Genomic DNA, 50584 nt, shown 5'->3' with positions numbered 1-50584 from the left:
GAGACATCACGATAACTACAACCAATAGTGTTGTTGATGGAAGTAATGTAGGGGTGAGTGGAGTGATTAGTGGTCGGAATTTCACGAAGTCTGGCGCAGGAATATTGAGATTGAGTGGGACCAATACCTATGCTGGTAGGACGACGATAGCAGCTGGAACGTTGCAGTTAGGTACAGGCACAAATATACCAGATGCGAGTGCGGTTTATTTTGCCGGAGGTAATTTAAATGATGGAGGTTTTAATGAAACAATGGGGGCTCTGTTTTTATCAAATAGCTCTAGCATTACCATGCAAAATTCAACGCACAGTCTTACGTTTGCAAGCGCAGGTACATTTGCCGGATATGCAAGTAACACTTTATTAACGATTATAGGCTATAACGGTCTTGGTACGACTACAGCGGTAGATACATACGGTATGGTGTCTGGATCATCGACCGTTTTTGTGACATTAAACGGAAAAAAACAGAATGTTGTAAATGGCGGGTTAAACCAGTTTGGAAGAATATTATCAGGATCTTTATCGAATCCTAATTATATATTTATCAAGTCAGCTTTAACTGCAACGCAATTAGGACAGATTCAGTTTTATGACTCAATAGGTAATAACTATTATTCAACGACACAAAAGCCCGTAGCTGGTACTAATGGCGAAATTGTCCCTGGCTCCCCTAAATAACGATTGATTTCAAAATATTTACTTTATGACCCGCTCTCTCCTCTTCCTGATATTATTCTCCACCACGGCCTTCGCTCAAAACTTTACCTTGGACGCCGTGAAGTCTTTTCCTTTTCCATCGGATTTAGTTCGATCGAAGAAAGGGGATAAGTTAGCTTGGGTGATTAATGAGAAAGGAGTTCGGAATGTCTATGTGGCCCAGGCACCGGATTTCGAGGCTAGGAAGGTTACGAATTACACTTTAGATGATGGCCAGGAGATTACCTCGGTTTCTATTTCAGACAGTGGGAATTGGGTGGTATTTGTGAGAGGTGGAGATCATAGTGCAGAGGTGGATGAGTTAAGACCCGTGAATCCTTCCGGGGCGCTGGTACCTCAAAATGTGAAGATTTGGCAAGTCCCTTTCGCGGGAGGCCTCGTTTCCACCGTATTTGAAGGGGATGAACCGGTAATTTCTCCAGCAAAAGATGATGCGGTGCTTATTAAGGATGGTCAGCCTTGGTTAGCTGAATTAGATACGACGTCTACGGATGGCTTTTTGAAAGAGCCTATTCGACTTTTTAAAACGCGCGGTTCAGTGACTAAATTACAATGGTCACCAGATGGGGAGAAAATCGCTTTTGAAGTTAAAAGAGACGAGCGCTCTTTTATCGGGGTGCTGACTCTAGGAACCGATCAGATTAAATGGATTGATCCTTCTTTTGCCAAAGACACGAATCCTAAATGGTCTCCTAATGGAAAGCAGTTAGCGTTTATTCGGTCTAATGCGTTAGGTGGATCGATTGACTCGCTGACTAGTAAGAAGAAAAGCTTTTGGAGTATTCGGGTGTTTGATATGGAGGCTGATAGTGCGAAGACGCTTTGGTCTGCTCCTAAAACAAGTAGAGGATCGCTGATTTATCCAGGCGGAGAGGTAAAACTTTTTTGGCCTAAAGATCAAATCCTTAATTTCCTCTCTTATCACGATGGCTGGCCTCATTTATATGCCATCAACACAACAGCGGCAGGCACAGCTACCTCTACCACACCTACTCTTTTAACGCCTGGAAACTTTGCGGTCGAACATGCTAGTTTAAGTGTGGATGGAAACTATTTTTTATTCGATGGGAACATGGGAACGGAGGCTGTGGATAAAGATCACCGGCATATAGGTAAAGTATCGATTGATAAGGCAGACATGCAGTCCTTATCGATTGGTTCAGGTAATGAATGGGGGGCTGTTTCACTGAATACAGATGGAGATATTGCCTACATCAAGTCCTCATTTAAAAACATTCCTCAGGTTGTTATTTCTCCTAAAAGTGGAAATCAAAAATCTCTGACAGAAAATCTAGTTACCACAGGTTATCCACAAGACTTACTCATCGAACCTAAGCAAGTGACTATAAAATCCTTAGATGGACTTCAGATATCTGGACAGCTCTATGATAACAGCAATGGCTCTTCTAAAAAGCCTGCGATTGTTTACCTACATGGTGGGCCGACGCAGCAAAATTTACTAGGCTGGCATGATTTGAACTATTATTCGGATATGTATGCGATGAATCAGTTTTTAGCCAATGCGGGTTTTGTGGTTCTTTCGATTAACTACCGCTCTGGAACAGGTTATGGACACGAATTTCAATTCCCTAAATTATCTGGAAACCTAGGCGCTTATGAATACCTGGACGTGAAAGCGGCAGGCGAGTGGCTTAGCAAGCAATCCTTTGTGGATGCGAAGAAAATCGGTCTATATGGAGAAGCGTATGGTGGGTATTTAACGGCACTAGGCTTAGCGCGTGATTCGAAACTTTTTGCAGCTGGCGTTGATATTCACGGCATGCACGATTGGACAAATGACATTCAAGTAGAAAAGCAAACCAGGGCACCTGACGGCGAATGGGCAACAGATCTATCGTATCTATCCTCGCCTATTTCGGGTGTTTCCACATGGAAATCCCCTACGCTATTCATTCATGCGGATGATGATCGGGATATTCCGTATTACCAAAGCGTGGATATCATCAATCGCTTGTTAAAACGCAAGGTGCCGGTGGAGACCATGGTCATCGTTGATGATTCACACCACTGGTTGAAGTACTCTAATAGCTTAAAGGTGATGAATGCGACGGCGAATTTCTTTAAGGCGAAATTGATGAAGAAATAGTTATTTCGATCCGATCAACAATCCTAAGCCAACCACATAAAGCAGCAGCATAATGTTCAGCAGTTTATGTGTTTCAGCGGAAGCATTTTTGAATTCTTTCCAAATAAATATCCCCCAAACTGCTGCCACCACAGTTGCTCCCTGGCCTAAGCCATAGGAAACCGCAGCGCCTGCTTTTTCTGATGCCAGTATGGAAAGTGCCATTCCTATAAACCAGATGGCACCACCTAAAATCCCAACTGAATGGTCTTTTACAGAGCCCAAAAGATAATGCGCTAAATTCAGAGGAGCACCGGAAAAAGGCTTCTTCATTTGGAATGTATTGAAGACGAAAGAACTCACAAATATGCCCACCGCAAAAACAACTAAGGCAGTATATGGCGTTAATTTGCCTACTTCAGGTGCTGCAAAATTAACCGCCATCGAAGCGGCCACATATTTATAAAATAATCCCATTAAGCAACCTGCCAGCACAGAAAGGACTAATCCTTTATTGGAAGCGGAAGCAGAGGAGATGGATTTATAGGCTCTCGCGTTTAGGAGGATGGCGATCGCAATTAAGGCAACCCCGCCAAAAATCAAGAACGGATTCCCCTGCGGGTCCGCTAAATAATTCACTAAAACCCCTAGAACTAAGGCGATTCCGATGCCCACCGGAAAAGCGACCGACATCCCAGCTATCCCGATGGCTGCGACTAGAAGGATGTTCGCGGCATTGAATAAAACCCCACCTATGAAGGCTGATTGCAAGTTACCGCCGCTGGCTTGCGCATAATCCGCTAAGAACCCTCGGCCTTGGGTGCCGCTGGAACCTAAGGTAAACGCTAGAATCAATGAAGCCAAAACGATTCCGATAGTGTAGTCCCAATAAAATAATTCGAAGCGCCATGAGTTGGAAGATAGTTTTTGAGTGTTAGCCCAAGATCCCCAACAAAGCATCGTGATGATGCATAATAAAACAGCAGATGAATAACTTTCGATGATAAACATGGCGCTTATTTTAGGTTGCCTAAACGGTAATATTTTGAATTAGTAGCGGTGAATGGCTTTTCAGCATAGACAATGGCGTCGAATAATTTGCAGTCATAACCATCTACTTTATTAAGCACTTTCAGTTTAACGTGGTGCTTTCCTGTGGCTAATTTATACTTCCATGTAATCTCATGGCGACGAGTAGTGAAGGCTACCGGTAGTTTTACCTTCTCAAAAAGCTTGCCATCCACGAAAACTTCTAAATCAAAAGTGCCCGTGTCTACCGATGCCCATTTGGCTGTCTCTCCACGAACCACGAAGCCATTTCCGTCGAAATCGAATTCATATTCGTCAGTTAAATTTTTTCCGATGTTGATCTTTTCTGTGGGAAAAGAGTGGTCGAAACTTTGTTCAAATGCTACGGCTTTAGGTGCAGAATAGGGGATGGATACGGCATTTTCTGAAACGCTGCCGCCGTTATTTTTGATGTTTTGCAAAGCATGCTTGAAGCCGATTTCATAGACATCGTTTAAGGACGTAGACGTGTATTTGAAGTCGATGTCTTCTGCCTCTTTCAAGCCTAATTTCCAATAAGCGGGTATTTTGTCGTAGCCTATCATCGCTCCTAAAATTCCTCCTGCGGATGATGGGTTGCAGTCCGCATCCTGTCCACAGCGAGTGGAGATTTCTAGTGTTTTCGTGAAATCACCATTTCCATATAATAATCCCATCACCACATAAGCGGAATTCACCGTTGCATCGATGTTAAACGGTGCGAAAACGCCATCTGGACAGCCGATGTCGTTTGCCCATTTGTTTTGAACTTCTAACCATGTTTTTGTCCAATCGTTCGGGTATTGCTTGTGCCATTTAATGACATCAGCGATGCATTTGTAGTATTGGCTGTTCGCTGGAATGGTTTTTAATGCTTCAGAAACCACTTTGTTGATGTCATTGTTGATAAAGGCCAAAGTATAGCAAGCCCCTAAATACACCCCACCATAATAGCCATCGCCGTAGTTCATGATGTGGCCGATTTTATCCGAGATTTTAGAAGCGGCATTCGGCATACCTGGTGACATTAAACCCGCGAAGTCACATTCGATTTGGTAATCAATACAATCCGCATGTGGATTATTTTCCCAGTATCCAGACGCTGGGGGCATCATTCCGTTCAAGATATTATAACGACCCGCCTGATTCGCATGCCAAAGCGCATAACCCGCCTTCGCATACGCCTTCGCGTGCGATTCTATGGGTGCATTCAATCCCTCTTTTTCAAATACTTCTACGAATGTCAAATCCATGTACAAATCATCGTACAATCCCGGATTATTGATCATCGTATTTTTTAAATAACCATCGTACCAGGGAATGGGGTGATAGGAATTGATCATCGTCCCGTTATAGCGAAACTCGACAGGCCCGCCAAAAGTTACGCCAATCGTTTGGCCAGCCCAGCCACCTTTAATTTTATCTTTCAAGATGGCTTTGCTCATGGAAATATTTTGTGCTTGAGCGGCTAAGGCTAGTAAACAGAAGAAGAGGATTTTTTTCATTAGTTGAGGTTTTGGTAGAGGTAGTTATGCATTAGTATTTTAATGAATTCAGCACTTTTAATGGTGGTACCTATCGTGGCGTTAGCCGGCTTATTAGGATCTAGTCGAGTATAGCCTTGATCGTCCACATAGACGTGCACTTTCTCCGTCGTAAATAATTCTGGATTGGTTTCCATTCCGATGGCTACCGGGTCAAAAAGGGTAGGAGTTTCCTGCCCCCATAACACGTACAAGCCCTGCATTATACTCGTAAGTGGCGATTGACGCATCAATAATTTGAGTCGATTTTCAGCAGACAATTTGACCATTGCCGTCACATCCAGTCCGGCGTAGATGATGTTTGCCCCTGATTGAACAAAGCTTTTTGCGGACGGAATATCACAGGTCACGTTCCACTCCGCATCGATTTTCGTACTGCCATCATAGCCTATTTTGAAAGACCCAAACATCGCATAGATGGCCTTCGCCTTCTGCAATTCTGTTCCTAATGGTGCCAAATTTGTGACAGGTCCTACGGAGAAAATGATGACTTCTCCTGGGTATTTTTTTAGTTGCGAACGGATGAATTCGGTGGCGCTAATGGATTTTTTTACTAAAGGTGAACCCTTCGCCCAATAAAACTGATCCGCGTACCAATTCGCTCTTTTCGAACTATTCGAGGTGTTTTTGCCTACATAGACCGGAATGTGAGTCTCACCGGTAACAGCAAGAAATTTATTGGCTAAGATAGCTCGATCGTCCGTTCGTCCATAACAAGTGGTGATTCCCAAAATCTCATAGCGATCCTGTAGCGTTAATAAATAACCCAGCGCATAGGCATCGTCGATGTCATCGCCAAGGTCACAATCGAAAATGACTTTTTGGCGCTGCTGTGCTGCTAGTGAAAAACTGACAAGAAGGAATAGAATCAATTTCTTCATAGTTCTTGTAGTTTTGGCATCGAAGCTTGTGCTCCCAGGCGAGTAACTGATATGGAGGCAGCTTTACAGGCAAATTTGATCGCTTCAGGGAAGTCCATCCCTTCCGACAATCCTACTACTAAAGCTCCATTGAAGCAATCGCCTGCGGCAGTGGTGTCTTGTGCCACGACTTTCGCGACTGGAACATGCTGCGTTTCGTAAGCTGTTTTGTAGAGGGCGCCTTCGGCGCCTAGAGTAATAATCACGTGTTGAACGCCTTTGTTCAATAATATATTCGCTGCTTTTTCGGCAGAAAGTAGATCTATTACAGCAACACTAGTGAGGATTTCCGCCTCCGTCTCGTTAGGCGTTATGGCGTATAAATGAGGGAATAATTCACCTGGTAAATCAGTCGCTGGTGCCGGGTTTAATACGACTTTAAGTCCTTTTTTCGCGGCTTTCTCAGCTGAATAGACCACCGTTTCTATTGGCGTTTCTAGTTGCATTAAAACGAAATCTCCAGCTTCGAAAATATCAGATGCCGCATCGATGTCAGCTTTCGAGAGGCAATTATTGGCACCAGACGCTACGGTAATACAGTTTTCGCCTTTGGCATCCACATTTATTAATGCCACACCAGACGGCGCAAATGGATCCTGCGTCACGAAACGCGTGTGAATTCCCTCGTTCTTGAATTGTTGTAGGGCAGTCTCCCCAAACACATCCTTCCCCACCTTGCACACAAAATGTACCTCGCCTCCAAGGCGCGCCGCAGCCACTGCCTGATTTGCCCCTTTGCCCCCCGGATTCATAAAGAAGTCCCCACCTAAAACGGTTTCTCCCGGTGAGGGCAAATGACCAGATTTGATCACCATGTCGGTGTTTGAACTACCGATAATTGTGATTTTCGTCATTTTTGCTTGGTTTATTCGTATTTATTCTCTGTAAATTAATAATTATTTTCCAAAATCCTGTCCTACCTTTGCATCGTGAAACGAATCGTCGCCCTTTTACTGTTCTTAGCTATGCAGGTTCCCTTGATGAATCAATGGGGTGCCGTGGCATACTACCGCATTAATCGCGACTATATTGCTGAAAATCTTTGTGTAAACCGCGATAAACCGATGTTGAACTGTAATGGTCAATGTTATTTAGCGAAGAAACTCAAAGCAGCAGAAGAGAAGGAGCAGAAATCGAATTCGGAGCGTTTAGAAAAAATGCCCGAAGTCGTTTTAAGCTTTCAAGCGATTCAACCTGTCTTTACTGCTCGTTTCACCTCTTCAGAACTCGTTGAAAACCATTTTTCTACGCAGGAATTCTTTCCTAACGCAGCCGCTAAAGGCTTTTTCCACCCACCCCAGGACCGTTTGATTTAAGAGAGTTCTCCCAAGTTTCAGTTTAGACACTTGTGGCTATGGCGTACACTATGTATGCCTGAAATTATTTTATCAAACGATAATAACGTGAATTATAAAGAAATATTATGTGTCCTAGGATTAATCCTATTCGGCACATCTACATTTGCACAATCAAAAATCGATTCGTCTAAAACTACCCAATTAGAAGAAGTTATCGTTACGGCGAATAAGCGAGAAGAGCGCCTCGTAAAAGTAAACACCTCCATTACCTCTCTATCTGCAAAGAAAATTGAAGATACACGTACTTGGGGCTTAAGTGGCCTTGCGGCTTTAGTTCCAAATTATAATTATCAAGAACTTGGTGTTTCTTTCCAACAGATTCAATCGATACGCGGTATTCAAGTATTCAGTGAAAATCCTGCTGTTTCCACGTATATAGACGATGTGAACAACATTGATATTTTAGCTAACGGTTTTGCCTTAACTGATGTTGAACGAATAGAAGTGTTAAGAGGTCCACAAGGAACCTTGTATGGACGTAATGCCATGGGTGGAGTTGTGAATATTATTACGAAAAAGCCGACAAATAAAACCAGTGGATTTGCAGAATTAAGTTTTGGTAATCTAGGTTTACAACGTTACAGCGTGGGCTACAAGACCCCTTTGGTGAAAGACAAACTTTTCTTAGGCTTAAATGGTCTTTATCAAACACAGGAGGGCTTCTTAAAAAATGACATTACGGGAACCAGCACTAAGGATGCTAAATTAAATGGCAAGTCAGTAGGCGATGAACAAAATCTGTATGGAAATCTCTATTTAAAATGGATTCCTTCCAATCGATTTAATCTAACATTAAATTTAAAAGGCCAACAAGATAAGAGTGATAATTCTGGATTTATGGTATCTCAGTTTAGCGACACGTATGCGTTTGCAAATCCTGACAAAATCAATTTAGCGCGCATTGCGAAACATGAGCGTGATATTTTAAATACATCTCTCGTAGCAAAATACCAAGGGAATAAGTACACGTTAACATCTATTTCTGCTTTGCAAACGATCTCTTTTGGCTTTCAAGATTTAGATTTCCCAGGCATTTATCACTCGTATTATGAAGGTAAAATTGGTGAGTTATTACCTCCTCAAAAAGTTTGGAGTGAAGAATTCCGTATCAACTCGAATTCAGATGGGAAATTACAATATACTGCAGGGGTATATATGTTCGCTCAGAAAGGGTATGAGCCTACCACAAATACCGCTTATGAATTATCGGATGCTGAGGCAGGAATGTTCGGGCTTTCCAAAGGCGCATTTTTAATTAGCCGTAATCGGAGTAACAATTCAGGTATCGCAGGGTTTGGAGAATTAAGTTATTTATTAACCTCTAAGTTGAAAGCGACAATTGGATTGCGCTATGATTATGAAAAACGGGAAGCGACCTTTAATGGATTCGGAGATGCGGTACTTTTAAATGGAGCGGTGATGGAACTTAAACCGAACATTACAGCCGAAGGAACGTATTCTGCACTTTCACCTAAATTCTCTTTAAGCTATGCGGTGAATGACTTAGCCAATATTTATGGTAGTTATACCAGAGGATTTAGAGCGGGAGGAATCAACGCAAGTTCATTACCTGCAGGTGTTCGCCAAACGTTTGACCCGGAATATTCCAATAACTATGAAGTGGGCTACAAGTCTTTCTTGCTAGACAAAAAAGTAAGCATCGGCGCGTCTGCCTTTTTAATTCAATGGAAGGATTTGCAATTCTATAATTTAGTCGCGCCTTTTACCTATGCGAGAGAAAATGTGGGCGATGCTCAATCTGCTGGTGTTGAATTAGAGATTTCCGCAATTCCTGCGAAAGGACTTCAATTAGATGCAAGTTTTGGATACAACCCAACGGAATACAAGGGGTTCAATTTGAAGAGGGTCAACTTTGGTACTGGTGTAGAAACAACAACTGCCATAGGCGGAAACAAACTTTCAAATGCCCCTAATCATACCTTATTCTTAGGGGCTCAGTATGAATATCCGGTATCTAAGACCGTTAAATTTGTCGTTCGAGGCGAATTAAGAAACATGGGTTCTCAATTCACAGATATTCAAAATAAAATTGAGCAACCTTCTTATACGCTTTTGAATTCAAGAGTGGGAATTACGAATGGTACTTATAGCCTTTTTGTTTGGGGACAAAACTTGAATAATGAACGTTATCTAGCTTATGGAAATCCGGACAGCAGCTTTGGTAGACAAGCCAGAATAGCTACACCAAGAACAATGGGTGTGACATTAAGCGCTAAATTTTAAATAAAATACTTGAGCCCATGGATAGATTGTCGATGGGCTCATAAATTTCAATTCATATGAAATCTTACAAACTGATTGTATCAACAATTATCGTCCATTTGCTTTTTAGCGTGTTTACCTGGGCACAAAAAACTAATCCGGATAGTTTGGTTATTGGAACCGCTGATAGACATAAACAAATGATGGATATTTTATTTACCCCAACCAAGGTGCCTATAAAGAAAATAGGAATCCTTCTATACGATGGATACAACACTTTAGATGCCATGGGTCCTTACCATACGCTCGCTGAGATTATGGGTGCGAAAACCTATTTTATTGCCAAAAAACGAGGAGTTGTTAAAAACCAACGAGGTTTAGAAGTGAAAGTCGACAGTTCTTTTGATGATGTCTCTTCTCTGGATATTTTGGTTATTCCAGGCGGAGCTGGCGAAACGTTTATGCAAACGCAAGATACTACGACACTAAATTGGATTAGAAAGATTGATAAGACAACGAAATATACAGCTAGCGTATGTACGGGGTCTTGGATTTTAGGAGCAACAGGTTTATTGAAGGGGAAAAATGCATCTTCTAATTGGTATCGTGCTGAGGAAGTCATGAAAATGTATGGAGCAAATTACAAGGAGGGTCGTTGGGTACAAGACGGCAAGTATTGGACTTCGGCCGGTGTTTCGGCTGGCATCGATATGTCTTTGGCCATTATTGATGATCTTTTAGGTAGAAAATATACGGAAGCAGTAATGTTGGATCTTGAATATGATCCAAAGCCTCCCTATGACGCAGGCGTCCCGAAGAAATCCGATCCGCTCGTGGCTGATATGATGAAGGAAATGTATGATATGTTGTTATTGCCGTTGATTCAAGGGGAGCAAAAGAAACGAATCAAGTAGTAAAATTAGTCGGGAAAATGCAATAGCTACGATTTTCAATCCATTTCAGCTATTTGTTATTAGTCCCTTCTTATCTTTATGGCCATGAGAAAAATCATGCTGTTCTGGGTTCTTTGTTTCTTCGCTTTCTTCTCGAACGCGCAGCAAATCTCTTTTCAGCAGATTACGAATCCCCCCGTGGCAGGTTTGAAAAATCCGTGGGCTGGAGGATTTAATTCCGTGCAGTTTTTCCTAATTGACCTCGATGGTGATAAGAAAGAGGACTTGGTCGTTTTCGATCGCAGTGCCCAGCATGTGAAGACTTTTCTGCGAAATGCTTCAGGGGGGTATGCTTATGCTCCTGAATTTCAGACGCGTTTTCCTTTGATTGAAAATTGGATGAATTTGGTGGACTATGATGGTGATGGGGATAAAGATCTTTTTACCTCCAGCTCTGGTGGAATTCAAGTATATCCTAATCTGAATAATAATTTTCCTAAATCGCTTGGGAATCTTAAATCGACGGGCCTCAATGGCCTAATTAACATCTTTGTCAGCGCCTCCGATATTCCGGCCATTGTGGATGTGGATGGAGATGGAGATGTGGATGTGTTGTCCTTTGAAACCGCAGGACACTTTATCACGTATTATGAGAATATAGGGGACCTGAAGTTTACTACGAAGTCCATGAATTGGGGCAATTTCTATTTGAATGAGTGTGATGATATTACTTTTGGTCTGGTGCCGGAATTGATAAAGCAAACGCAATCCACTACAGCCGTTCAGCATTTAGGAAATACATTGGCGCTTTGGGATCCAGATAAGAATGGGGTTTCTGACCTAATTATTGGTCATGTGGGTTGTCCTAGCTTCTTGTTTATGCGCAATGAAGGTACGCGCTCGAAGCCTTTATTTCGTGGGGCTGATAAGAATTTTCCAGCGGGAGCGCCGCATGTGGTTCCCTCCTTGGCGAGTGCCTCTCCGTTGGATTTGGATGGAGATGGAGCTTTGGATGTAATTACCTCGTCGAATTTACCGGATGTGAATTCCTCTTTGACTACCGCCTCTTATTATCGTTCGGAGAATGGCAAGCTAGTATTAAAAACCAACGCTTTTCTACAAGAGGAGATGATCGATGTGGGAGATTTTGCCTCGCCTGTTTTCTTCGATGTGGAAGGCGATGGCGATCTGGATTTGCTAATTGGGAGCAGCACAGTCACTTTGTATGAAAATTTGAACGGCACGCTGACCTTGAAATCACGCGATTTTTATCCTATCACAGGTGTGACAAACATACAATTGCAGGCTTTAAGTGGCCGATTGATGATGTACTACATGAAAGGGAGCGTTGCGAATTACCGCGAATATGTGGCTGGCCAGCTAAGTGCTGAAAAAGCCTTGCCTGTGGTAACCCTTCGAGAAACTCCGCGTTTGTTCGATGTAAATCAGGACGGTTCGCTTGAGTTAGTTGTGTTGGATTATTTAGGCGGAACTCGGGTGTATGATTGGTCGAATTTGACCAAACCTTACCAGCGTTTGGAAACCCTATTTAGAGGTATCGCCTACGCGGATATCACGGGCGATGGAAATTTTGAGCAAATTACCTTAGACGCTTACGGAAATGTATATGTCTCTGGTTTAGGTCTAGAGGTGTCGCGTTTACCTTTCAATTTTGGCCAAAATGCCCAAATTTCCACCGCCGATTTTAATAAAGACGGCAAGATGGATATCGTCATCGGCCTAGCTTCCGGGGGTGTTCAATTACTACAAAATACTAGCGAAATTATTGTTCCTTCAGAGGAAATGTATGTTTGGCCTAATCCAGCGTCAACAGCAGTTAACATACGGGTAAAGTCGGCAGGAAATCTTCAATGGTTTGATCTATCAGGACGTTCTTTAGGGGCTACTTTAGCGGTAACAGCTGGAGAAACGCTTCGGATTCCTGCACCGCTTCCAGGCGCTGGGAGCTACATTTTGCGCTACGAATCAGCCACTGGGGCGGTAGCAAAAAAGGTGCTCATACTACCTTAAATGAAACAATTTCAGCCATTTCGGTGTTTAGCAAAAATGAAACAAACCCTCGTACTTCTACTATTCTCTTTTTCTGTTTTTGCCCAAAACTCAGGTCGAATTTCCGGAAAGATTGTCGATCAGCTGACACAAAAGCCTATTTCTGGTGTTTCTGTTACGCTGGACGGATCTACAAAAGGGGTAAATGCTGATGAAAAAGGTGCATTCCGTTTAACTGGTTTGGCCCTAAAAACGTACAACATTTCTTTCTCTGCGGTAGGATATGAGAAGTACACGGCCTTTAACGTGATCATCAACGCAGGAAATGAGATTTATTTGAATATCGAATTATTGCCCTCTAATCAACAATTAACAGAAGTAGTTGTTACCCAAAACCGCCGCACCGCTAAAGCCGCGACACTAGAATCCCCCCTCAGCGTACAGCGTCTAACATCTGAGGAAATCAAGAGTAATCCTGGCGGGAATTTTGACGTTAGTAAAGTCATCCAAACCCTTCCCGGCGTAGGCGGCGGTCCACAAGGGGGAGGCTTCAGAAATGATATTATTATTCGTGGTGGAGGTCCTAATGAAAACGTCTATTACCTAGACGGCATTGAAATTCCAGTATTAAATCACTTCCAAACCCAAGGCAGCAGCGGAGGCCCGCAAGGTATTCTTAATGTGTCCTTCATTGAAGATGTAAAACTTAGCTCATCTGCTTTTGATGCCCGCTATGATAATGCGTTAAGTTCTGTTTTTCAATTCAAACAACGCACCGGTAATCCCAATAAATTTCAAGGTAATGCCCGTTTAAGTGCCACCGAATTCGCCTTAACCACCGAAGGCCCTTTGTCAAAATCAGGCAAAACCACTTTTTTAGCTTCCGTTCGCCGCTCCTATTTGCAATTCCTTTTCCAAGCATTGGATATTCCAATTCGCCCTAACTTCTGGGATGGCCAGTTTAAAATTACGAAGCAGATTAACTCGACTACGACACTTTCGTTGATGGGATTGGGGGCGATTGATGAGTTTTCTTTTGGGACCCTAAAAGAATCGACACCGGAAAAATTGTACATCTATAATTCGAATCCACTGATTAATCAATGGAACTATACGGTAGGCTTATCGCTAAAAAAATTGCTCGATAATGGATATGTAAATATTGCGCTCTCTAGAAATGCTTTTGATAATAACATCAAGCGCTATGAGGACAATATAAAGAAAGATCCAACTGAAGTAAACTTCGATTATTTATCTCGGGAAACAGAAAATAAGTTGCGAGTGGATGTGAATAAAAATACCAATGGTTGGAAGATTAATTACGGACTTTCGGCTCAATTCGTGGAATATGCGAATAGTACGTACCAGGTGTTGAATAATGCCGCCTCTAACCCTGCCATTCGCCTATCGAGCCCGATTGCCACTATATCCTATTTTAGTCCTTTGAATTCACTTTGGAAATACGGGGCATTTGCACAAGTTTCGAGGACGTTTTTGGATGCCAAATTAGGTCTAAGTGCCGGCCTTCGCACCGACATGAATAGTTTCACCACCACAGGCCTAGATCCTTTAGAAACGCTTTCACCTCGCATTTCCGCTAGCTACGTATTGTCTGATAAATGGACAGCAAATGCGTCAGTAGGTCGCTACTTCAAATTAGCGCCGTACACTATTTTAGGGTACGCTACGCGTCCTCCATTGAATACATCGTACCTCAGCAACAGCTTTTTTGCCCTTCCTCCCTCTCCTGTGCTAGTCAACCAAGATGCGAAATACCAGCAAAGTGATCATTACGTGGCAGGCCTAGAGTACTTACAAGATGAATCTTTGCGATTTACTTTAGAGGGGTTTGTAAAGGATTATGCGAACGTGCCTATCTCGAATCGCAATGGGATCTCTTTAGCAAACTTAGGAGGTGATTTCAATATACTGGGAAATGAGGATGTGACCACAACAGGTAAGGGTCGTGCTTATGGTTTGGAGTTTTTCGCCCAAAAGAAACTAACCGACAAATTCTTCGGTATCCTATCCTACACCTATTACCGCAGCATGTTTAGTGGTTTTGATGGCAATTTAATTGCCTCTAGCTGGGATAATCGCCACCTCTTAAGTGTGACTTGGGGATATAAATTCCCACGCAATTGGGAGTTAGGCCTTCGTTTCCGTTACCAAGGAGGTGCACCTTATTCACCTTATGATGATGTAACTTCAAAAGCGACTTACTTAACCTTAGGCCAAGGCACGTTCGATTATTCTCGTCTTAACTCTCAACGCCTACCTAGCTTCCATTCGAGCGACGTACGTATCGATAAGAAATATAACTTGAAGAAAACGACTATCGATCTTTTCATAGATGTAACGAATTGGTACACCGCTGTCATTCAGGGTGTTCCTACCTACACCTTTAAGCGTTTAGAAGATAATTCAGCTTTTGCGACTACGAATGGATTGCCTATCGCTAAAGATGGGAGCAACGCCATTCCAACTCAATTTTTAAATGATCGCGCACAAGTAACGCCGACGATTGGATTTATTGTGGAGTTTTAAACTTCTGTAAAGCTTTAGCAAATTCCAAAGCATGAGGGCCGTCACCATGGATACACCAGGTGTCGGCTTTTATTTTTTGCACCTGTGTTAAAACTTGCGCAACGTTTTCAAAGCAGGCTCCCGGCTGGCTTCGAGGAGTTAGAGACCCATCGCTTTCATATTTTCGATCCGCAAAAGCTTCCTCTGCTGTTTTTAAACCTAAATTTTTTGCGGCCGCTATGGAGTGACTATTTTTCAGGCCAAACAAAATCAAGCTAGGATCAATATCTTTTACCGCTTTTGCTATGGCTTTCGCCACTACTTCGTTTTTTGCTGACGTATTATACAAGGCTCCGTGAGGCTTTACATGGTTTAATTTTGTCCCAGCCTGTTCTGTTATATTTTTTAGTGTTTCGACCTGTTTCTTGACTAGCAAATAGATTTCCTCTGGACTAAGTTCTATCTCTTTTCTTCCAAAATTCTCTCGATCTAAATAAGATGGATGTACCCCGATCTTTACCTTGTACCGAATACACAAAGCTACCGTTTCACGCATAGTAAACGCGTCTCCGGCATGAAATCCGCAGGCAATATTTGCCTCATCGATGTAGGGCATGAGTTCGGTATCGTTTCCGATTCCTTCGCCAAGGTCGCAGTTTATTTGCATAGGATAGGTAGCTAAAAAAAAGCCTGTGTTTCCACAAGCTCGTTTATTTCAAATTCTGATAGGCCTAGCCTAATATGATATCTTTTCTCATGGGTTGGGTTTTTAATACTGTTAAACCTTCGTTAAAGGTACTCATTAATTTTTCAATTGATTCCGCTAATTCTTATTTTAATTCAACAGAATTTCCAGATAAAAATTTCCCAGAACTGATACGATCTAAGCTAGGGTAATCCTGCACGAAAACTTTATTGAATCCAGATAAGGCATGTTTTGCAATGATGGTTAGTCGAATAAAGGAGGATTCATCTTGCCATGTTTCCTCTAAAGGTTCTGTAGTTCTAATACGGACCGCATGTAAGGAAAATTGATCTGTTTTTCTCTCGCGAGGGACGTAGGCAATAAAATTGTCTTTAAGTTTTATGTCCCGGCCCTGCAAGTTGCTGCCATTAAATGTCCCCACCGGTTTATAGAAGGTGAGTTCGATATGCACATCGAAAATTTCTGAGTTAGTTAAATTAACAAACTTGAAAAGATAGTTTTGTTCCCCATTAAATCGTATTCGACTAATTTGGCTCGAAATGAGAATTTTTGGTTTCTTATTGAGTAAAAAGAAGACTAAAAATAGGTAGGAGGATAGTAGTCCTGCTGCGATACTTAGGATAAAATTCATGGTGGTTATTTTTTCAAAGGTATTCCTAATTTACCTTCATTCAATCAGCCACTTTCATATTATCAACTAATTGATAATCAACAAAAAAGCCGGTATAAAACCGGCTTCCTAATTTTGTTATTCCTGGATAAAAGGATAATTCTCTTCGACATACACATCTTTGTAGGCCTCTGATTTATCTGGGAAAGGAGATGTTTCAGCGAATTCAACGGACTCTTGAACTTGAATCTTGATTTTCGCATCGATCTCGTCTAGTTCTGCTTGAGTTAAGATGTTGTGTGTTAAGATTGTATGCTTAACTTGTTCGATTGGATCGCGGTCTTTGTAAGCCTCTACCTCCTCTTTAGAACGGTATTTTTGAGGATCTGACATGGAGTGACCTCTGTAACGATACGTTCTGAATTCTAAGAAAGTAGGACCTTCGCCTGCACGAGCACGAGCTGCGGCACGAGAAACTGCCTCATGAACTGCTTCTACATTCATCGCGTCTACTGGCTCAGATGGCATATCGTAAGCTTCTCCAATGGTATATAATTCGGTTACATTGGACGTACGTTCTACGGATGTACCCATCGCGTATCCGTTGTTTTCTACCACAAAAATGGCAGGTAATTTCCAAAGCATCGCCATGTTAAATGCTTCGTGTAAAGCACCTTGACGAACTGCACCATCACCAAAATAGGTGATAGACACATTACCTGTTTTTTTGTATTTCTCTGCGAAAGCAAGACCAGCGCCTAATGGGATTTGAGCCCCTACGATACCGTGACCTCCTACGAAACCTACTTCCTTATCGAAAATGTGCATCGAGCCACCTTTTCCTTTAGAAGCACCGGTAATTTTACCGTATAATTCCGCCATAATTGCGTTAGGAGAGGTTCCTAAGGCCAAAGGGATACCGTGGTCACGATAAGCTGTGATGTATTTATCGCCTTCCTTTAGGGCAGATTTAGAACCTGAAGAACAAGCTTCTTGTCCAATATATAAGTGACAAAAGCCTTTAATTTTCTGCATTCCGTACAACTGACCGCATTTTTCTTCGAATTTGCGTTGTAATTGCATGGATTCGTACCAATACTTGTAAGTCTCTTTAGAATACTTGGGCGCGTCTGCGTTTTTCTTTGCCATCTTCTTGATAGAATATTTTTAAAGCGGTATGCCGGGTTAATTCCGGCGGTAATCCCTGCAAAATTAGTACAAAATCTTTATTTTTACACGCTTTTAATCGCATTCATACATCCATGCACCTCAAATCTCTTCAGGTCAATCAGTTTAAATCCTATGAGGAGGCTAGATTCAGCTTTATTTCGGAGATTAATTGCATTGTGGGCGAGAATGGTATCGGAAAGACGAATCTGCTAGATGCGATTCACTTTCTGTCCATGACGAAAAGTTCGCGCGGGATCTCTGATCAGCTTTGCGTGAAACATACCCAAGATTTTTTCCGGGTGCAGGGTGATTTTGTGGATGCTCAGGACCGCGAGACACAGATTACCTGTTTGTTTCAGAAGGGGGCCAAAAAGCAATTTCTCCGCGACGACAAACCCTATCCCCGCCTAGCAGACCACATTGGCCACTTCCCAGTCGTATTAATGGATCCACATGACACCGATTTAGTGCGCGAAGGAAGTGAAGAACGACGCCGTTTCTTTGACGGAATGATGTCCCAGCTTGACCGCAATTTCTTGGATCAACTCTTGCGCTACAACCGAATAGTTCAGCAACGCAACGTATTGTTAAAGCAATTCGCCGAGCGCGGCCAGGTTGACCGCCTGCATTTGGACAGTTACCATGCACCCCTAGTTGAATTGGGAGAATCTCTCGCAAAATCCCGCCGGGAATTTTTAGAGGTCTTTTTGCCGAGTTTTAAATTTCATTATGCCAAACTTTCCGACGACCGCGAGGACGTCGATATTCAGCTCGAATCTACCTTCGAAGCAGGGAGCTTTGCCGCGGCGCTGCGCGCCGCGGAACCGCTGGATTTGTCCGCGCAGCGGACATCCATCGGAATTCATCGAGATGAATTTGATTTTAAAATCAATGACTACTCCTTGCGCAAATTTGGCTCCCAAGGCCAACAAAAATCCTTCGTCGTCGCCCTCAAACTAGCCCAGTTCGACTCCCTCGTTGCCGCCAAACCCCGAAAACCACTTCTACTCCTCGACGACATCTTCGATAAACTTGATGACCGTCGCATCCAGCGTTTGGTCCAAATGATGGCCGAAGAACACTTCGGCCAAGTCTTCATTACGGATGCCAGACCTGAAAGGACGAAGAAATTGCTGAAGGATTTAAAGGGGGAGATACATTATATTTCGCTTTAATAGAGTAGAGAGTATAGAGTAGAGAGTAGAGATGAGTCCGGAGGGAGGTAGTCCGAAGGGAATAAGTCCGAAGAAAAATTAGTCCGGAGGTGTTAATCTATAATCTATACTCTTTTATCTCCTTCGGACTCACTGCCTCCGGACTTCCACCCCCCTTGCTCTTCGCGCAGCGATTCCCTATATTTACTGAAACCTATTATCAACCTATGATCTCGATTTTTGCCCAGGCAGAGAAGCACCTGGAAAAAACAGCCATTATTTCGGAAGGCGCAGAATATACCTACACTCAGCTATTAGATGCTTCCAAGGCCTTTGCCTTTACAGTATTAGACGGCAAAAATGACTTAAATGAAGCCCGTGTCGCCTATATGGTGAACCCTGGATTTGATTATGTGCGGGTGCAGTGGGGAATTTGGCGGGCTGGTGGAGTGGCCGTTCCTTTGTGTTTAACATATCCACTGCCTTCTTTACGCTATACAATCGAGAATTCAGGCTCGAGCATCGTGGTCGTTTCCCCGGAATTCGAGGACCTTCTGAAGCCTTTGTGCACGGAACTCAACCTCCGTTTACTGACCACTGACGACTGTCCACTGACTACCGACGACCGTCCACTTCCCACTTTCCCCGCTTCCCGCCGCGCCATGATGCTTTACACCTCAGGAACGACGAATTTGCCTAAAGGAGTAGTGTCCACCCATGCGAATTTGAATGCCCAAATTTCGACTTTGATCGATGCTTGGCGCTGGAGTTCTGCGGATTATTCGATTTGCATTTTGCCCCTCCATCACATCCACGGGGTGATTAATATCGTTTCTTGCTCGCTTTGGGCGGGAGCGACCTGCCAGTTTTTGCCTAGTTTTTCGGCGGAGGCTTTGTTCGATATTTTCAAGGAAGGCAAGCTGAATGTTTTCATGGCTGTGCCTACGATCTATTATAAGTTGATTACGTATTGGGAGTCTTTGGCAGATGTAGACCAAAAAGAGATGACCCGCATCATGTCCAAATTCAGACTCATGATTTCCGGTTCTGCCGCGCTTCCCGTTTCGGTAATGGAGCGCTGGAAGACGATTAGCGAGCACAGTCTTTTGGAACGTTATGGGATGACTGAAATTGGGATGGCACTCAGCAATCCTTACGATGGCCCTCGCGTGCCTGGGCATGTCGGATATCCACTTCCGGGTGTTCAAGTGCGTTTGGCGGATGAGCAAGATAACGTCATTCCGGGTACGGAAATAGGGGAGATCCAGGTTAAAGGAGCGAACGTCTTCTCTGAATACTGGCAAAAACCAGAGTCCACCGCGGAGTCGTTCACGAAGGATGGTTTCTTCAAAACAGGTGACATCGCGACGATGGACGAGCTGGGTGGTTACCGAATTTTGGGCCGAAACTCCGTCGACATCATCAAGTCAGGAGGCTACAAAATTTCTGCTTTGGAAATCGAAGAAGTCCTCCGCACCTACCCAGGAATAGACGATTGCTGCGTCGTAGGAGTAGAAAATGACGAATGGGGCGAGCTAGTAAGTGCGGCCATCGTATGCAAAGATGATTTTGACACGAAAGCATTGAATGCCTGGATGCGCGAACAAATGCCTGCCTATAAAACACCACGCGCTTACCACCGTTTGGCAGAATTGCCTCGCAACGCGATGGGAAAAGTGACGAAAAAAGATGTCGTTAACCTAATCAAAAACTAATATGCTTTTACGCGGAGTTGCTTTATTAGCCGCCTGTTTCGTTGCAGGCCAAATCCTAGGGGAAACCCTCGGTCGTTTCCTGGGAATCCAAGCGAACGTGGGAGGTGTCGGCTTTGCGATGCTTTTCCTGATTTTATCCCAAAACGAGCTCGAAAAACGCGGCCTCTTCCACCTCGAAATGGGCGAAGGAGTTGCCTTTTGGTCTAAAATGTACATCCCCATCATCGTGGCCATGTCTTCCGTCCAAAACGTCCGCGTCGCCTTCTCTAACGGCATGCTCGCTCTTTTGGCTGGCATCATCCCAGTCATTGCCTGCCTCGCCTTGATGCCCTTATTATCTAAACTAGCGCCCAAAGAATAATGGAATACATCATCACCTTTCTCGACAAAAACGGCCTAGTCTTCGCCTTCCTCGTTACAGGAATTATCATGTATTTCTCCGAAGGCATCTCCAAAACCCTCACCCGGGGCAAAATCCCCGGCTCCGCCATCTCCATCTTCATGGGCTTGGTATTAGCCTATTTCGCCGGCCTTGAAACCCTCGGCAAAAAAGGCATCGCCGACCTACCCGGATTCTCCGGTTTTGACCAAATGGGCGGCCCCGTTTTCCGCGACTTCGCCATCGTCTCCACTGCCATGGGCGCCAGCTTTGCCATCATTAAGAAAACAGGTCCTATTGGAGTTTTATCCCTATTTTTAGGCGTTATCATCTCTTTTTTATCCGGTGTAATCATCGCCTATGCTTTAGGAATAACGGACGCCGAAAGCCTCACCACCATCGGCGCCGGCGCTTGCACGTTCGTCGTGGGCCCCGTAACTGGAACTGCCCTAGGCGCGAGCTCAGATATCATCGCGATTAGCATCGCGGCAGGAGTCGTTAAATCCATATTAGTAACCATCGGAACCCCTTTAATTGCACCCTACATTGGCTTGAAGACACCACAATCTGCGATGATTTTTGGCGGATTAATGGGAACCACGAGCGGAACCGCAGCAGGACTCGCAGCCACAGATCCTAAATTAGTGCCGTATGGTGCGATGACAGCTACTTTTTATACGGGGCTGGGTTGTTTACTATGTCCGTCGGTGCTTTATTTCATTATGAGGGCAATCGTTTAAGAGTAGAGAGAGGAGAGTATAGAGTAAAGATGGTGAATGGTAAGTGGTGAATGGTAAATGAGTCCGGAGAGAGGTAGTCTGAAGGGAGGTAGTCTGAAGTCCGAAGGAAAAATCCCTATCTATTATCTCTACTCTTTTCTCTCTACTCTATAATCTATACTCTATACTCTTGACACTTTCTGTCAATACCTGAAAACCCCTCTCAGTACCTTGAAGTTATTTACACATTTGTGCCCTCCTTAGACCCTTTGACTAAATCGCGGAGCGATGACATCATAAATCTAAATCAACCTTTATTCTTTGTGCTTTTTGCTTTGCTCTTTGGAGCTGCGCAGCAGCGACTAACACAAAAAATGGGCGACAGAACCTGCCACCCATTTAATTTACTGACAACCGACTACTGACTACCGGCTACCGTTTACCGTTCGCTACGCGAACTACAAATTTCTCTTCTTCAACTCCTTCACCGCAAAATCAGCTGCACGAGCTGTCATCGCCATATACGTAAGTGATGGATTCACGCAAGAAGCTGATGCCATAACTGCACCATCTGTCATGAATACGTTTTTCACTTCGTGTACTTGGTTGTGACTGTTTACGATTGAGTTCTTCACGGAAGTACCCATACGAGCAGTACCCATTTCGTGGATACCTAGACCGATGTGCGTGCCTTGCTTATTGTAAGCGTTGATGTTTTTGAAACCAGCTGCTTCTAACATAGTCGCTGCCTCGTTCATCATGTCCTCGCGCATTTGTAATTCGTTTTGGCCAAATTCTGCAGAGAATTCCAATACTGGTAAGCCCCACTTATCTTTTTGTGTACCTAGAACGAAACGGTTCTCTGGGTTTGGAAGAATTTCTCCAAAACCACCAAAACCTACCGTCCATTGTCCTGGGTGTGTTAAGCTCTCTTTGAACTCAGCACCGAAGCCATCCGCTCCCACGCCACGTCCCCAACCTTCGCGGCTCGCGCCACCTTGGTATCCGAAACCACGTGAATAAGCACGTTTGTCTTTGCCCCAGTTTTGGAAACGAGGAATATATAAACCATTCGGACGATTTCCGAACATGTAATCTTTCTCAAAACCTTCTACCGTTGCACTAGCACCCGAACCTAAATGGTGGTCCATAATGTTACGACCTAATTGATCTGAATCATTACCTAAACCATTTTGGTAACGGTTAGACTTCGAGTTCATTAAAATGGAAGTAGATTGAATAGCACCTGCGTTAACGAAGATGATTTTTGCAAAATATTCTTTAGACTCCTTCGTATTTTGATCAATTACACGAACCCCTTTTGCCTTTTGCGTTGCCTCATCATAAATGATTTCAGCGGCAATTGCATTGTGGATCATTGTTAAACGATTTGTGCGCATCGCTGCAGGTAAAGTCGCAGATAAAGAGGAGAAATAAGCGCCGTAAGGACAACCACGTGAACATTTGTTACGGTAGTTACATGAAGAGCGGCCTAAGTCTAATTGTTGCTTCGTAGGCTGAGTTAAGTGAGCCACACGACCTACGGTTACTGGTCGACCTAATTTCTTGTTTACTTCATTTTTGAAGTGAACTTCTGGAGCAGTCATCTTCATAGCAGGTAAGAAATCACTATCAGGTAATACGTCTAAGCCTTCAGCTTGACCAGAAATACCTGCAAATTTCTCTACGTAGGAGTACCATGGAGCTAAATCATCATATTTAATCGCCCAAGGGGTACCAATGCCTTCTTTTTCGTTTGCTAAGAAATCCTCGCGGTTCCAACGGTAGGTTTGGCGTCCCCACAAAAGAGATTTACCCCCTGTGTGATAAGCACGAATCCAATCGAAACCACCTTTTTTCTCGATGTATGGATTTTGAGAATCATTCTCAAACATATAGCGAGTTTCCTCATTCGCTGTATAACCCGTACGCATATTTGCCCAATATTCCTCAGCCGCCATATTTGTAGGACGACCACGGTGATTGAACTCCCATGGACTTTTCATGGCTGTTTCATACCCTTCGATATGCTTGATTTCGCGACCACGCTCTAGAACGGCTACTTTTAAGCCTTTTTCTGTTAATTCTTTTGCAGCCCAACCTCCGGAGATACCTGATCCGATGACGATTGCGTCAAATGTTTGGCCTTTTATTGCATCTATATTAAGATTCATTGTCTTCTAAATTTATCAGATTAATACATGAAAGATTTTTGAGTCGGCTTCATATCCGTAATCAACTCATACTTGCCCGGAGTTTGCTCATAAATAAAGGACGCTTCAACTCCTTTTTCGGAAGTATAGTATCCTAATAGCGTTAACTCTTTCATTAATCTCCAGAATGGAACACCATTAGCGCCTTCTAATGTGTCTTTGTCAATATTATCGCCCACTTTGATTTTCTTCTGAGAGAAGTTCTTCATTAAATCTTTCGTGTTGGATTCTAGAAGTTTTAACATGGCTACCTGACCTGCTGCTGATTGTCCTAAGAAATCGGCTTTAATCAGATCATTTGCGCCTTTTAAGAAGCTGTAATGCTCTGGCTTTTTGTAACAATCTTGTAACATCATTTCGATGAAGGAAGGAACACCTGCATCGATAGCACCTGGCGTAGAGGTTCTTGGAAGGATGTGTTCAGCAACAGCTGAGACGATTTTGCGTTGTACATCAGATAAGGTAAAATCAGCTGCAACGATGGAGCTTTTGCCGTTTCTCACATCCATTGCCATTAGCGTAGGAGCTGTGAAAGCACCCCCTAATAACAAGGCGATTTGAGAGATGGCATCTCTTCTTTTCATCATGGTATTTCGTGTTAAATTGTTCTAGGTAATTGCCTAAAATGAGGCAGAAAACAAATTTAATGACATTCTTCATTATTCAAGGGCGAAATGTGATTTTTTTGTTAATTTTCTGTCATGAATAAACGTACCTTCTTAAAAGCCTGCACACTTTTGGGAGCTTCTGCTCCTTGGTTTTCGTATGCCAAAACTCAAACAGTCGAGTCACTTGCTTCAGACGAAGAATTTTGGGAAGGAATTCGAGGCGGATATAAACTCAGCCCTGACTTTATCAATCTAGAAAGTGGGTATTATAATATCACACCGGAGGCAACTTTGGAAAAATACTTTCGACATATCCGCACGGTGAATGCGCAGGGCGCTTACTATATGCGAACGGTGCAATTTGATAATAAAAAACGAATCGCCGCACGCGTCGCCCGCTTAGTCGGTTGCCCAGAGGACACGCTCGTTTTAACGCGAAATACCACCGAATCTTTAGACACTATTATTTCCGGTTTCCCTTGGAAAGCAGGGGATGAGGCCATCTTTGCGATGCAAGATTATGGCGCGATGCAAGACATGTTTAAGCAAGTCGCTCGCCGTCAAGGCATCGTTTTGAAGATCATTTCACTACCTATAAATCCAGCTTCAGATCAAGAAATTGTTGATTTGTATGCCAAAGCCATCACGGATAAAACCAAGCTCATCATGGTCTGCCATATGGTTAACATCACCGGACAAATCAATCCTGTTCGCCAAATCTGCGATATGGCCCACGCCCGCGGCGTAGAAGTGATGGTAGATGGTGCACATGCGGTAGCCCAATTTGAATTCAAAATCTCTGACTTGAATTGTGACTATTATGGGGCGAGTTTGCACAAGTGGTTAGCCGTTCCTTTAGGCGTGGGAATTCTACACGTTCGCAAAGATAAAATAGCTAAGATATGGCCGCTGCTCGCGGATGAAGGAGTACCAGTGACGGATATAGCCCATTTGAATCACGTAGGAACGATTCCCGTTTATACCGATTTAGCAGTGGACGACGCGATTGATTTCTATGAAAAAATAGGTCCTGCTCGCAAGGAAGCGCGTTTGCGTTTCCTGCAAAATTACTGGACAACTAAAGTTCGCCCTCTTCCTCGAGTGCGTTTGCACCATCCAGCGGACCCCACGAAATCCTGTGCGATAGCGAATGTGGGGATTGAAGGAATAAAGCCAGCTCTTTTAGCCGAGCGTTTGATGAAAGAATACAAGATTTTCACGGTGGCCATCGATGGGGGTAATATCCATGGATGTAGAATAACTCCTAACGTCTTTACAACCTTGAAAGAGCTCGACGTATTAGTGAAGGCGATTAGCGAATTAGCAAGCTAACAGGCGATTTGACGAGAATATCTTGATGACTGTCTGTTAGTGTTCCGCTTACGTTGTTAAATTTAAATACCTGTACGCGGTCTTCTTCTTGACTTGCCACTAACACAAACTTACCCGATGGATCGAAGGTGAAGTTGCGGGGAATTTTAGCGACATTTTGGTGGAATACGCGTGTTAATTTCCCATCTGCTTCGATTTTAAAAACGACCACCTGGTTGCTAGAGATTCGGTTCGATGCTAGAAGCCATTTCCCATTCGGAGAAATATGGATATCTGCGGAACCTTTCACTTGAGCTGCGGAGGTATCCGCTGGGATGCTTTGGATTTTCTCTAATTGCGCGCCTTTCACGGCGAATACATCCACATCAGAACTTAATTCATTTAACAAATAAGCGCGATCGCCTTTTGTATTGAAGCGAATGTGGCGAGGTCCGTTGCCGGGGGTGAGGACGATTTCTGAGCCTTTTTCTTCTAAAAGCCCATTTGCCAAAATGGCGTGCGCATAGATCTTATCCGATCCTAGATCTGTCACAAACAAGGTATTCTGATCCGGTGAAAGTGCGACCATGTGGGCGTGGGAGCTGTTTTGGCGGTCTTTATTGATGCTGGAGCCAGAGTAAGCGATATATTGAGCTAAAGGTTTGAGTCTCCCGGAAACTGTTTGAAATACGCTCACACTTCCTCCGGAATAGTTCGCGGTATACAAGGTCTTTGATTTCTCGCGGTATAAAACGTAGCAAGGATGATCTCCACGGCTTAATTCGGTGTTTATAGGCGCATATTTGCCTTCACGTAATTGGAATGACGAAACAATTGCTTTGCCATCGCCTTCCTCTGAAACAGAGAATAATAACTCCCCTGAAATGGCTTGGTAAGAAGCCGCTGGTACGTTTAGGCTATAGCTTTTGGTGGCTTTGCCTGTTTTCACATCCCAGTTAAAGACCTCGATGCCGGGGTTGCCTTTATGTGTATAAGAACCTATAATCAGTTGCGGAAGCAGGAAAATCGTGCTCAATGTCATATCCTAGGTGGGATTAATTTATAAACCACCGGTGTCACGATGCGCGAGAGTAGGGTAGAGCTAATCAGTCCACCTATCATCACGATCGCGAGTGGTGAAATTAACGGGTTAGTCGAAATGGCAATCGGAATTAATCCCCCGATGGCTGTTAATGTCGTTAAAATAATCGGCAAGAACCGCACCTCACCGGCCTCGCGGATGGCTTGTTCCATCGGCATACCTTCGGCTCTCAATTGGTTGGTAAAATCAACTAATAAGATGGTATTTTTTACCTCGATTCCAGCCAGCGCAATCAGACCCACCGTAGCCACAAAGGAAAGCGGAGTTCCGGTGAACCAAAGGGCTAAAAGTGCCCCCACGATGCCTAAAGGAATTACAGAAAGCACAATCAACGTACTTTTAAACGTTCCGAATTCAAGAATAAGTACGGCAATAAAGAAGAAAATGGTCACTAAAATAATGGTCCCAAAACCACTGAAACTCTCATTCGCGCTCTCTACTTCTCCACCCATCTCGAAGTGGTATCCAGCCGGAAGTGCCATCTTTTCGAGGTTTTTTTCCGTCTCAGCAATCACCTCGTTATTTAGGTAACCTTTTTCCACGAAAGAACTCACAGACACTAAGCGATTCTTATTCAAGTGACTGATACTGACCGGCGAGGTCTGAAGTCTCGCGGAGGCCACTTGGCTCAAGGGGATAGCCGTGCCTTGCACGTTATTCACATACAAGTTATCGAATACCTCCAGACTTGGATGTTTCGGATGCGGTTTGGAAACGACTATGGCATATTCTTTTCCCTCTTTGTCTGTCATTTTGCCCAAATCAAATCCAGCCACCACCAAGCGAATCATGCGATCGATACTGACGGTGGGAATACCCAGCATACTCGCTTTTTCCTTGTTGATATCGAACTTGATGTCTGATTTCAGGTTTTTTAAGGGGTTTTTGACGTAAATCGTCCCCTTCGTGTTCTTTAGCATCGTTTCAACGCGGCTGGCGATTTGGCGCAAGGTGTCTACGTTATCGCCTAAAATCCGGACTTCTATGGGAGCGACTACCGGCGGGCCTTGCTCGAAGTTTTTCACCTCGATGGTCGCCGCTGGATAATTCGTATACTTCGTGCGCAGTTTTTCGATCAGGTTTATTTTCTCATCTGCATCTAAATCGTCCTGCAATTGCACAAACAAGTTGCCATAATCGGTTCGGTCGTTCAGCGGAATCGCGTTATAGTAAATACGCGGATTTCCTTTACCTACATTAGCAGACACGTATTTAACCTCTGGAAGCTTGCGCAGGTCGCTTTCGATCAGTTTGGAAACCGAATCCGTATAGGCCAAATTCGACTGCAAGGGGCTGAAAATGTTGACCATAAATTGCGGCTTTTCAGAGGCCGGGAAAAGACTAAATCCGACGATAGGGAAGAGCTGTAAGGAAGCCACAAAAATGGCAATAGCAATCAATAAAGTAGTTTTAGGTCGTTGAATAGCCCAGTCTAATAAGCGGGAATAAGAGCCCGAAATTAGTTTTTTCAACAAGCGCATGAATAGATTTCCTTCCGGATTTCCCTCATGCGACTTTAATACACGGCTTGATAAAAACGGAACCACCGTCAGCGAAACAACTAAGGACGCGACGATGCAGAAGATCACGGCCATAGGTAGACTGCGGATGAATTCGCCAGACGCTTCAGGCAAAAACACCAAAGGTAAAAAGGCAATAATCAAGGTCACCGTACAACCTAAAACGGCCATTCCGATCTGATTCGTGGCTTTCAAGGTCGCATCTAATCGGCTATGCCCTTCTCGCATCCAGCGTTCGATATTCTCTACTACCACAATACTGTCATCCACTAAAAGTCCTAATGCCACCACTAAACCCACAATACTTAATTGGTTTAAGCTGTAACCCATGATGTTCAATAGGATAATCCCGATCGCTAAAGAAAGCGGGATCGAAATCATCACAATGGAAGCTGCGCGCAAACCGAGAGGTAAGAGCGTTAATGCGACTAAGAGAATGGCGATGATAAAGTCCTTCAATAAGCCGCTCAGGCGGGTGTTCACATTTTCGGCTTGATCAAAATTCACGACTAGGTCGATGTTCTTCGGCAAGGTCTTCTTGAATTGTGCGATGACAGGTTCGTAGGTCGCCTGGGTCTTCGCGATGTTTTCGCCGGATTTTTGTGCGGCGGAGATGAACAAGCAGCGATTTTGATTTAGTCGTGTGATGTGATTTTCGGGGGCATAATCAAAATAAACATTTGCCACATCTCTCAGAAACACATTTTTGCCTTGGTAGGAGAATACGATGGTGTTCTTGATCTCCTCGATGTTTTGGTAGTTTCCGGAAGTCAGGATATTATAGGATTTCGTGTTTTCGACGATACTTCCGCCGGGAATATTTGCGATTTCGCTTTGGATGGCTTGCAAAACTCGGTCAGGTGAAACCTGCATCTGAGCCATCTTTTCGATATTTAAATCGATCTTGACTTGTGATTCTGGTAAGCCTGAAATGGTCACCTTTTTCAATGAGGTTACTTTCTCCAAATCTTCTTGCAAGCGCTCTGCGGTATTTTTTAATTGGTCTAAAGACGCATTGTTCGAAATCAGTGCCATCTGCAACACGTTCGTGCCCGATGGAGTGGCTTTTTGGGCCTCTAGTTTGATGACCTCTTTCGGTAATTCGCTTTTGATGCTGTTTAATTCGCGGACGATTTCGGAGTATTTCTCGTCCACGACCACACCATATTTGTAGTAAACCGCGAACACCGCTAAACCATCACTAATCGTGGTATTTATCTTGCGGACATTCTCTAGTTCGTACAGTCTTTTCTCCACCGGTTTCACCACCAGTTCCTCCATGTCATCTGGACTTGTACCCGGATAAACAGCGATAATAGGGAATTGAGGGGCATTCATATCCGGATCTTCGGCGCGAGGCATCGTCATAATCGTCACGATACCCACGACCACGACCATCAGGAACATGGTCAGCGTGAATTGGTAATTCTTTACCGCGTAGTTAGCTATTTTCATGATTAGCGGACGATTTTAATGGCTGAACCGGCGTCTAAATAGGCGTTTCCGCTGGTAATTAAGGACTGCACATCTTCTAAACCGCTAGACACAAATACCTTTCCGTGATCAATACTAGAGATTTGGATTTTCACTTTTTGAGCTGTTTTCCCATCTTTTGTCACGAAAACATAGCCTTCCGTTGCGTTTCCATCTAGAATCGCATCGTACGGAATTACCCAGGATTTGATCTTCTCCCGCGGGCTTATTTTAGCCTTGCCAAAAAGCCCCGCCGCCAGCTGCGCTGTCGGCGCCCCACTGATGCGCAAACTCACCCACAGCGTTCCCGTCACCGGATCCACCCCCTCGGATTTTGCCAGAACGGTGGCACTAAAGGACTTTTCTGCCATAGCATCAATCGTAATCTCAGCCGGATCACCCGCCTGCGTCGCCGCCCAGTCCCGGTCGCTCAAACCCACCTTCAACACCCAATTCCCTTTGTTCGCTCCGTTCAACAAAACGACCGGCGTTCCAGGGCCCACGACCTGACCGTCATTCGCTAATTTCTTCAACACAAAACCTGATTTCAGGGCTCTGATTTCGGCATAATTTTGGTTGAAAGCCCCTGCATTATAGGCTTCCTGTGCGATCTCTAGGCCGGTTTTTGCATTTTGGTATTGCTCTAATGTCGCCACACTGTCTCGGTATAGATTCTTAGCTCGAGCATGATCACGCTTGGCTTTTTCGAGCATGATTTGAGCTTGCTGCACTTGGGCTTTGATTTCGGTGAGATTCAAGCTAGCTAAGAGCTGACCCGCTTTCACGGCATCGCCCTCCTTCACGAAAACGTGTTGGATGACTCCGCCTATTTTGAAACCTAAATAGGTCTCATCTTCCGTTGTGAAAACGCCGGAAGCCTGGATGGGGCGGGAGATGGATTCTTGTTGTAAGGAAATGACCGAAACTGGGATCACGTCGCTAGTCACCGCAGCGGCTTCTTTCTTCTTAGAAGAGCAAGCGGAAACTACCGCGATGAGGGAAAATAGTAGGCAGATCTTTTTCATTAGAGTGGGTAGCTAGCGGCTTCACGCTCGTAAGCGGCAGCGGCGATTAATACGTTGAATTGTTTTAATTGGTAGTTGATGGTGGCATTCATCCATTGATTTCTGGCGTCCACCGTTTCTAAATAGGTACTTACACCTTCCTTGTAACCCTTTTCGATTAGGCGCAGATAAGCGGATGCCGCTTCGAAGGATTTAGTAGAGGCTTGGAAACTCACTAAAGAGGATTGAACATTTTTCTGTGCGATTTCGGTCGCCATCGTGAATTGCTTCGCGCTGAGGTCAAGGGTATTTCTTGCCGAAGCAATATCGAGTTGAGATTGCTTAATCTTGTAGAGGTTCCGTTTTCCTGTGAAGATGGGAATGTCCATTTGTAAGCCTAGGAAATAATAGGCGCTTTTGGCATTAATATCATAAATAGTGGACTGTGAACCTAAGCTTAAGAAACCACTCACTTTAGGTAGGTAAAATGATTCATTCATCTTTAAAACGGTCTCTTGAAGCCCAATGGATTTCGACAATAAGGATAATTCCTCCCGTGCTCCAGGCGTGACATTATAGGCAGCATTCAAGGCCTTTTCCACTTCGAAATCGATGCGGATGTCCGCGCGCAATTCCCGGTTCAAGAGAAAATTAAAGTACATCTGAGCGGCTTGACTTTGCTTCGAAGCGTCGGCCATTTGAGCTTGGATGTTAGCGATTTCACTATCCGAACGGAGTAAATAGGCAGGTAAGCCCTTACCATTTGCGAGCAATTTTTCGTTGACCTTTTTTCCTTCTATGGCTAGATTTAGGGCATTTTCGTAGACTTTTTGAAGACCCAGGCTCAATAAATACTGAAAATAAGCGGTCTTGATCTGCTTGACTAATTCTCTTTTATAAAGAGACGCATCTTCGCGCTGCAGGCTGATGGATTGCTCCTGGATTTGCTTGTTGTAGCTGATGTCTTTGTTATAAAGCGGCATCGAAGTCTGGACTTTCACGTCGTAGAAATCGCGAGGAAAGAAATTGGTTTCTACGTTTGCGATCTGTGGGAAGGCAGTGCTTTTCGTCAAGGCATTCAAAGTCGAATAGACCGGATTTAGTAAATCGCCTACAGGAAAGGCGATGCTACGACCGCCCTGGCCACTTTGGTAACCACCTTGAAAGGCTACAGTGGGTTGGTAGAGGCTTTGGGCTGATTTTAAGGCAATCATCGCCTTTTCTACCTGAATGTTTTTTTGCTGTAGCGTGATGTTCTGCTGGAAGGCCGTGGCGATGTAATCGTCGAGGACGGATTTTTGGCCTAAAACTGGCCAGGCAAGAAGTAATAACAGGTATTTCATTTTAAACTTTTTTCATTGTTTTTAATAACCAATCCAGCGATTCATGCATGGTTTTTTCGACGTCTTCAGCGGGCACTAATTTATCCAAGCGCTGTCTAATCGCGAGAGAAACGAGGCCGTGTACCATACTCCAAACCGCCATCGCCACCGTTTCCACTTTCGCCGGAACTAATAATTCTTTGTCCATCGCATCCTGAACAATCATTTTTAAGGCTTCCAGCGCCTGATCACCACTCGACCAGCCTGCACCCATATCGATTAGCGTGGCCATAGGTGCTTCTTGAATGAACATTAAGTCATAATATTCCGGATTTTCTAGGCCAAAATTCAAGTAATTAATCCCCATCTGGTGGAGGCGTTCGATGGGATCGCTGATTAATCCTAGAGCGATATTATGCTCCAGCATTTTCTTAAATCCTGACTCGCAGCAATAAAACAGGATCTCATTTTTGTCCTTAAAATACAGATAGAGCGTCGTGGGGCTATATTGAATTCGTTCGGCGATCTTGCGAACGGATACTTTACTGAAGCCTTCTTCCACGAATAATTTCATCGATTCCTCTAGTATCAAGGACCGAATCTCCTGCTTCTGCTTCTCTTTTCTGGCGACTATGCTCATATTTTTAAAATTACAGCGTAAATATACTTAACAGTGTTAAGTTTTCAAAATGTCGTATTCTGTATCAGATACTCTAAAAGAAAAAGGCGAACCAATGGCCCGCCTTTTTACCCCTTAATCTTTCACTGTATAATGAGCTAGTTCATAGCGATAATATCGCGTTTCACTTCTGTTTTGATCTTAAATGACTTCGAAGTCAACACTTTTTTGTTGATATCTAACACGACCATGCGGTAGCTACCGTCAGATAAACCCGCTAGATTGAACAATTTTTGCGTTGAAATGTACTCCTTGTGAATCTCGTGATTTTCTCCATCATAGATAAGTACGGTGGCTCCTGCATTTACAGATACCATATATTTTAATCTACCTACTGATTCGATATTCACTGGAAGGGATAATTCTGCTCCATTTGCGGCAGAAACGACAGACATACTGGCTACTAAGAATAGTGCAGCTAACGTGTACTTTTTCATAATGCTTGATTTTAAAAAACTTAGGCGGAATTATTTCCGTTTGTTGTCTCAAAACTAGGCGTTTAACATTACCCACAAATTAAATCCGCGTTAATTTTCATTTTTCCAAGAAAGTTCTTCTATAAAAAATGCAAAAACTTGAAATTGTACTATAAAAAGCCCTAAAAAAGTGAAATTTTCGATGAAAAATCGCAATGTTATGAAATTGTTAAGTGAACGAATTGTTTTTAACAATTTGGTAACAAAAGCCTAACATAGTCATAACGGAGCCCCGTAGTGGGAGGTGTATTTTTGTGTCGAAATTATCACCAGTATTCCATTTTATGAAATCATTTTACAAGTACACCAATCTTATCATTCTATTATTTACGCTCTCTGCAGCGGCTTTTGCACAAGAAGGAACCCTACGCGGAACTATTAAGGATGCCAAAACCAAAGAAGATATTATCGGCGCAACCATCTTAGTGCAAGGCATTAATAAAGGAGCTGCTACGGATATTAATGGTTTCTTTTCTATAGCTAAGCTTCCAGCAGGGTCTTATTCATTAAAGATCTCTTATGTAGGTTACGATTCTAAAATTTATGAAGGTGTTAAAGTAGAGAACGGTCAAGTAACTGATTTGAATTTAGAAATTCAAGAGGCAACCTCTACTCTAGCAGAAGTAAAAGTAGTCGCTCAGCGATTAACTAATACCGAAGTCTCCGTTATCTCAGAAATCAAAGCGGCTCAATTAGTAGTAAGCGGTATCTCGGCTGCACAAATCACAAAAACCTTAGATCGTACAGCGGCAGAGGTTGTGAAGCGTGTTCCAGGTGTGACCATCTTCGGCGAGCGTTTTATTAACATTCGTGGTCTTAACGAGCGTTACAACACGGTTCAATTAAATAATGCCTTCGCTCCATCCATGGAAACGGATGTGCGTTCATTCTCATTCGATATCATTCCAGCTGGTCAAATCGACCGTATTTTGGTATTCAAATCACCATCAGCTGAAATTCCAGGCGAATTTGCAGGTGGGGTTGTGAAAATTTTCACGAAAGCGATTCCTGAAAATAATTTCTTGACATTAGATTTATCTAGCTCCTATCGAGAAGGTACCACTGGTTCAGATTTCTATGCAACTAAAAATGCAAATCTAGCTTGGACGGGTTTTAATCAAGGATACTTTGATTTGCCAAATTCATTTCCAGCCACTCGAACTGATCTATTGAACGCAGGTCCTTCAGGTATAGACGCGATTGGAGCCTCTTTAAAAAACAACTGGCTTCCAGTGCAATCATCTGCTTTACCAGATATGCGCGCCTCTCTGTCAGGAGGATTTAAGTTTGATTTAGGGTCCACTAAATTCGGTAACGTAACGTCTTTAAATTATTCTAATTCTAGAACCACCTTTGAAATGGTCAGAAACGATTGGGGTTTTAGTAATATAAACGCAACTGGCGAGCCTGATGCAGTATTTAATTTTTTAGATAAACAATATACCAATGCAATTCGTCTTGGAGTTTCGAATAACTGGTCCGCTCGCTTTGCCAATGGGTCAGTGATTGAATTCAAAAATTTATTCAATCAATTAGCTAATACGCAATACATCAAACGTGATGGTTTTGATAACGGTTCAAACTGGGATATTCGTTCTTTTGATCAGGTGTATAGAGGTCTTTACACAGGTCAATTAACTGGTCGCCATGATCTTCAAGAAGGTAGTTTGAAAGTGGACTGGATGGTAGGATATAATTCCTCTTATCGCGCGCAACCTGATTACAAGCGTTTCCGCTACAATGTGGACGGTGCTTCTGCAAGTTTGTTTATACCTAACGGGGCAGCACAAACAACAGTATTGGGAAGAACTTACATCGACATGAATGAGTCATCTTACACAGCTGCATTTAATGCTGTTAAGAAGATTGATTTAAAAGACTCAAAAGAACTTGAATTAAAATGGGGGGCCTTTTTTGAAGATAAAGTACGTGATTTTAACGCTCGAAACATTGGTTATGTAAAATCGACACCTTCCTTTCAAACCACATTACCAATAGATCAATTATTATCAGGACAAAACTTTAATACCAGAACGGGTATTCGTATAGATGAGCAAACAAATCCAAATGATTCCTATGATGCAAGTAATCAACTGATTGCGGGTTATTTATCAGCTAATTATGCTCTTGGGAAGAAGTTTAATGTGATTGCTGGTATACGAGCTGAGCAAAATAGTCAGAAATTGAATTCTGCAGATTTAGTTGGGAAATTAATCAACTACGATAATACTCGTTTGGACTTATTACCGTCAATGAATATTACCTACAACTTTACAGAGAAATCATTGCTGCGTTTAGCTTATGGAAGGACATTGAATCGTCCAGAATTTCGCGAGCTAGCTCCATTCTCGTTCTATGATTTTGTTAACAATCGTACTATTTCAGGTAATCCTGCTTTAAAGAATGCTGATATTGATAATTTTGACTTTCGATATGAGTTTTATCCGTCACCGTCTGAGTTAATCAGTATCGCGGCTTTCTACAAAGATTTTACTAACCCAATAGAAGTGGTATTCGCATCAGGAGCAAACCCGCTTTTGAATTTTTCTAATGCGAAATCAGCCTATTCAACTGGACTCGAGGCGGAAATTCGCAAGAATTTAGCCGCTAATTCGCCTAATTCTATATTAGGACGTACTAGTTTGGTACTGAATGGTTCTTATATTTTCAGCCGTGTTAAATTAGATGATAAGCTTGCAGCTGCTCAATCAGATAATCGCCCTTTACAAGGTCAATCGCCCTACATTATCAATGCAGGATTAAATTATAATGATACGAAGAAAGGCTTGCAGTTGAATTTTAATTACAATGTGATTGGTAAACGCATCTTTGCGGTAGGTAATAACTTTGGTGCTCCTTATCCTGATTGGTACGAGATTCCTAGAAATGTGATTGATTTTAATTTCTCTAAGCAGTTAACGAAAGCCATCATGGTAAAAGGTGGAATTAGCGACATCTTAAATCAAGGAAATATCATTTTGCAGGATGGAAATCAGGATCAGAATTTTGATCGTGATAAAGATCAAATTATTCAGAACTATGCACCAGGTCGCGTGGCTTCTTTAGGACTTATAATTTCCCCTTTCAATTAATCTATACACTTAACATTTTAACAAAAAAAGTAATGAAACGCTTACAAACAAACATGTTTAAAGTACTTGCAATGTTAGCTATTGTAGTAGTAGCATTAGCAAGTTGCCAAAAGGAAGAAGAGGTTTTCCCTATTCCTACGGTCTCAACGTCTGGAACCTTAGCGGGTATTCCGGGATCTACGGTTACAGTGAAAGCAACAATTAATGCTCCTGCTGGTCTAAAGTCCATCACTGTATTGAAGAATGGTACTGCTTTTGATACGAAAATCATGGCTGGAGAAAAAACAGCTGAATATTCAAAAGATTATGTAGTTGAAGGTAATGCTGGTGCGGTTGTAAACTTTACTGTTCAAGTAACGGATAACAAGAATCAGGTTTCTTCTCTTGTAGCTATCCCAGTTACGGTTTCTGCTATTCCTCCTAAGGCGATTGTCGAAGTAGAAGGTGTTCTAGAAGGCAATATATCCTGGACAAAAGATAAAATTTATCGTTTGAAAGGTTATGTTCGCGTAGGTGAAGAAGCTGTTAATGGTACAGTTACGAAAACGGGTACTCTAACTATTCAAGCAGGTACTGTGATTATTGGTGATAAGGCAACGAAAGGTACTTTAATCGTTCAGCGTGGCTCTAAGTTAATCGCTGAAGGTACAGCTACTGAGCCGATTGTATTTACATCTGCAGAAGGAATTGGTTCTCGTTCTCCTGGAGACTGGGGCGGTGTTGTTATTTGTGGTAGAGCACCAAATAACCTTCCGGTTGGTACGAATGAGTTAGAAGGTGGTTATAAAGGTTTCCACGGTGGAACAGCTGCTGATGATAACTCTGGTAGTTTGAAATACGTTCGTATTGAGTATGCTGGTATTCCATTAAATCCAAATCAGGAGATCAACTCTTTAACTATGGGTTCAGTAGGTTCAGGTACAAAACTTGAGTACATCATGGCTTCTTTCGGTTTAGATGATTCATTTGAGTGGTTCGGTGGTACTGTAAATGGTAAGTATTTAATCGCTTACAAAGGTACGGATGATGATTTCGATATGGATAACGGTTATTCAGGTACTCTTCAGTTTGGTTTAGGTTACCGTGATGGTAATTTAGCTGACGTTTCAGGATCAAATGGTTTTGAAATTGATAATGATTCACAGGGTTCAAACCTTACTCCATTTACAGCTGCAACGCTTGTAAACTTCTCTATTATTGGTGCAAAGGGTAAATCATCTGACTACCTTGATGCAAACTTCCAAAATGGAGCCCAATTACGTCGCAACGCAAAAGTGAAAGTATACAATACCTTTATCACAGGATATCCAGCTGGTTTATACATTGATAGCCAACGTGGAGCTGCTAAGACGAATGCTGCTAATGGTGAATTGATCGTTAAAAACGTAGTGATCGCTGGTACTGAAGGATGGGGAACAACTGGATTTACTTCGTTAAACTCTGGACTTTATGGATTTGGAGTAGCGGTTGTAGATGATGAGCAAATTGCTAGAACAGGTTCTTCAGGTTCTGTAGCTGCTAGACCAATCGAAATTGGTTCTGGCGTAAAGGCATCGGATTGGTTCAAGGCAATTGCTGGAAACAAAACGTTGACTTCGACAGCTAATACAGGAATCTCAGCTGCATTATGGTCTGCTCGTCCTACGTTAACTTTAACAGCAGGAAAATCTGAGTCTTTAATTGGAACAGCATTACCTACTTTAACAGGTACTACTGCAACGGATTATATCGGTGCATTTAAAGATACAGATTGGACTACTGGTTGGGCTGAATTCTCACCTAACTCAGTGCTTTACATTAAATAGTAGTAATAAAATAGAAGGGACGTTGTGAAAGCAACGTCCCTTTTTTTACACCAATGAAAAAATTATACAGTTTATTATTTGTCGGCTTATTTTTCTGTTATTCGTGTGATTCTAAAGAGGAGGTCGGGTATTATTTCTCTGATTCGGAGCGGGATACATTACTTACCAACGTTATCACTTATATAAGTGAAAATGCTCGATTCGCTACTGATTCAACGAAATTTCAATCGAAATATCGAGCAGAGTATGTTAGCCGCCTTCCCTTATTTCATTTTGTTCATTTATCAAAAGATACAGCAGGTAACTTTATTTACCTGATTAGTAGGCCTGTGGCGGGACGTAAAGATTTACGTCGCGGGGTGGTAGGTAAATTCACCTTGAAAGAAGGGAGTTTACTTCCAGAAAATTTTGAAGAGGTGGTCAATACCCCTCATTTTACAGAAGAGTTAGTCGTGGAGAGAGGTTCATTCCTTTTCAAAGAATTAGTCAAAAAAGGAAATTTAACGGAATATTTAGCTATGAAACATTATGTGGAATGGCCGGATAAATATTTAGTATACGATAAAAAGAAAAAAACTTGGGTTTCGACCGGAGTTTTATAAAGATAATATATTGGTGTAATACAGAAAATGCTGAGGAGTTTCTCCTCAGCATTTCTTGTTTTATTGATTTGATAATGTGCCGTTCATTATCCGTTTATTTCTATAAATTAGCTTTGGCATTCAAAACAAGTAACATGAAAACACTATTTACTCTATTGCTATTAACTGTAGCTGTATCCTCAGTCGCAGTTGCGCAAAAAGAAGCTGATCCTCGCGTCATCGTCATCACCACAGACGGCTACCGCTGGCAGGAATTGTTTAATGGAATCGACACCTCCATTGTTAAAATCAAGCGTTTCCACCACGGTGATTCTGCTCGTTTAATTCAGCAATATTATGCACCTACAGTGCAAGGAAGACGCGAAAAATTGATGCCTTTTTTCTGGGGAAAATTAGCCGCTGGAGGTCAGATTCATGGAAATAGATTGGCGGGCAGCTTAGTAGACAATGCGAATCCTTATTGGTTCTCATACCCAGGTTACAGTGAGATTTTAACAGGCCAAGTAGATACGGCAGTTAACTCGAATGATTATAAGCCTAATCCAAATACGAACTTTTTTGAGTACTTAAATTCCTTGCCTGCCTACAAGGGGAGGGTGGCAGCCTTTGGCGCTTGGGATGCCTTTGATCGTATTTTGAATGAGAAAAGAGCAGGTTTTCCGGTTGTTAATGCCTTTGATTCTTATCCTGAAATGGAGAAAGATCCAGAAATGAAGATGTTAGCTAAGATGCTAAAGGAAACGTTCAAGCCATTTGGAATGGCTGAGTCTATTGATGTATTTACGCATTTCAAGGCAATGCATTATTTGAAAAAGAACAAGCCGAAAGCGCTGTACATTTCCTATGGAGAGACGGACGAGTTTGCACATGAAGGAGCCTATAATCATTACCTAGATGCCGCGCATCAGTTTGATGCTTGGGTGGGTGAGATTTGGGATTTTGTGAATTCCGATCCAGATTATAAAGGCAAAACAACCTTGTTAATTACGACCGATCACGGTCGGGGTGATGCGATTAAAACCCAATGGACTTCGCATGGTGAGAGCGTGAAAGATTGCTACCAGATATGGTATGCCATGATAGGAGCGAATATTCCTAACTTAGGGGAGGTCAGATCTAAGGAGAAAGTGTTCCAAAAAGACTTGATTCACAAAGTAGCCAAGGCTATAAGTGTTGATTTTAAAAGTGTGGTAAAATAGGGATTTAACAATTCCTTAACATGGGTATTGTAATACTCCACTACCTTAGTGAATTAAATTTTTAATATAAATTTTATTATATGTTCGGATTAGATCCTACATTATTTTTTCTACTTTGCTTCTGCCTTTTAGCCGCTTGTGCTTTCGAGTTTGTCAATGGATTTCATGATACAGCTAATGCAGTTGCAACCGTTATTTATACCCATTCTTTGCGTCCTACGCAGGCAGTTGTTTGGTCTGGGATTATGAATTTCTTAGGTTTATTAACGGGAGGAGTAGGTGTTACGATGAGCATCATAGGGTTGCTCCCCACGGAATTGCTCGTCGATACGAACGTCTATCATTCGATGGCCATGGCGCTTTCCTTGTTGATTTCTGCAATTATATGGAACCTAGGTACTTGGTATTTTGGTATACCTGCTTCTAGTTCTCATACGCTTATCGGTTCAATTATTGGTATCGGCCTAGGTCATGCTTTGTTGCCTGAGGCCTCGAATAAAGGTGTCTCAGCCTTGAATTGGGATAAAGTCATTGAGATAGGTCAGGCACTTTTATTATCCCCTTTATTCGGTTTTGCCTTAGCCATTATTTTAATGTATATCTTAAAGAAGACAGTAACAAATAAGGAAATCTTTAAGGAGCCTAAGAAAAAATCACCTCCTCCGCTTTGGATTCGTTCTATTTTAATCGCGACCTGTACCTTGGTTTCTTTTTTTCATGGAAGAAATGATGGGCAAAAAGGAATCGGTTTAGTGATGGTGATATTGATTGCATTCTTACCTGGATATTTTGCCATAAATACGACGTTAGATATGCAGATGGTGAAGTCAAGTTTAGCCACTGTTCAAATGGTGACGGCTAAGATTGATACCATTCCTTTATCTGAAAAGGAACGAGCTAATTTAGTAGATTTGAAACATTCAGTTTTGGATTTAGCGGTTATTACTTCACAGAATTTAACACCAGCCACCTTAAGTACGGATCAAAAATTTGCTATTCGAAAAGCAGCATTGACCATTAATAAGCATTCTAAGAAATTGATTGAAAGTGAGTCAGTCGCGCTTTCTGAAAATGATAAATCTGCTTGGAAAAAGGCTACTGCAGGTTCGAAAGCTCCCTTCTTTACTTTTGGCGCTTCTTCAAGCACCGGTATTGCAGGAGTTACCGACTTTGCTCCTAATTGGGTAATGTGGATGGTGGCTCTTTCGTTAGGATTAGGAACAATGATTGGTTGGAAGCGAATTGTTGTTACTATTGGAGAGAAGATTGGTAAAGACCATTTGACTTACGCTCAAGGTGCTTCGGCAGAATTAATTGCCTCACTTACGATTGGTTTAGCTACAGCTTACAAGTGGCCAGTTAGTACGACTCACGTATTAAGTTCTGGTATCGCTGGAACGATGGTGGCTCAGCGGGGTATCAAGAACTTGCAAGGGGATACGGTAAAGAATATCGTGTTAGCTTGGATTTTAACCTTACCTGTAACCGTTCTTTTATCCGCGGCTTTATTCTTATTTTTCCGTTGGATTACGGGCTAGTGTAATCTTAATGTAAAAAAAAAGAGGGACAACGTCCCTCTTTTTTTGAATCTATCAAACTTTATTTTTTAGCTTTTGGTGCTCTTGATCTAGGTTTTGCTGGAGCCTTAGCAACAGGAGCTTTTTTAGACGCTGCTGGTGCTTTTTTTGTTACTGCAGGCGCTGCCGATTTCTCTTTCGCGATTAAAGAAGCTAGCAATTTCGCTTTAGCGACTTTTTTGCCTTCTTTAGCTTTTTTCTTAGCCTCTTTTTCTGCTTTCTTTTTAGTCTCTTTTGCAGCTTTTTCCTTCGCCTTTGCTTTCTCTTTTTCTTGCTCTGCAATTAGTTTGCTATATTTTTTAGCTATGGCAGCAATTGACTTATTTGTTTCGTGCAACACTTTCTTTGCATTTTTTTCAGAAAGTCCTTTTAATTTAGGCAAGACTGCTTGCACTAATTGATCGGTCAATTTTTTGTTATTCTCACTCATAATGGTTTTTTTTAATGTGATGGCCAAAGCTATGTAAAGAAATTGTTAAATAAAATTAAACCATGTTAACATTTACGTAACATTGAAAAATTTAACATTGAAACTAGTTAGGGGAGCTAAATTTTAGCCCTACAATTCCTACTATAATTAGTGTTAAGAAGAAGATTTCTAGGTTGTTAGTAGGTGTTTTTAAAATAAATACGTCAAAAAATTTTATAAAAACTAGTGATATCGCAGTCCAGCTTGCGATGGCTACAGTTAATGGGATACTTTTTAGAGAAAGGGATAAAAAGAAAATATTTGCGCCACCTAATCCTAAGTAAATGAGTAAATAGCCTATTTCTTTTCCAACTGGGACACTGAAAAAAGGGTTTTCACTAATGGCAAACTTAATAGAATTCAAACTGACCTTTTTAAGGGAGTAGGTCCAGGCCGCTTCGAATCCTGCCGCAATTAATAAAAAGGCCCACGCTTTAAACATAGGATGAATAGGTATTAGAAAAACGACCGTCTGAATATAAATCAATAATGGCGTAGCCAGGTTTTGTTTGTTGGTAATTGCCGCCCCACCACGCTCCGCTCACAGCGCCATTACAGCAATAGGTTACCCCATTATATTCGACGCGATCTAGTAAGTGAATGTGGCCGGAGATAGCTAGTTTTACATTAGGGTAGTGGTTAAACAGGTTTTTCAGTTCGTTCGCATCTTCATGCATCCATCTGCCAGGAACATTCCATTGATTATTTTCAAAGCGATTTCCATCAAAGAAAATACAGGCAGCCAGAATTGGGATATGGGAAACAATCATGATCGGCTTGTAGCTAGGAATAGCTTTTAATTCATTTTTAAGCCAGTGCATTTGAGCTTCATCTATTTTTCCCGTGTACCATTTCCCTTCTACATTAGGGCTAATGCTGTCTAAGCTGATGAGATGCCAATTGCCTAGGTCTTTGGAGAAATATAAAGACGATTCTTTTATTTCATCTAAAGCATATTTTTTTCCTTCAATTATACTTTCGGGGCTTTCGTTTTTTACCCAAATATCATGGTTACCTAATGATTGAATAATGGGCACCGAAAGTTCTTTTTCAATCACATTATTCCAGGTACGCCACTGTTTTTCAGCTATCGCTCTTCCGCCTCTATGCGCATCCATGATCGCATCGCCACTGTTAATAATAAGGTCGGGTTTGTGAGGTAAAGATTGAATGTGGTCTAAACACTTAGAAAAGCCTTTCGCAGCCCCTATTAAAGGCATCATGTGCACATCTGTAATATGCGCAATTCGAAAAGGTTTTTCAGGAGTGGGGGTGGTATTTGCTCTTCCAAGGTGGGGAAGAGTGAGGGTTCCAAGGCTTAATCCCAAGGTTTGCAGAAGGGATCTTCTATTCATTTAATAGAACTAAATGTCTAAACAAAACTAGGGAAATCGCGATGTATCCATGTTGATTAATAATGAACATATTATTAACAAATCATAAAAAAAGGGAGCTTTTATGGCTCCCTTTTTGTGATTATCTAGCGTGACCAACGGAATCGTCTCCTTCCTAACATACCTGATAAACCGGTTCCTTGATTCTCGCGGAAGTTTGCCACATACACTGGCTGAGCGATTAGATCAGACAAGTGTCCAGCCATTAAGTTTTGGGACTTAGCCACCCATTCCTGGTATTGATTTTGTACAGAAACGTGAGATGGTAAATATTTTTTGAAAATACTCAGGTCAAACGTCGTCGCGCCTATTCCCGCTCCGGACATTTCTCCATCGAATGCATTAATCATTTGTTCAATGTGATTAGGCACTGGGACCATCATGGCAGGTTTTCCTAAATACATCGCTTCAGCTACGGATTCGAAACCGGCGGTGGAAATTAGGCCAGCGCATTCCGTCATTTTGGACAGATAATTCTCTGCATCAATCGGGTGAAAAGTTAATGAATCCGAGTAGTGGTAGGTCTCTCTGCGCGCTGGATTATCCCAAAAGCAATCCAATTTCACGTCTGGATTCGCATTCGACCAAGTCATAATATCTTCTGATAAACGGAAGTGAGTCAAGTAAGCTAACCAACGCTCGCCGGCTTTAGGAACAATGCTCTTTACTTGCTGACGCAATAAGGGAGGTACCACCTCAATTTTCGCGTCATTATCAATAGGACGAAAGGATAAGCCTAATAATTTCTTCGAACCGATTGACGTAATCATCGTATTCATATTCAACAGTATACGATCGATCTTCTTATCTGCGATGCTCTCGAAGTTCTTATTTAGTAACAAGTATTGATGACCTACAGACATCGTTGGGATTTTAGACCCTGATTTTAACTTATATAATCCTGTGATGGATTCGTAGAAATTCACAATTCCATCTGGTTGCAATTCATTGATAAACTCTTCTAGCTGCGTCGCGCTTCTCCAAAACGTCTTGAAATTCGTAAACGCCTGCGCGGCTGTTTTGAATAGTTGCACCGATTTACCATTGCCAAAAATTATCGATGGACTATTGTACTGAAGTAAGGGTGTGTCACCAATGAAATCCAAAAAAAACGAAGGGATCTTGCGCCCCTGAAAAGATCCCACGGCATATCCGATGACCTCGTGACCTGCTTCGCGAGCTATTTGCGTAAATGAGATCGCTTGGGTTAAATGTCCACGACCTTCTCCTTGTACAGTAAATATGAATTTTCCCATCTTATTCTACTTCTAAAGCGATTTTTTCGCCTAAAATTTCGTTTAACTCTGCTTTTAAATTGTAGTTCGGGAATTCGATGATCTGCCATTCCCCTTTGTGTGTTTCCACTAAAGCCGTTAATGATTCCACCCAGTCTCCAGAGTTCATATAGGCAATTCCGTCGATCATTTTGATCTCTGCCTTATGAATATGGCCACAGATGATGCCATTCGCGCCTTTGGCCTTCGCTAATTCCGCTAATTTCTCCTCAAAATCCGAGATGAAATTTACAGCCGCCTTCACTTTTTGCTTGATCACCTGCGATAAGGAATAATAAGGCTTTCCTTGCCAGCTGCGGTACTGATTATACCACTTGTTCAACCACAACAAGAATGTGTAGCCGATATCGCCTAAATAGGCTAGCCATTTCATTTGGCTCGTAATGCTATCGAAAATATCGCCGTGAGTGATGAAGTATTTCTTGCCAAAACTCTTCAACATATAATCCTGGCGGATCGAAAACTGCTTCCCAATCTTCAACGGAAGTACTTGCTCCAAGAAATCATCGTGATTCCCGCGCAAATAGATCACCTCCGTATCCCACTTGTCCATCATCTTTAACACACTACGGAAAAATGCCGTGTGCTTCTTCTTCCAGCTGCCGCCTTTTTTAAGCTGCCAGCCATCGATGATGTCTCCGTTTAAGATGAGTTGGTGGCACGAATGTGCGCGTAAAAATTCGTTAACCTCGGCTGCTTTAGCCCCCTTGCTACCTAAATGCAAGTCAGAGATAACGATTGTTTTGTAGGTGGGTTGAGAATGACGGCCCATGTTTACCTATTTGGTTTACCAAAAATAGGCCATCACTTTAAACTCCTGATTAAGCGATTGTTACGCTAAAGTTAAATCTACCAGACCATGGGAACTTCGATCAACAATACTTTCGTGTCTGCTGATAAAGCCTTTACTTCAATGGTTTCTGTCTGAGAAATCCCGATCGCATCTCTGCGTCCTAATTTCTCTCCAGCCACCTCAATGCCTCCTTCAATGACGAATACGAATGCCCCTTGCTGAGCACCTTGCAACGCATAATTCACGCTCTCGCCCTCAGCTAATTCAGTGATATTAAAATAGGTATCCTGATTTACTTGAAGCGAATCGATGTCCGATCCCAGTGGCGAAACCACCGTTTTCCATTGTCCCTTGAAATCCGCTGAATTATAGGTGCGCTGATCATAGCGTGGAGTAATGTTTTTTAACTTAGGCATGACCCAGATTTGGAATAGTTCCAAACCCTCTGTTTTGCTCGCATTAAATTCTGAGTGATAGATTCCAGTGCCTGCAGACATAATCTGCACATCCCCCGCATTAATAATCCCGTTCGTCCCCATCGAATCTTCATGCGCCACCGCACCCTTCATCGGAATGGTCACGATCTCCATATTATCATGCGGATGTTTTCCAAAACCCATTCCAGCCGCAATAAAGTCATCATTCAGCACGCGCAACGCACCAAAATGAATTCTCGCCGGATTATAATAGCCAGCAAAACTAAAACTAAAGGCGGTCTTCAGCCAGCCGTGATCGGCTGTTCCGCGGGAGGAGGCAGGGTGTAGTTCGGTTTTCATAACACGGTATCTGGTAGTCAGTAATCGGTAGTCGGTAATCGGTAATCGCTAATCGCTAGTCGCTAGTCGCTAGTCGCTAGTCGCTAGTCGCTAGTCGCTAGTCGCTAGTCGCTAGTCGCTAGTCGCTAGTCGGTAATTTTCGGATGCAAAGTTCGGGATTTTTTATCTCTTCTTTATACTCTATGCTCTCTAATCTTCTAAAAACCAAAAGAGCCAGAACAAAGTTCCAGCTCATTTGACTCTCGACTCTCGACTAGCGACTATAGATACTGATTCGCGTTCGTCGCGTTCAAGTCTTCAAAAGCTGTTTTTAAACGAGCTACCAAAGTCTCTTCGCCCTTACGCAACCAAACACGTGGGTCATAGTATTTCTTGTTCGGAGAATCGTCACCTGTTGGGTTACCGATTTGGCCTTGTAAATAGGCTTCATTTGCTTTGTAGAAATTCAAGATGCCTTCCCAGAATGCCCATTGCGTATCTGTATCGATGTTCATTTTGATTGCACCATAAGAGATTGCCTCACGGATTTCTTCGCGAGATGAACCAGAACCACCGTGGAATACGAAGTTGATTGGTTTCTCAGGAGTCAAATTATATTTGGCCTTAATAAACTCTTGTGAGTTCTTCAAGATTACTGGTTGTAACTTCACGTTACCCGGCTTGTAAACTCCGTGTACGTTACCGAATGCCGCGGCGATCGTGAAACGGTGAGAGATTTTGGACAATACTTCATAAGCATAAGCCACCTCTTCCGGTTGTGTATATAATTTAGCTGAATCAACGTCAGAGTTATCCACACCATCTTCTTCACCACCTGTAACACCTAATTCGATTTCTAACGTCATGCCCATTTTAGACATACGCTCTAAGTATTTAGCGCAGATTTCTAAGTTTTCTTCCAAAGGCTCCTCCGACAAGTCAATCATATGAGAAGAGAACAAAGGTTGTCCCGTCTCAGCGAAGAATTTCTCGCCAGCATCTAATAAACCGTCAATCCAAGGTAATAATTTTTTCGCGCAGTGGTCTGTGTGCAATACAACTTGAACACCGTATGCTTTCGCCATTTGGTGAACATGGTAAGCGCCAGAGATAGAACCAGCGATAGCCGCTGCTTGATTCTCGTTAGAAAGGGTCTTTCCAGCGTAGAAAATACCACCACCGTTAGAGAATTGAATGATAACAGGGGAGTTTACCGCTTTCGCTGCTTCTAAAACTGCATTAACCGTATCAGTACCTGTTACGTTAACTGCTGGTAAAGCGAATTGATTTTTTTTAGCGATTTCAAATAACTCTTGAACCGCATCTCCGTGCAACACTCCTGTTTGATTGGATAAACTTGACATAGTACTTTTTTTTCTTGGGAAATAAATAAAAACTGCCTGATTTTCAGCAACTAAAGCCCAAAAGTACAAACTATTATTCGTTTTTCGAGGGGGAATATGAGAAAAATACAATTTCGGGCAAGTCGGTAATCAGTAGCCGGTAACCGGTAGTCGGTATCCAGTGGTCGTCTAATTATTCACCATTCATCATCTCTACTCTATGCTCTATTATCTCTACTCTAAATGAGTCCGGAGGGATCATTCACCATTTACCATTCACCATTTACCATCTCTACTCTCTACTCTATTATCTCTACTCTTCCTTATGCTCTCCATTTGCTATTCAACATTTTATAATCATTTAACATTCACCATTCACCATTTACCATTAATTTAACGCCATGAAAAAATTTCTCTTCCTTCTACTTTCTTTTTCTGCGTTCAGCCAAAACGATCAGATCGTTCGCGGACCTTATTTGCAATCGATGACCTCTGAATCCGTTTTGATTCAATGGCGCACGGCATCGCCTCAATCCAGCCAAGTAACTTTGGTAACAAAAGGGGAGAATAAGTCCCGCGTTATAGCGGATACGAATCGCGTAATTGATCATATAGTTAAAGTGTCAGGACTTAGCCCTGCTAAATCCTATACCTATAGTATATCGCCAAATCATCAGGGAAGTTTTCATACCAAACCGAAGGCAGGAGATCCCAAGTCGGTGCGCATTTGGGCACTAGGGGATTTTGGTTATCTTTCGCCTAATCAAAAAGCGGTGATAAATGCCATAAAGAATTACACGGCGGATAAGCCGATCGATGCCTGGATTTGGTTAGGTGACAATGCCTATAATAATGGCAAGGAGGAGGAATACCAACAACATGTGTTCGATGTGTACCAGACAGATTTTTTACCTAATTTGGCCCTATATCCATCTCCTGGTAATCACGATTACGCGGGTAAACACGATTCCTCAGTCCCTCCTTATTTCAAAATATTTTCCATGCCCACCAAGGGCGAAGCTGGCGGAGTTCCCTCTAACTCAGAATCCTATTATTCGGTTGATTACGGCTCCTTGCACCTGATTTCAATTGATACAGAAATACGCGATGCAGCAGGGAACCAGGTAATGGATGGGAAAGGAGATCAATATGATTGGTTGGCCAAAGACCTAGCCTCAAATCGCCTCCCTTTCACAATCGTCTATTTCCATAAGCCGCCCTATTCTAAAGGTTCGCACAATTCAGATACGGAGGCTGATATGAAAAACATGCGGGAAAAGGTAAATCCCCTTTTTGAAAAATACAATGTTGATCTGGTGTTAGCTGGACACAGTCATGTATATGAGCGGACGAAACCTTTGCGCGGGCATTTTGGCCTAAATGATTCATTTGATGAAGCTACACAGGTGGTTGCCACAGAAAAGGCCCCTAATCAGTATGTGGTAGGCAAAAAAGGCCAAGGGGTGATTTATGTAGTCAATGGTTCAGGAAGTAAATTAGGCGGAAAAATGCCTGGTTTTCCATTGAAATCAGCGGTTTACGTCAATAATGAGGTAGGCGGATCGATGATTATTGATGTATCTAAATCGAAATTTGACGCTAAATGGGTGGCCGCAGATGGACAGGTGCGGGATCGGTTTGTGATTGAGAAGTGAGTTGCTAGTCACTAGTCGCTAGTCGGTAGTCGCGACTGCGTCGCTCAGTCGTCACTGCGTGACTTAGTCACTAGTCACTAGTCGGTAGTCAGGATCTAGTTGTCGCCTACCATTCACCATTCACCATCGCTACTCTATACTCTCTTATCTCTACTCTCGACTAGCGACTAGCGACTTTCGACTAGCGACTAAAATAAATATTTTTACCCACCCTCTTGTTTGTATTATTTTTTTTTCCTACCTTTGCACTCCCGTTCGACAAACGCAGTTTTTTATTCAGAGAGAGGTTGGCAGAACTTCCCGAATTTATTTAAAACACATAAAATGCATGTCAAACAGGTCTTAAATCGAGGAAAGCTTGATTTTTGTGTTAGAACTGGTATTGATTGATGACCGTTGAATGCCCAGCCCATTAATTAAATATTAAGCTACACAAGGTGTTTTTTCGCTGTTATCCACAGCGGGTTCATCTTGTCTACCTATACCAATTCTGCTTTTTTTTATTGTTTAGATTCCTATATCACTCTCAGTTGAGGGATGATTTTGAATAAAAGTCTTACAACAAGCCACGGTAGCCTTGTAAGCATATTTATATTTTAAATATTAACATATTATGTCAGGAATTATTGGTAAAAAAGTCGGAATGACTAGCCTATACATGGAAGACGGTAAAGCCGTTCCTTGTACGCTAATCGAAGCCGGTCCTTGTGTGGTTACACAAGTGAAAACTGTAGAGAAAGAAGGCTATAACGCTGTTCAAATCGGCTACGGTGAGAAGAAAGAAAAACACACAACAAAATCTTTGTTGGGTCACTTCAAGAAAGCAAATACAACTCCAAAGAAGAAATTGGTAGAATTCCGCACGTTTGAGCAGCCTCTAGCTTTAGGGGATGTTTTAACTGTTGAGATGCTAGAGCTAGACACGTTTGTGGACGTGGTTGGTACTTCTAAAGGTAAAGGTTTCCAGGGTGTTGTTAAGCGTCACGGATTTGCGGGTGTGGGTGGTCAAACTCACGGTCAGCATAACCGCGGTCGTCACCCAGGTTCAATTGGTGCGTGTTCATTCCCATCTCGTGTATTCAAAGGCTTACGCATGGCGGGTCGTACAGGTGGTAATC

41 protein-coding genes are annotated in these 50584 nt (G+C 42.6%); 19 read left to right on the top strand and 22 right to left on the bottom strand.

All coding sequences use genetic code 11. The annotated features are described in order from the left end of the window. On the top strand, positions 1-680 hold a 680-nt coding region (locus tag ACILP5_RS08390), incomplete at its 5' end, for an autotransporter-associated beta strand repeat-containing protein (protein ID WP_395618212.1). A gap of 25 nt (positions 681-705) precedes the next feature. Next, complete coding sequence (locus ACILP5_RS08385) at positions 706-2826, top strand: S9 family peptidase (protein ID WP_395618211.1); 2121 nt, start codon at positions 706-708, stop codon at positions 2824-2826. On the opposite strand, the gene ACILP5_RS08380 is transcribed toward ACILP5_RS08385, so the two are convergent. Genes ACILP5_RS08380 through rbsK form a run of 4 tightly spaced genes read right to left on the bottom strand, consistent with a single transcriptional unit; the run spans position 2827 to position 7170 of the window. Then, positions 2827-3816, bottom strand: a complete 990-nt coding sequence (locus ACILP5_RS08380) for a GRP family sugar transporter (RefSeq protein WP_395618210.1) — start codon at positions 3814-3816, stop codon at positions 2827-2829. Positions 3817-3821: 5 nt separating this feature from the next. Continuing rightward, on the bottom strand, positions 3822-5357 hold the full coding sequence (locus ACILP5_RS08375) for an ADP-ribosylglycohydrolase family protein (RefSeq protein WP_395618209.1): 1536 nt from the start codon (positions 5355-5357) through the stop codon (positions 3822-3824). Continuing rightward, a complete protein-coding gene (locus ACILP5_RS08370) occupies positions 5357-6277 on the bottom strand; it encodes a nucleoside hydrolase (RefSeq protein WP_395618208.1) in 921 nt (306 codons plus the stop codon). Before ACILP5_RS08370 ends, ACILP5_RS08375 begins: the two co-directional genes overlap by 1 nt. Further along, the gene (gene rbsK, locus ACILP5_RS08365; protein ID WP_395618207.1) at positions 6274-7170 is read right to left on the bottom strand and encodes a ribokinase; all 897 of its coding nucleotides are present in this window, start codon (positions 7168-7170) and stop codon (positions 6274-6276) included. The genes ACILP5_RS08370 and rbsK overlap by 4 nt, the downstream gene beginning before the upstream one ends. Before the next feature lie 75 nt (positions 7171-7245). Between rbsK and ACILP5_RS08360 the strand changes: the two genes are divergently transcribed. From ACILP5_RS08360 to ACILP5_RS08340, 5 genes are all read left to right on the top strand, one after another. Beyond that, positions 7246-7632: a hypothetical protein gene (locus tag ACILP5_RS08360; protein ID WP_395618206.1), complete on the top strand. Its 387-nt coding sequence runs from the start codon at positions 7246-7248 to the stop codon at positions 7630-7632. A gap of 54 nt (positions 7633-7686) precedes the next feature. Continuing rightward, positions 7687-9918: a TonB-dependent receptor gene (locus tag ACILP5_RS08355; RefSeq protein ID WP_395618205.1), complete on the top strand. Its 2232-nt coding sequence runs from the start codon at positions 7687-7689 to the stop codon at positions 9916-9918. 56 nt (positions 9919-9974) lie between these two features. Continuing rightward, on the top strand, positions 9975-10811 hold the full coding sequence (locus ACILP5_RS08350; RefSeq protein ID WP_395618204.1) for a DJ-1/PfpI family protein: 837 nt from the start codon (positions 9975-9977) through the stop codon (positions 10809-10811). Positions 10812-10895: 84 nt separating this feature from the next. Continuing rightward, positions 10896-12821, top strand: a complete 1926-nt coding sequence (locus ACILP5_RS08345; RefSeq protein WP_395618203.1) for an FG-GAP-like repeat-containing protein — start codon at positions 10896-10898, stop codon at positions 12819-12821. Between the two features lie 36 nt (positions 12822-12857). Then, complete coding sequence (locus ACILP5_RS08340) at positions 12858-15347, top strand: carboxypeptidase-like regulatory domain-containing protein (RefSeq protein ID WP_395618202.1); 2490 nt, start codon at positions 12858-12860, stop codon at positions 15345-15347. On the opposite strand, the gene ACILP5_RS08335 is transcribed toward ACILP5_RS08340, so the two are convergent. The 3 genes from ACILP5_RS08335 to pdhA all read right to left on the bottom strand — a co-directional run bounded on the left by ACILP5_RS08335 (position 15331) and on the right by pdhA (position 17791). Beyond that, positions 15331-15993 carry a 5-oxoprolinase subunit PxpA gene (locus ACILP5_RS08335; protein WP_395618201.1) on the bottom strand — a complete coding sequence of 221 codons (663 nt, stop codon included), beginning with the start codon at positions 15991-15993 and terminating at the stop codon, positions 15331-15333. The genes ACILP5_RS08340 and ACILP5_RS08335 overlap by 17 nt on opposite strands. Before the next feature lie 163 nt (positions 15994-16156). Beyond that, positions 16157-16663, bottom strand: a complete 507-nt coding sequence (locus ACILP5_RS08330) for a hypothetical protein (protein ID WP_395618200.1) — start codon at positions 16661-16663, stop codon at positions 16157-16159. Positions 16664-16780: 117 nt separating this feature from the next. Continuing rightward, entirely contained in the window at positions 16781-17791 is a 1011-nt protein-coding gene (gene pdhA / locus ACILP5_RS08325; RefSeq protein ID WP_395618199.1) for a pyruvate dehydrogenase (acetyl-transferring) E1 component subunit alpha, read from the bottom strand. Between the two features lie 113 nt (positions 17792-17904). Between pdhA and recF the strand changes: the two genes are divergently transcribed. The 4 genes from recF to madM all read left to right on the top strand — a co-directional run bounded on the left by recF (position 17905) and on the right by madM (position 21800). Then, positions 17905-18987 (top strand): DNA replication/repair protein RecF, encoded by a 1083-nt coding sequence (gene recF, locus ACILP5_RS08320; RefSeq protein ID WP_395618198.1) that lies wholly within the window; start codon positions 17905-17907, stop codon positions 18985-18987. 206 nt (positions 18988-19193) lie between these two features. Then, complete coding sequence (locus tag ACILP5_RS08315) at positions 19194-20681, top strand: acyl-CoA synthetase (RefSeq protein ID WP_395618197.1); 1488 nt, start codon at positions 19194-19196, stop codon at positions 20679-20681. A 1-nt stretch (position 20682) separates the two neighbouring features. Next, positions 20683-21042 (top strand): malonate transporter subunit MadL, encoded by a 360-nt coding sequence (gene madL, locus ACILP5_RS08310; protein ID WP_395618196.1) that lies wholly within the window; start codon positions 20683-20685, stop codon positions 21040-21042. Beyond that, a complete protein-coding gene (madM, locus tag ACILP5_RS08305; RefSeq protein WP_395618195.1) occupies positions 21042-21800 on the top strand; it encodes a malonate transporter subunit MadM in 759 nt (252 codons plus the stop codon). The genes madL and madM overlap by 1 nt, the downstream gene beginning before the upstream one ends. Positions 21801-22237: 437 nt before the next feature. On the opposite strand, the gene ACILP5_RS08300 is transcribed toward madM, so the two are convergent. Then, on the bottom strand, positions 22238-23953 hold the full coding sequence (locus tag ACILP5_RS08300) for an FAD-dependent oxidoreductase (protein ID WP_395618194.1): 1716 nt from the start codon (positions 23951-23953) through the stop codon (positions 22238-22240). 20 nt (positions 23954-23973) lie between these two features. After that, positions 23974-24579, bottom strand: coding sequence for a gluconate 2-dehydrogenase subunit 3 family protein (locus ACILP5_RS08295; protein ID WP_395618193.1), 606 nt, complete (start codon positions 24577-24579; stop codon positions 23974-23976). A 114-nt stretch (positions 24580-24693) separates the two neighbouring features. Here ACILP5_RS08295 and ACILP5_RS08290 point away from each other — a divergent pair, with 114 nt between their 5' ends. Continuing rightward, positions 24694-25932 (top strand): aminotransferase class V-fold PLP-dependent enzyme, encoded by a 1239-nt coding sequence (locus tag ACILP5_RS08290; protein WP_395618192.1) that lies wholly within the window; start codon positions 24694-24696, stop codon positions 25930-25932. On the opposite strand, the gene ACILP5_RS08285 is transcribed toward ACILP5_RS08290, so the two are convergent. The 6 genes from ACILP5_RS08285 to ACILP5_RS08260 form a co-directional block, all read right to left on the bottom strand. Further along, positions 25913-26953 (bottom strand): lactonase family protein, encoded by a 1041-nt coding sequence (locus ACILP5_RS08285; RefSeq protein WP_395618191.1) that lies wholly within the window; start codon positions 26951-26953, stop codon positions 25913-25915. The two genes, ACILP5_RS08290 and ACILP5_RS08285, sit on opposite strands and share 20 nt — an antisense overlap. Further along, positions 26950-29988, bottom strand: a complete 3039-nt coding sequence (locus ACILP5_RS08280; protein WP_395618190.1) for an efflux RND transporter permease subunit — start codon at positions 29986-29988, stop codon at positions 26950-26952. The genes ACILP5_RS08285 and ACILP5_RS08280 overlap by 4 nt, the downstream gene beginning before the upstream one ends. A 2-nt stretch (positions 29989-29990) precedes the next feature. Beyond that, positions 29991-31031: an efflux RND transporter periplasmic adaptor subunit gene (locus ACILP5_RS08275; protein ID WP_395618189.1), complete on the bottom strand. Its 1041-nt coding sequence runs from the start codon at positions 31029-31031 to the stop codon at positions 29991-29993. Further along, positions 31031-32353, bottom strand: a complete 1323-nt coding sequence (locus ACILP5_RS08270; protein WP_395618188.1) for a TolC family protein — start codon at positions 32351-32353, stop codon at positions 31031-31033. The genes ACILP5_RS08275 and ACILP5_RS08270 overlap by 1 nt, the downstream gene beginning before the upstream one ends. Position 32354: 1 nt before the next feature. Then, positions 32355-32972: a TetR/AcrR family transcriptional regulator gene (locus ACILP5_RS08265; RefSeq protein WP_395618187.1), complete on the bottom strand. Its 618-nt coding sequence runs from the start codon at positions 32970-32972 to the stop codon at positions 32355-32357. Positions 32973-33109: 137 nt separating this feature from the next. Then, positions 33110-33448: a hypothetical protein gene (locus ACILP5_RS08260; protein ID WP_395618186.1), complete on the bottom strand. Its 339-nt coding sequence runs from the start codon at positions 33446-33448 to the stop codon at positions 33110-33112. 323 nt (positions 33449-33771) lie between these two features. Between ACILP5_RS08260 and ACILP5_RS08255 the strand changes: the two genes are divergently transcribed. The 5 genes from ACILP5_RS08255 to ACILP5_RS08235 all read left to right on the top strand — a co-directional run bounded on the left by ACILP5_RS08255 (position 33772) and on the right by ACILP5_RS08235 (position 41723). Further along, on the top strand, positions 33772-36579 hold the full coding sequence (locus ACILP5_RS08255) for a TonB-dependent receptor domain-containing protein (RefSeq protein ID WP_395618185.1): 2808 nt from the start codon (positions 33772-33774) through the stop codon (positions 36577-36579). Between the two features lie 32 nt (positions 36580-36611). Next, on the top strand, positions 36612-38384 hold the full coding sequence (locus ACILP5_RS08250) for an Ig-like domain repeat protein (protein ID WP_395618184.1): 1773 nt from the start codon (positions 36612-36614) through the stop codon (positions 38382-38384). Positions 38385-38437: 53 nt separating this feature from the next. Then, positions 38438-38986 carry a hypothetical protein gene (locus ACILP5_RS08245; protein ID WP_395618183.1) on the top strand — a complete coding sequence of 183 codons (549 nt, stop codon included), beginning with the start codon at positions 38438-38440 and terminating at the stop codon, positions 38984-38986. 134 nt (positions 38987-39120) lie between these two features. Further along, positions 39121-40185: a phosphoglyceromutase gene (locus ACILP5_RS08240; RefSeq protein ID WP_395618182.1), complete on the top strand. Its 1065-nt coding sequence runs from the start codon at positions 39121-39123 to the stop codon at positions 40183-40185. Between the two features lie 80 nt (positions 40186-40265). Next, positions 40266-41723, top strand: coding sequence for an inorganic phosphate transporter (locus tag ACILP5_RS08235; RefSeq protein ID WP_395618181.1), 1458 nt, complete (start codon positions 40266-40268; stop codon positions 41721-41723). Positions 41724-41784: 61 nt separating this feature from the next. On the opposite strand, the gene ACILP5_RS08230 is transcribed toward ACILP5_RS08235, so the two are convergent. The 7 genes from ACILP5_RS08230 to fbaA form a co-directional block, all read right to left on the bottom strand. Then, positions 41785-42144 carry a hypothetical protein gene (locus tag ACILP5_RS08230; protein ID WP_395618180.1) on the bottom strand — a complete coding sequence of 120 codons (360 nt, stop codon included), beginning with the start codon at positions 42142-42144 and terminating at the stop codon, positions 41785-41787. Between the two features lie 151 nt (positions 42145-42295). Further along, a complete protein-coding gene (locus ACILP5_RS08225) occupies positions 42296-42673 on the bottom strand; it encodes a DMT family transporter (RefSeq protein ID WP_395618179.1) in 378 nt (125 codons plus the stop codon). Continuing rightward, on the bottom strand, positions 42666-43586 hold the full coding sequence (locus ACILP5_RS08220) for a metallophosphoesterase family protein (protein ID WP_395618178.1): 921 nt from the start codon (positions 43584-43586) through the stop codon (positions 42666-42668). The genes ACILP5_RS08225 and ACILP5_RS08220 overlap by 8 nt, the downstream gene beginning before the upstream one ends. A 125-nt stretch (positions 43587-43711) precedes the next feature. Next, on the bottom strand, positions 43712-44881 hold the full coding sequence (locus ACILP5_RS08215) for a glycosyltransferase family protein (RefSeq protein WP_395618177.1): 1170 nt from the start codon (positions 44879-44881) through the stop codon (positions 43712-43714). Between the two features lies 1 nt (position 44882). After that, positions 44883-45692: a UDP-2,3-diacylglucosamine diphosphatase gene (locus ACILP5_RS08210; protein WP_395618176.1), complete on the bottom strand. Its 810-nt coding sequence runs from the start codon at positions 45690-45692 to the stop codon at positions 44883-44885. 77 nt (positions 45693-45769) lie between these two features. After that, positions 45770-46489, bottom strand: a complete 720-nt coding sequence (locus ACILP5_RS08205; RefSeq protein ID WP_395618175.1) for a pirin family protein — start codon at positions 46487-46489, stop codon at positions 45770-45772. Positions 46490-46749: 260 nt separating this feature from the next. After that, positions 46750-47832, bottom strand: coding sequence for a class II fructose-bisphosphate aldolase (fbaA, locus tag ACILP5_RS08200; RefSeq protein ID WP_395618174.1), 1083 nt, complete (start codon positions 47830-47832; stop codon positions 46750-46752). A 380-nt stretch (positions 47833-48212) separates the two neighbouring features. Between fbaA and ACILP5_RS08195 the strand changes: the two genes are divergently transcribed. After that, positions 48213-49466, top strand: coding sequence for a metallophosphoesterase (locus tag ACILP5_RS08195; RefSeq protein ID WP_395618173.1), 1254 nt, complete (start codon positions 48213-48215; stop codon positions 49464-49466). Positions 49467-50079: 613 nt separating this feature from the next. Then, the coding region (gene rplC / locus ACILP5_RS08190; RefSeq protein ID WP_395618172.1) for a 50S ribosomal protein L3 at positions 50080-50584 on the top strand (505 nt) is incomplete at its 3' end.

The sequence above is a fragment of the Aquirufa sp. genome (assembly GCF_044239315.1).
Lineage (GTDB): Bacteria > Bacteroidota > Bacteroidia > Cytophagales > Spirosomataceae > Aquirufa.
This window is presented reverse-complemented; position numbering and strand designations above follow the sequence as displayed.

Coding starts and splice junctions, on each gene's coding strand:
- ACILP5_RS08385 (WP_395618211.1), top strand. CDS start 706: ATGACCCGCTCTCTCCTCTTCCTGATATTATTCTCCACCACGGCCTTC.
- ACILP5_RS08345 (WP_395618203.1), top strand. CDS start 10,896: ATGAGAAAAATCATGCTGTTCTGGGTTCTTTGTTTCTTCGCTTTCTTC.
- ACILP5_RS08235 (WP_395618181.1), top strand. CDS start 40,266: ATGTTCGGATTAGATCCTACATTATTTTTTCTACTTTGCTTCTGCCTT.
- ACILP5_RS08260 (WP_395618186.1), bottom strand. CDS start 33,448: ATGAAAAAGTACACGTTAGCTGCACTATTCTTAGTAGCCAGTATGTCT.
- ACILP5_RS08355 (WP_395618205.1), top strand. CDS start 7,687: ATGCCTGAAATTATTTTATCAAACGATAATAACGTGAATTATAAAGAA.
- ACILP5_RS08270 (WP_395618188.1), bottom strand. CDS start 32,353: ATGAAATACCTGTTATTACTTCTTGCCTGGCCAGTTTTAGGCCAAAAA.
- ACILP5_RS08205 (WP_395618175.1), bottom strand. CDS start 46,489: ATGAAAACCGAACTACACCCTGCCTCCTCCCGCGGAACAGCCGATCAC.
- ACILP5_RS08315 (WP_395618197.1), top strand. CDS start 19,194: ATGATCTCGATTTTTGCCCAGGCAGAGAAGCACCTGGAAAAAACAGCC.
- ACILP5_RS08380 (WP_395618210.1), bottom strand. CDS start 3,816: ATGTTTATCATCGAAAGTTATTCATCTGCTGTTTTATTATGCATCATC.
- pdhA (WP_395618199.1), bottom strand. CDS start 17,791: ATGGCAAAGAAAAACGCAGACGCGCCCAAGTATTCTAAAGAGACTTAC.
- ACILP5_RS08290 (WP_395618192.1), top strand. CDS start 24,694: ATGAATAAACGTACCTTCTTAAAAGCCTGCACACTTTTGGGAGCTTCT.
- ACILP5_RS08285 (WP_395618191.1), bottom strand. CDS start 26,953: ATGACATTGAGCACGATTTTCCTGCTTCCGCAACTGATTATAGGTTCT.
- ACILP5_RS08375 (WP_395618209.1), bottom strand. CDS start 5,357: ATGAAAAAAATCCTCTTCTTCTGTTTACTAGCCTTAGCCGCTCAAGCA.
- ACILP5_RS08350 (WP_395618204.1), top strand. CDS start 9,975: ATGAAATCTTACAAACTGATTGTATCAACAATTATCGTCCATTTGCTT.
- ACILP5_RS08240 (WP_395618182.1), top strand. CDS start 39,121: ATGAAAACACTATTTACTCTATTGCTATTAACTGTAGCTGTATCCTCA.
- ACILP5_RS08370 (WP_395618208.1), bottom strand. CDS start 6,277: ATGAAGAAATTGATTCTATTCCTTCTTGTCAGTTTTTCACTAGCAGCA.
- ACILP5_RS08300 (WP_395618194.1), bottom strand. CDS start 23,953: ATGAATCTTAATATAGATGCAATAAAAGGCCAAACATTTGACGCAATC.
- ACILP5_RS08280 (WP_395618190.1), bottom strand. CDS start 29,988: ATGAAAATAGCTAACTACGCGGTAAAGAATTACCAATTCACGCTGACC.
- ACILP5_RS08245 (WP_395618183.1), top strand. CDS start 38,438: ATGAAAAAATTATACAGTTTATTATTTGTCGGCTTATTTTTCTGTTAT.
- ACILP5_RS08335 (WP_395618201.1), bottom strand. CDS start 15,993: ATGCAAATAAACTGCGACCTTGGCGAAGGAATCGGAAACGATACCGAA.
- rbsK (WP_395618207.1), bottom strand. CDS start 7,170: ATGACGAAAATCACAATTATCGGTAGTTCAAACACCGACATGGTGATC.
- madL (WP_395618196.1), top strand. CDS start 20,683: ATGCTTTTACGCGGAGTTGCTTTATTAGCCGCCTGTTTCGTTGCAGGC.
- ACILP5_RS08220 (WP_395618178.1), bottom strand. CDS start 43,586: ATGAATAGAAGATCCCTTCTGCAAACCTTGGGATTAAGCCTTGGAACC.
- ACILP5_RS08195 (WP_395618173.1), top strand. CDS start 48,213: ATGAAAAAATTTCTCTTCCTTCTACTTTCTTTTTCTGCGTTCAGCCAA.
- recF (WP_395618198.1), top strand. CDS start 17,905: ATGCACCTCAAATCTCTTCAGGTCAATCAGTTTAAATCCTATGAGGAG.
- ACILP5_RS08265 (WP_395618187.1), bottom strand. CDS start 32,972: ATGAGCATAGTCGCCAGAAAAGAGAAGCAGAAGCAGGAGATTCGGTCC.
- ACILP5_RS08250 (WP_395618184.1), top strand. CDS start 36,612: ATGAAACGCTTACAAACAAACATGTTTAAAGTACTTGCAATGTTAGCT.
- ACILP5_RS08225 (WP_395618179.1), bottom strand. CDS start 42,673: ATGTTTAAAGCGTGGGCCTTTTTATTAATTGCGGCAGGATTCGAAGCG.
- ACILP5_RS08210 (WP_395618176.1), bottom strand. CDS start 45,692: ATGGGCCGTCATTCTCAACCCACCTACAAAACAATCGTTATCTCTGAC.
- ACILP5_RS08275 (WP_395618189.1), bottom strand. CDS start 31,031: ATGAAAAAGATCTGCCTACTATTTTCCCTCATCGCGGTAGTTTCCGCT.
- ACILP5_RS08255 (WP_395618185.1), top strand. CDS start 33,772: ATGAAATCATTTTACAAGTACACCAATCTTATCATTCTATTATTTACG.
- madM (WP_395618195.1), top strand. CDS start 21,042: ATGGAATACATCATCACCTTTCTCGACAAAAACGGCCTAGTCTTCGCC.
- ACILP5_RS08340 (WP_395618202.1), top strand. CDS start 12,858: ATGAAACAAACCCTCGTACTTCTACTATTCTCTTTTTCTGTTTTTGCC.
- ACILP5_RS08330 (WP_395618200.1), bottom strand. CDS start 16,663: ATGAATTTTATCCTAAGTATCGCAGCAGGACTACTATCCTCCTACCTA.
- fbaA (WP_395618174.1), bottom strand. CDS start 47,832: ATGTCAAGTTTATCCAATCAAACAGGAGTGTTGCACGGAGATGCGGTT.
- ACILP5_RS08295 (WP_395618193.1), bottom strand. CDS start 24,579: ATGATGAAAAGAAGAGATGCCATCTCTCAAATCGCCTTGTTATTAGGG.
- ACILP5_RS08215 (WP_395618177.1), bottom strand. CDS start 44,881: ATGGGAAAATTCATATTTACTGTACAAGGAGAAGGTCGTGGACATTTA.